The sequence below is a fragment of the Umezawaea endophytica genome, from assembly GCF_025061645.1.
Classification (GTDB): Bacteria; Actinomycetota; Actinomycetes; order Mycobacteriales; family Pseudonocardiaceae; genus Umezawaea; species Umezawaea endophytica.
The window spans coordinates 436494-492357 of sequence record NZ_JANYMP010000002.1 but is presented as its reverse complement, the minus strand read 5'-3'; the positions used below and the strand labels follow the sequence as shown (position 1 = coordinate 492357).

General features: G+C 70.8%; 63 protein-coding genes (1 of these 63 running past the window's edge). 26 read left to right on the top strand and 37 right to left on the bottom strand.

What is annotated here, in order from left to right; genetic code table 11:
* Window positions 1-120, bottom strand: partial view of an FAD-dependent monooxygenase gene (locus tag NZH93_RS05800; protein WP_259621860.1) — the beginning only. 1095 nt of this gene lie to the left of the window's left edge; 120 of the gene's 1215 nt are visible here — the first part of the coding sequence; the start codon lies at window positions 118-120; the stop codon falls past the left edge of the window.
* Window positions 121-182: 62 nt separating this feature from the next.
* Between NZH93_RS05800 and NZH93_RS05795 the strand changes: the two genes are divergently transcribed.
* Window positions 183-770, top strand: coding sequence for a TetR/AcrR family transcriptional regulator (locus tag NZH93_RS05795; RefSeq protein WP_259621859.1), 588 nt, complete (start codon window positions 183-185; stop codon window positions 768-770).
* Window positions 771-786: 16 nt separating this feature from the next.
* On the opposite strand, the gene NZH93_RS05790 is transcribed toward NZH93_RS05795, so the two are convergent.
* On the bottom strand, window positions 787-1170 hold the full coding sequence (locus tag NZH93_RS05790; RefSeq protein ID WP_259621858.1) for an antibiotic biosynthesis monooxygenase family protein: 384 nt from the start codon (window positions 1168-1170) through the stop codon (window positions 787-789).
* A 17-nt stretch (window positions 1171-1187) separates the two neighbouring features.
* On the opposite strand from NZH93_RS05790, the gene NZH93_RS05785 reads away from it, so the two are divergent.
* The 3 genes from NZH93_RS05785 to NZH93_RS05775 all read left to right on the top strand — a co-directional run bounded on the left by NZH93_RS05785 (window position 1188) and on the right by NZH93_RS05775 (window position 2378).
* Entirely contained in the window at window positions 1188-1460 is a 273-nt protein-coding gene (locus NZH93_RS05785) for a hypothetical protein (RefSeq protein ID WP_259621857.1), read from the top strand.
* An 85-nt stretch (window positions 1461-1545) separates the two neighbouring features.
* Window positions 1546-1959 carry an ArsR/SmtB family transcription factor gene (locus NZH93_RS05780; protein WP_259622167.1) on the top strand — a complete coding sequence of 138 codons (414 nt, stop codon included), beginning with the start codon at window positions 1546-1548 and terminating at the stop codon, window positions 1957-1959.
* The gene (locus tag NZH93_RS05775) at window positions 1956-2378 is read left to right on the top strand and encodes a Fur family transcriptional regulator (protein ID WP_259621856.1); all 423 of its coding nucleotides are present in this window, start codon (window positions 1956-1958) and stop codon (window positions 2376-2378) included. The genes NZH93_RS05780 and NZH93_RS05775 overlap by 4 nt, the downstream gene beginning before the upstream one ends.
* A gap of 1 nt (window position 2379) precedes the next feature.
* Here the strand turns inward: NZH93_RS05775 and NZH93_RS05770 are convergent, their stop codons facing one another.
* Both NZH93_RS05770 and NZH93_RS05765 read right to left on the bottom strand, forming a co-directional pair.
* Window positions 2380-3093 (bottom strand): TIGR03943 family putative permease subunit, encoded by a 714-nt coding sequence (locus NZH93_RS05770; RefSeq protein ID WP_259621855.1) that lies wholly within the window; start codon window positions 3091-3093, stop codon window positions 2380-2382.
* A complete protein-coding gene (locus tag NZH93_RS05765) occupies window positions 3090-4103 on the bottom strand; it encodes a permease (protein WP_259621854.1) in 1014 nt (337 codons plus the stop codon). Before NZH93_RS05765 ends, NZH93_RS05770 begins: the two co-directional genes overlap by 4 nt.
* A 171-nt stretch (window positions 4104-4274) precedes the next feature.
* Between NZH93_RS05765 and NZH93_RS05760 the strand changes: the two genes are divergently transcribed.
* Window positions 4275-7037 (top strand): alpha-L-rhamnosidase-related protein, encoded by a 2763-nt coding sequence (locus NZH93_RS05760; RefSeq protein ID WP_259621853.1) that lies wholly within the window; start codon window positions 4275-4277, stop codon window positions 7035-7037.
* Window positions 7038-7238: 201 nt separating this feature from the next.
* On the opposite strand, the gene NZH93_RS05755 is transcribed toward NZH93_RS05760, so the two are convergent.
* The 9 genes from NZH93_RS05755 to NZH93_RS05715 all read right to left on the bottom strand — a co-directional run bounded on the left by NZH93_RS05755 (window position 7239) and on the right by NZH93_RS05715 (window position 14101).
* Entirely contained in the window at window positions 7239-7706 is a 468-nt protein-coding gene (locus tag NZH93_RS05755) for a hypothetical protein (RefSeq protein WP_259621852.1), read from the bottom strand.
* Complete coding sequence (locus NZH93_RS05750; protein WP_259621851.1) at window positions 7706-8134, bottom strand: hypothetical protein; 429 nt, start codon at window positions 8132-8134, stop codon at window positions 7706-7708. The genes NZH93_RS05755 and NZH93_RS05750 overlap by 1 nt, the downstream gene beginning before the upstream one ends.
* On the bottom strand, window positions 8131-8952 hold the full coding sequence (locus NZH93_RS05745; protein ID WP_259621850.1) for an isoprenyl transferase: 822 nt from the start codon (window positions 8950-8952) through the stop codon (window positions 8131-8133). The genes NZH93_RS05750 and NZH93_RS05745 overlap by 4 nt, the downstream gene beginning before the upstream one ends.
* Window positions 8953-8993: 41 nt before the next feature.
* Entirely contained in the window at window positions 8994-9746 is a 753-nt protein-coding gene (gene recO / locus NZH93_RS05740; RefSeq protein WP_259621849.1) for a DNA repair protein RecO, read from the bottom strand.
* Window positions 9747-10643 carry a GTPase Era gene (gene era / locus NZH93_RS05735; RefSeq protein ID WP_259621848.1) on the bottom strand — a complete coding sequence of 299 codons (897 nt, stop codon included), beginning with the start codon at window positions 10641-10643 and terminating at the stop codon, window positions 9747-9749. It abuts the gene before it with no gap.
* A gap of 43 nt (window positions 10644-10686) precedes the next feature.
* The gene (locus NZH93_RS05730) at window positions 10687-11019 is read right to left on the bottom strand and encodes a cytidine deaminase-like protein (RefSeq protein ID WP_259621847.1); all 333 of its coding nucleotides are present in this window, start codon (window positions 11017-11019) and stop codon (window positions 10687-10689) included.
* A 109-nt stretch (window positions 11020-11128) separates the two neighbouring features.
* A complete protein-coding gene (locus NZH93_RS05725) occupies window positions 11129-12442 on the bottom strand; it encodes a hemolysin family protein (protein WP_259621846.1) in 1314 nt (437 codons plus the stop codon).
* Between the two features lie 11 nt (window positions 12443-12453).
* Window positions 12454-13017, bottom strand: coding sequence for an rRNA maturation RNase YbeY (gene ybeY / locus NZH93_RS05720; protein WP_259621845.1), 564 nt, complete (start codon window positions 13015-13017; stop codon window positions 12454-12456).
* Between the two features lie 4 nt (window positions 13018-13021).
* A complete protein-coding gene (locus NZH93_RS05715) occupies window positions 13022-14101 on the bottom strand; it encodes a PhoH family protein (protein WP_372506590.1) in 1080 nt (359 codons plus the stop codon).
* Window positions 14102-14343: 242 nt separating this feature from the next.
* Here NZH93_RS05715 and NZH93_RS05710 point away from each other — a divergent pair, with 242 nt between their 5' ends.
* Complete coding sequence (locus tag NZH93_RS05710) at window positions 14344-15162, top strand: GNAT family N-acetyltransferase (protein ID WP_259621843.1); 819 nt, start codon at window positions 14344-14346, stop codon at window positions 15160-15162.
* Between the two features lie 9 nt (window positions 15163-15171).
* Here NZH93_RS05710 and NZH93_RS05705 read toward each other — a convergent pair whose 3' ends face one another.
* The 6 genes from NZH93_RS05705 to hemW form a co-directional block, all read right to left on the bottom strand.
* On the bottom strand, window positions 15172-15516 hold the full coding sequence (locus tag NZH93_RS05705) for a histidine triad nucleotide-binding protein (protein WP_259621842.1): 345 nt from the start codon (window positions 15514-15516) through the stop codon (window positions 15172-15174).
* 9 nt (window positions 15517-15525) lie between these two features.
* Complete coding sequence (locus tag NZH93_RS05700; RefSeq protein ID WP_259621841.1) at window positions 15526-16191, bottom strand: alpha/beta hydrolase family protein; 666 nt, start codon at window positions 16189-16191, stop codon at window positions 15526-15528.
* Between the two features lie 212 nt (window positions 16192-16403).
* A complete protein-coding gene (locus tag NZH93_RS05695) occupies window positions 16404-17141 on the bottom strand; it encodes a 16S rRNA (uracil(1498)-N(3))-methyltransferase (RefSeq protein ID WP_259621840.1) in 738 nt (245 codons plus the stop codon).
* Window positions 17138-18301 (bottom strand): molecular chaperone DnaJ, encoded by a 1164-nt coding sequence (dnaJ, locus tag NZH93_RS05690; RefSeq protein WP_259621839.1) that lies wholly within the window; start codon window positions 18299-18301, stop codon window positions 17138-17140. Before dnaJ ends, NZH93_RS05695 begins: the two co-directional genes overlap by 4 nt.
* A 106-nt stretch (window positions 18302-18407) precedes the next feature.
* Complete coding sequence (gene hrcA / locus NZH93_RS05685) at window positions 18408-19430, bottom strand: heat-inducible transcriptional repressor HrcA (RefSeq protein WP_259621838.1); 1023 nt, start codon at window positions 19428-19430, stop codon at window positions 18408-18410.
* Between the two features lie 79 nt (window positions 19431-19509).
* Window positions 19510-20724: a radical SAM family heme chaperone HemW gene (gene hemW / locus NZH93_RS05680; protein WP_259621837.1), complete on the bottom strand. Its 1215-nt coding sequence runs from the start codon at window positions 20722-20724 to the stop codon at window positions 19510-19512.
* A gap of 298 nt (window positions 20725-21022) precedes the next feature.
* Here hemW and NZH93_RS05675 point away from each other — a divergent pair, with 298 nt between their 5' ends.
* The 11 genes from NZH93_RS05675 (at window position 21023) to NZH93_RS05625 (ending at window position 30837) form a co-directional block, all read left to right on the top strand.
* A complete protein-coding gene (locus tag NZH93_RS05675; protein ID WP_259621836.1) occupies window positions 21023-22708 on the top strand; it encodes a nitrite/sulfite reductase in 1686 nt (561 codons plus the stop codon).
* Window positions 22705-22869: an Insertion element protein gene (locus NZH93_RS05670; protein ID WP_106192632.1), complete on the top strand. Its 165-nt coding sequence runs from the start codon at window positions 22705-22707 to the stop codon at window positions 22867-22869. The genes NZH93_RS05675 and NZH93_RS05670 overlap by 4 nt, the downstream gene beginning before the upstream one ends.
* Entirely contained in the window at window positions 22866-23567 is a 702-nt protein-coding gene (locus NZH93_RS05665; protein WP_259621835.1) for a phosphoadenylyl-sulfate reductase, read from the top strand. The genes NZH93_RS05670 and NZH93_RS05665 overlap by 4 nt, the downstream gene beginning before the upstream one ends.
* Window positions 23568-23602: 35 nt before the next feature.
* On the top strand, window positions 23603-24502 hold the full coding sequence (cysD, locus tag NZH93_RS05660; protein WP_259621834.1) for a sulfate adenylyltransferase subunit CysD: 900 nt from the start codon (window positions 23603-23605) through the stop codon (window positions 24500-24502).
* Complete coding sequence (locus NZH93_RS05655; RefSeq protein ID WP_259621833.1) at window positions 24503-25849, top strand: sulfate adenylyltransferase subunit 1; 1347 nt, start codon at window positions 24503-24505, stop codon at window positions 25847-25849.
* A 26-nt stretch (window positions 25850-25875) separates the two neighbouring features.
* A complete protein-coding gene (locus NZH93_RS05650; protein WP_259621832.1) occupies window positions 25876-26964 on the top strand; it encodes an ABC transporter substrate-binding protein in 1089 nt (362 codons plus the stop codon).
* Between the two features lie 29 nt (window positions 26965-26993).
* Window positions 26994-27791 carry an ABC transporter ATP-binding protein gene (locus NZH93_RS05645; protein ID WP_259621831.1) on the top strand — a complete coding sequence of 266 codons (798 nt, stop codon included), beginning with the start codon at window positions 26994-26996 and terminating at the stop codon, window positions 27789-27791.
* Window positions 27769-28668 carry an ABC transporter permease gene (locus NZH93_RS05640; protein WP_259621830.1) on the top strand — a complete coding sequence of 300 codons (900 nt, stop codon included), beginning with the start codon at window positions 27769-27771 and terminating at the stop codon, window positions 28666-28668. Before NZH93_RS05645 ends, NZH93_RS05640 begins: the two co-directional genes overlap by 23 nt.
* A complete protein-coding gene (locus tag NZH93_RS05635; RefSeq protein WP_259621829.1) occupies window positions 28665-29414 on the top strand; it encodes a sirohydrochlorin chelatase in 750 nt (249 codons plus the stop codon). Before NZH93_RS05640 ends, NZH93_RS05635 begins: the two co-directional genes overlap by 4 nt.
* A 108-nt stretch (window positions 29415-29522) precedes the next feature.
* A complete protein-coding gene (locus tag NZH93_RS05630) occupies window positions 29523-30128 on the top strand; it encodes a cyclase (protein ID WP_259621828.1) in 606 nt (201 codons plus the stop codon).
* A 127-nt stretch (window positions 30129-30255) separates the two neighbouring features.
* Window positions 30256-30837, top strand: a complete 582-nt coding sequence (locus tag NZH93_RS05625; protein WP_259621827.1) for a hypothetical protein — start codon at window positions 30256-30258, stop codon at window positions 30835-30837.
* A 69-nt stretch (window positions 30838-30906) separates the two neighbouring features.
* On the opposite strand, the gene NZH93_RS05620 is transcribed toward NZH93_RS05625, so the two are convergent.
* Together NZH93_RS05620 and NZH93_RS05615 are read right to left on the bottom strand one after the other, a co-directional pair.
* Window positions 30907-31359: a MarR family winged helix-turn-helix transcriptional regulator gene (locus NZH93_RS05620; RefSeq protein WP_259621826.1), complete on the bottom strand. Its 453-nt coding sequence runs from the start codon at window positions 31357-31359 to the stop codon at window positions 30907-30909.
* Complete coding sequence (locus NZH93_RS05615) at window positions 31356-31976, bottom strand: DJ-1/PfpI family protein (RefSeq protein WP_259621825.1); 621 nt, start codon at window positions 31974-31976, stop codon at window positions 31356-31358. The genes NZH93_RS05620 and NZH93_RS05615 overlap by 4 nt, the downstream gene beginning before the upstream one ends.
* A gap of 62 nt (window positions 31977-32038) precedes the next feature.
* On the opposite strand from NZH93_RS05615, the gene NZH93_RS05610 reads away from it, so the two are divergent.
* Window positions 32039-32821: an enoyl-CoA hydratase family protein gene (locus NZH93_RS05610; protein ID WP_259621824.1), complete on the top strand. Its 783-nt coding sequence runs from the start codon at window positions 32039-32041 to the stop codon at window positions 32819-32821.
* Window positions 32822-32830: 9 nt separating this feature from the next.
* On the opposite strand, the gene NZH93_RS05605 is transcribed toward NZH93_RS05610, so the two are convergent.
* Complete coding sequence (locus NZH93_RS05605; RefSeq protein ID WP_259621823.1) at window positions 32831-33466, bottom strand: class I SAM-dependent methyltransferase; 636 nt, start codon at window positions 33464-33466, stop codon at window positions 32831-32833.
* A 146-nt stretch (window positions 33467-33612) separates the two neighbouring features.
* Between NZH93_RS05605 and NZH93_RS05600 the strand changes: the two genes are divergently transcribed.
* The gene (locus tag NZH93_RS05600) at window positions 33613-34476 is read left to right on the top strand and encodes an AraC family transcriptional regulator (RefSeq protein WP_259621822.1); all 864 of its coding nucleotides are present in this window, start codon (window positions 33613-33615) and stop codon (window positions 34474-34476) included.
* Here NZH93_RS05600 and NZH93_RS05595 read toward each other — a convergent pair.
* From NZH93_RS05595 to NZH93_RS05585, 3 genes are read right to left on the bottom strand one after another with little or no spacing between them, the layout of a single operon-like run.
* On the bottom strand, window positions 34473-34814 hold the full coding sequence (locus tag NZH93_RS05595; protein WP_372506569.1) for a barstar family protein: 342 nt from the start codon (window positions 34812-34814) through the stop codon (window positions 34473-34475). The genes NZH93_RS05600 and NZH93_RS05595 overlap by 4 nt on opposite strands.
* Window positions 34811-35284 (bottom strand): guanyl-specific ribonuclease, encoded by a 474-nt coding sequence (locus NZH93_RS05590; RefSeq protein WP_259621821.1) that lies wholly within the window; start codon window positions 35282-35284, stop codon window positions 34811-34813. Before NZH93_RS05590 ends, NZH93_RS05595 begins: the two co-directional genes overlap by 4 nt.
* Before the next feature lie 9 nt (window positions 35285-35293).
* Complete coding sequence (locus NZH93_RS05585) at window positions 35294-35545, bottom strand: hypothetical protein (RefSeq protein ID WP_259621820.1); 252 nt, start codon at window positions 35543-35545, stop codon at window positions 35294-35296.
* A 68-nt stretch (window positions 35546-35613) separates the two neighbouring features.
* Between NZH93_RS05585 and NZH93_RS05580 the strand changes: the two genes are divergently transcribed.
* Window positions 35614-36579 (top strand): zinc-binding dehydrogenase, encoded by a 966-nt coding sequence (locus NZH93_RS05580; protein WP_259621819.1) that lies wholly within the window; start codon window positions 35614-35616, stop codon window positions 36577-36579.
* Between the two features lie 33 nt (window positions 36580-36612).
* Here NZH93_RS05580 and NZH93_RS05575 read toward each other — a convergent pair whose 3' ends face one another.
* On the bottom strand, window positions 36613-37215 hold the full coding sequence (locus NZH93_RS05575; protein WP_259621818.1) for a DsbA family oxidoreductase: 603 nt from the start codon (window positions 37213-37215) through the stop codon (window positions 36613-36615).
* Window positions 37216-37316: 101 nt separating this feature from the next.
* On the opposite strand from NZH93_RS05575, the gene NZH93_RS05570 reads away from it, so the two are divergent.
* Window positions 37317-38762 carry an amino acid permease gene (locus tag NZH93_RS05570; protein ID WP_259621817.1) on the top strand — a complete coding sequence of 482 codons (1446 nt, stop codon included), beginning with the start codon at window positions 37317-37319 and terminating at the stop codon, window positions 38760-38762.
* Here the strand turns inward: NZH93_RS05570 and NZH93_RS05565 are convergent.
* From NZH93_RS05565 to NZH93_RS05550, 4 genes are read right to left on the bottom strand one after another with little or no spacing between them, the layout of a single operon-like run.
* Window positions 38754-40361 (bottom strand): DUF885 domain-containing protein, encoded by a 1608-nt coding sequence (locus NZH93_RS05565; RefSeq protein WP_308214169.1) that lies wholly within the window; start codon window positions 40359-40361, stop codon window positions 38754-38756. The genes NZH93_RS05570 and NZH93_RS05565 overlap by 9 nt on opposite strands.
* Window positions 40358-41953 (bottom strand): DUF885 domain-containing protein, encoded by a 1596-nt coding sequence (locus tag NZH93_RS05560; RefSeq protein WP_308214168.1) that lies wholly within the window; start codon window positions 41951-41953, stop codon window positions 40358-40360. Before NZH93_RS05560 ends, NZH93_RS05565 begins: the two co-directional genes overlap by 4 nt.
* Window positions 41954-41956: 3 nt before the next feature.
* Complete coding sequence (locus NZH93_RS05555; RefSeq protein WP_259621816.1) at window positions 41957-43003, bottom strand: NAD(P)H-dependent flavin oxidoreductase; 1047 nt, start codon at window positions 43001-43003, stop codon at window positions 41957-41959.
* Between the two features lie 17 nt (window positions 43004-43020).
* Window positions 43021-44487, bottom strand: coding sequence for a chitinase (locus tag NZH93_RS05550; protein WP_259621815.1), 1467 nt, complete (start codon window positions 44485-44487; stop codon window positions 43021-43023).
* Window positions 44488-44727: 240 nt separating this feature from the next.
* Between NZH93_RS05550 and NZH93_RS05545 the strand changes: the two genes are divergently transcribed.
* Entirely contained in the window at window positions 44728-45165 is a 438-nt protein-coding gene (locus NZH93_RS05545; protein ID WP_259621814.1) for an HD domain-containing protein, read from the top strand.
* A gap of 126 nt (window positions 45166-45291) precedes the next feature.
* Complete coding sequence (locus tag NZH93_RS05540) at window positions 45292-45522, top strand: hypothetical protein (RefSeq protein ID WP_259621813.1); 231 nt, start codon at window positions 45292-45294, stop codon at window positions 45520-45522.
* Window positions 45523-45705: 183 nt separating this feature from the next.
* Here the strand turns inward: NZH93_RS05540 and lepA are convergent, their stop codons facing one another.
* A complete protein-coding gene (gene lepA / locus NZH93_RS05535; RefSeq protein WP_259621812.1) occupies window positions 45706-47541 on the bottom strand; it encodes a translation elongation factor 4 in 1836 nt (611 codons plus the stop codon).
* 101 nt (window positions 47542-47642) lie between these two features.
* Between lepA and NZH93_RS05530 the strand changes: the two genes are divergently transcribed.
* Entirely contained in the window at window positions 47643-48080 is a 438-nt protein-coding gene (locus NZH93_RS05530) for a type II toxin-antitoxin system PemK/MazF family toxin (protein WP_259621811.1), read from the top strand.
* A gap of 85 nt (window positions 48081-48165) precedes the next feature.
* Here NZH93_RS05530 and NZH93_RS05525 read toward each other — a convergent pair whose 3' ends face one another.
* The 6 genes from NZH93_RS05525 to NZH93_RS05500 all read right to left on the bottom strand — a co-directional run bounded on the left by NZH93_RS05525 (window position 48166) and on the right by NZH93_RS05500 (window position 54601).
* Window positions 48166-48927 (bottom strand): DUF4142 domain-containing protein, encoded by a 762-nt coding sequence (locus NZH93_RS05525; RefSeq protein WP_259621810.1) that lies wholly within the window; start codon window positions 48925-48927, stop codon window positions 48166-48168.
* Window positions 48928-48959: 32 nt separating this feature from the next.
* On the bottom strand, window positions 48960-49802 hold the full coding sequence (locus tag NZH93_RS05520; protein WP_259621809.1) for a transglutaminase family protein: 843 nt from the start codon (window positions 49800-49802) through the stop codon (window positions 48960-48962).
* Entirely contained in the window at window positions 49799-50749 is a 951-nt protein-coding gene (locus NZH93_RS05515; protein WP_259621808.1) for an alpha-E domain-containing protein, read from the bottom strand. The genes NZH93_RS05520 and NZH93_RS05515 overlap by 4 nt, the downstream gene beginning before the upstream one ends.
* Complete coding sequence (locus NZH93_RS05510) at window positions 50749-52407, bottom strand: circularly permuted type 2 ATP-grasp protein (RefSeq protein WP_259621807.1); 1659 nt, start codon at window positions 52405-52407, stop codon at window positions 50749-50751. The genes NZH93_RS05515 and NZH93_RS05510 overlap by 1 nt, the downstream gene beginning before the upstream one ends.
* 318 nt (window positions 52408-52725) lie before the next feature.
* Complete coding sequence (locus NZH93_RS05505; RefSeq protein ID WP_259621806.1) at window positions 52726-54090, bottom strand: polysaccharide lyase 6 family protein; 1365 nt, start codon at window positions 54088-54090, stop codon at window positions 52726-52728.
* Between the two features lie 49 nt (window positions 54091-54139).
* A complete protein-coding gene (locus tag NZH93_RS05500) occupies window positions 54140-54601 on the bottom strand; it encodes a GNAT family N-acetyltransferase (protein ID WP_259621805.1) in 462 nt (153 codons plus the stop codon).
* Between the two features lie 97 nt (window positions 54602-54698).
* On the opposite strand from NZH93_RS05500, the gene NZH93_RS05495 reads away from it, so the two are divergent.
* The gene (locus tag NZH93_RS05495) at window positions 54699-55622 is read left to right on the top strand and encodes an SPFH domain-containing protein (RefSeq protein ID WP_259621804.1); all 924 of its coding nucleotides are present in this window, start codon (window positions 54699-54701) and stop codon (window positions 55620-55622) included.
* Window positions 55623-55629: 7 nt separating this feature from the next.
* Window positions 55630-55833 carry a type II toxin-antitoxin system antitoxin gene (locus NZH93_RS05490; RefSeq protein ID WP_259621803.1) on the top strand — a complete coding sequence of 68 codons (204 nt, stop codon included), beginning with the start codon at window positions 55630-55632 and terminating at the stop codon, window positions 55831-55833.
* The last annotated feature ends 31 nt before the right edge of the window (window positions 55834-55864 follow it).

Sequence of the window (55864 nt, the reverse complement as noted above, 5' to 3'; positions counted from 1 at the left end):
ACCCCGCACCGCCGGGGCGATCTCGACGACCGTGACGCGGAAGCCGTACCGGTGCAGCCAGTAGGCCAGCGCGGGCCCGGCGATGCTCGCCCCCGAGATCAACACGCTGCGAGTGGTCATGGGAACCCCTTAAGTTAGGTACATGAGTGTTCCCTATCAAAAGTACACGATAAGGTACGCGAGTGAGCCTTGAGCCGTCGAAGCGTCGCCGCGGGACCGAACTGGAGCACGCGATCCTCGACGCGGCCTGGGAGGTGCTGGTGGACGGCGGCTACGGGGCGTTCACCGTCGAAGCGGTCGCCGAACGGGCGCAGACCAGCAGGCACGTGCTCTACCGCCGCTGGGCGACCCGCGGCGACCTGGTCCTGGCCGCCATCCGCCGCCAGTCCGACCGCACCGCGCCCGCGCTACCGGACACCGGATCGCTGCGGGGCGACCTGCTGGCGTTGATGACCAACTCGAACGGCGACCGGATGCGCATGGCGGCGGTCCTGAGCGTGCACTTCGGCACGTACTACCGCGAGACCGGCACGACCCCGGCGGACCTGCGGAACTCCCTCGTCGGCGACTACGAGGGCTACCTGGACACCATCTTCGGCCGCGCGGCCGAGCGCGGCGAGATCCCCGCGGGGGGCGTGAGCGCGCGGGTGATGAACCTGGCGGGCGACCTGCTCCGCCACGAGGTGCTGATGACCTTCGCGCCGGTCCCGGACTCGACGATCGTGGAGATCGTCGACGACGTGGTCCTGCCGCTGGTCCGGAAGACCTAGCCGACCTCGCGCACGGTCACCGGGGCGTCGCCGAGGGCCCGGACGCCTCACCGAGCCGGACCGTCCCGGCGTCCCGCGCCAGCAGGCTGACCTGGCGGCCGACCGCGCCACCGGACGCCACCAGCACCGGCTCGTACGCGGCGGGCTCGTCCACCAGTGCCTCGGACAGCAGCGGGACCACGTGCTCGCGCACCTCGAACGGCGACAGCGCGCGCCGGTACGCGACGACGGACTCGAACTCCACCGTCAGCACCCACCGGTCGGGCTCGTCCATGGACTGGCTGAGCAGCCCGCGCAGGCAGCCGGGCCGCGCGATCAGCAGTTCCAGGGCCCGTTCGGCGCGCGCGGTGAAATCGGCGACATCGGGTTCGAGCACGGTGAACCGGCACACGAGCAGCACGGTGCAAGGATGCCACGGTGGCGAACGACTCCAAGCGCACCCTGATCCCCGGCGACGGACCACTGGCCAAGGTCACTGGCACGGTCGCGTTCCTGCTGGTCATCGCACTCTTCGCCGCCGGTGTCCTGATCCGCGGGGCACTCGGCGCGGCCCTGCTCGGCGTCCTGCTGGCAGGCGTGCTGGCGCTGCTGGCGGCGACGTGGAAGCTGCTCCCGCCCGCCGGACGCGTGCTGCGGCTCGTCGTCGTCCTGGTGCTCGTCGCTGTCATCATCTCGGTTCTGCCCGGATAGCGCCTAGGATTGGTCTTGATAATCCATTCCAGGTAGAGCGGGAAGAAGGTGCGTGCGCTTGACCCAGGACGCGACGACGGTCCCGGTGCGCGGCGAGCACACCCACTCCCACGAGCGCGACGCCCCCCGCCCCGCCCCGCCGAGGTCCGCCCGAACGCTGGCGGCCGCGGGCGAACTGCTGCGCGCGCTGGCCGCGCCGGTGCGGATCGCGATCGTCCTGCAACTCCAGGAAGCCGAGCGGTGCGTGCACGAGCTGGTCGAGGCGCTCGGCGTCGCACAGCCGTTGATCAGCCAACACCTGCGGGTGCTCAAGGCCGCGGGTGTCGTGCACGGGGAACGCCACGGGCGCGAGGTCGTCTACCGGTTGGTGGACGAGCACCTGGCGCACATCGTCGTGGACGCGGTCATCCACGTCGAGGAGGGTGGGGGGACTTCAACCCGCCCGGTGGTCGCTGGTATCAACGAGACCGACCGGACCGACCGGACGGAGGATCTGTGACCACTAGCGAGCGCCCCACTACCGCGGTGCCAGGACTGCGCTCGACCAAGCAGCGCACAGCGGTGTCCAAGCTGCTCGACCAGCTCGCCGAGTTCCGCTCGGCGCAGGAGCTGCACGAGGAACTGCGCAAGCGCGGTGAGGGCATCGGCCTGACCACCGTGTACCGCACCCTCCAGTCGCTGGCCGACGCGGGCGAGGTCGACGTGCTGCGCACCGACTCCGGCGAAGCCATCTACCGGCGCTGCTCCGCGCACCACCATCACCACCTGGTGTGCCGCACGTGCGGCCGCACCGTCGAGGTCGAAGGCCCCGCGGTGGAGAAGTGGGCCGACCGCATCGCGGCCGAGAACGGCTTCTCCGAGGTCAGCCACACCGTCGAGATCTTCGGGACGTGCGCGGGGTGCACCCGCAAGAGCTGAGTCAGCTCTCGTAGGTGTCGACGGGGGTCGCGACGGGCGCGATCTCCGCGACGGTGAACGTCGGCACGTAGGCGGTCTCCTTCGTCGCCGAGCCGGGCACGACCTTGCCCGTGACCTCGACCCACTGGTCGGTCGGCATCGAGTCGAACCCGGTGCCGGTCATCCGCACCTTGATCGGCGACGCGTCGGCCGCGCAGCACGAGATCGCCAGCCGGGCGACGTAGGTCGCGTCGTTCTTGCGCACCACGAACCCGGTCAGCTTCACCACCCGGTCGTCCAGCGACCCCGAGTCGTCCCACGCGGTGCGCGTGACGAACTCGCCGAGGCTCAGCGGGATGACCGCGCCCTCCGGCAGCGCCGCGAAACCGTTGGCGCTCTTGGACTCCTGGGCCGCGTTGCGGTCCGACCGGTTGACCGTGTCCGCGCCGAGCGCGGGCGGGGCGATCAGGAACACCGCCAGCACGGGCAGCAGCAGCATCCACGGGCTGCGCGACGACTTGTGCTCGTGGTCGCCGTGCGCCTCCTCCGCCTCCTTCGGAGCGCGCAGGTCGCGGACGATCGCCAGGCCCGCCAACAGGATCATGACCGCGCCCGCGGCGATCAGCAGCGGCTGGAGGCCCGCCTTCACGTACCGCAGGTACATGTCGGTGAAGCTCAGCTTCAGCAGCGCGCCACCGAGCAGGATGAGCAGGATGTTCTGCGTTTCGCGCCTCACAGGAACACGGCTCCGGCGGCTAGGGCGCTCGCGATGGCCACCACGAACGTGGCGGGCGCGAAGCGCAGGGCGAAGGACTTGCCGAACGTACCCGCCTGGAGGGCGAACAGCTTCACGTCGACGGCGGGACCGACGACCAGGAACACCAGGCGCGGCAACAGGGGCAGCGCGGTCATCGACACGGCGACGAACGCGTCCGCCTCGCTGCACAGCGCCAGGATCACGGCCAGGAACGCCATGACGATCACCCCGAGCACGATCTGCGCGCCGAGCGTCTCCATCCACGCGGTCGGCACCAGCACGTTGAACGCGGCGGCGAACACACCGCCGAGCACCAGGAACCCGCCCGCTTCGACGAGGTCGTGCCGCGCGGTCTCGGTGAACACCGCCCAGCGCGAGGTGCCCTCCTTCTCCTCGAACTTCCGCAGCGCGCGCTCGGCGATCCACTCGGCCTTGCCGAACCTCGTCCACAGCCAGCCCATGACCATCGCCGTGAGCAGCGAACCGACGAACCGGGCGGGCACCATCATCGGCGCGTCCCGGAACGCGACGGCGGTCGCGACCAGCACGATCGGGTTCACCGCGGGCGCGGCCAGCAGGAACGACAACGCCACCGCGGGCGGGACGCCCTGCTGCATCAGCCTCCTGGCCACCGGCACCGAGGCGCACTCACAACCCGGCAGCGCGACCCCGGCGAGGCCCGCGACCGGCACGGCGAGCGCCGTCTTCTTCGGCAGCAGCCTGCGAAGGGCGCTCGCGGGCACGAAGGCCGCGATGGCGCCGCTGATGAGGACGCCGAACACCAGGAACGGCATCGCCTGAACGCAGACGGCCACGAACACGGTCGACGCCGTCCGCAACTGCGGGGCGTCGAGCACGCCGATGAGCCAGTCCTGGAGGACCAGCGCGAGGACCAGCAGCAGGCAGAGCACCTCCAGCGAGGTGACCTTCCCGCGCAGGGGCCCACGACCGCGGGGCCGCGGATCCCTGATCTCGGAAGTGATTGTCACTTCCGAGATGATGCCAGGCACACGCCCCGCGGTCCCACCCCCCTGATGTCGGGTTTCCGCCAAGGTCGGCCGGACGCGCCGTGGGCGGGCGATTTCATTGACAGAGACGTGCGTCACAGGCCACAGTGCACTCCGGTTGTAACGTTTCAATTCACCGCGAGGAGACCTGACGTGAGCCGAAGACGCGATGGCGGCGGTGCCGTCGGACCACTCCTCCACGCCGTGGCGGCCGCGGTCGTGGCGGCGCTGTGCACCGTTCCGACCACCGCGGCCGCGGACCCCCTCGACCGCGGGCGCACCAGCGACAACTTCGCCCCCGCGAGCCGCACGGTCACCCCGGTCAAGGTCACCCGGTCGTCCGGCACCGTCGCGGACCCCGGCAACGTCCTGCGCGGCCGCACGACCACCCTCACCGGCACCGGCTCCTCGGTGACGCTGGACTTCGGCAAGGAGGTCGGCGGAACCGTCAGCGTGCGCTTCCCCGCCTCGGCCGCGCCCGGCGGACGTCTGGGGCTCGCGTTCACCGAGTCCTCGCAGTACATCGGCCTCACCAGCGACGCGAGCAACGGCGGCTCCGGCCCCGACGGCGCGCTGACCGCCGACGTGGTGCCGGGATCGACCTGGACGACGCCGAAGGCCAAGCAGCGCGGCGGCTTCCGCTACCTCACGCTGTTCGTCGACTCGGCGGGCTCGATCGCGATCGACCGGGTGTCGGTCGACATCACCTTCGCGCCGACGATGACCGACCTGCGCGACTACGAGAACCACTTCAGGTCGAGCGACCCGCTGCTCAACAAGATCTGGTACGCCGGTGCGTACACCGTGCAGACCAACATCATCCCGCCCGACACCGGCCGCGTCTGGGGACCGCCCGGCACGGGCTGGGACAACGGCGCCGTGGTCGGCGCGGGCGACACCGTGCTGGTCGACGGCGCCAAGCGGGACCGCACCGTGTGGCCGGGAGACCTCGGCGTCTCGGTGCCGACGGAGTACGCGTCACTGGGCGACCTCACCCCCACGCGCAACGCCCTGACCACGCTCTACCAGCACCAGACCGCGTCAGGCGAACTGCCGTTCGCCGGACCGCAGGTCAACTTCTACGGCTCCGACACCTACCACCTGTGGACGCTCGTCGGCACGGCCACCTACGTCCAGTACACCCACGACGAGGCGTGGCTGCGCGACATGTGGTCCGACTACCGCAGGGGCCTCGACTACTCGCTCGCGAAGATCGGCCCGACCGGCCTGCTGCGCGTGACGGGCACCAACGACTGGGCGCGCGGCGGCCAGGGCGGCGAGAACATCGCGGCCAACGCCCTGATGCACCAGGCGCTCCTGACCGGCGCCGAACTGGCGGAGGAACTGGACGACCCGTCGTCGGCGACCGCGTGGCGCGCGAAGGCGGCCACGCTGAAGGCGGCCGTGAACGCCACGCTGTGGGACGAGCGGGCGGGCCTGTTCCGCGACAACCCGACCAGCGCCCTGCACCCCCAGGACGGCAACTCGCTCGCGGTGTCGTTCGGCCTCACCGACCCGGCCCGCGCCCGGCGGATCAGCGCCTCGCTGACGTTGAACTGGAACGCCTACGGCGCGACGACCCCCGAGAAGAACTCGGAGATCGGCACCTTCCCCGGTTCCCTCGAGGTGCAGGCCCACCTGAACGCGGGCAACGCGACCCGCGCGCTGGAACTGATCCGCCGCGAGTGGGGCTACATGCTGAACTCGCCGCTCGGCACGGGCAGCACGTTCTGGGAGGGCTACCTCGCCAACGGCCAGTTCGGCTACGGCGGCGCGTACATGAGCGCGGCCCACGGCTGGGCCACCGGCCCCACGTCGGCGCTGACGTTCTCCGTGCTCGGCATCCAACCGCGCACGGTGGGCGGCGGCTACCTGGTCAAACCCCAGCCGGGCGACTTGACCAGCGCCGAGGGCAACCTCAAGACCCCGCTGGGCAACATCGAACTGGCCTGGTCCCACGACCCGCGCCGGGGCACGTTCACCGGCGACCTGACCGCCCCCGCCGGAGCCGTGGACCGGGTCGAGGTGCCCACCTTCGGCGCCAAGACCCAACTCCGGGTCAACGGCAGACTGGTCTGGAACGGCACCCGCGGCCTGGCGCACGACGCACACCTGGAAGGCGACTACGTCGTGCTGAAGGGCCTGCCCACCCGCGCCAGGTTCGACAGCCGCTCCACCGGCACCGTCCCTTCAGGACTGGACGTGCGAGTCACCTCGTCCGACAACACCCCGGTCCGCGCGGGCGAGGACCACACCATCGCGGTCACCGTGACGGCAAGTGGCACCAAGGCACTCACGGGCAAGGTCGACGCCACCGCCCCCACCGGCTGGACCACCACCCCGGCCCCGTTCACCCTGGACCCGGCCAAGGGCATCACCAGCACCGTGGTGAAGGTAGGCGTACACGCCCCCACCGGCCCCGGCGGCCAACCACAGATCCGACTGAAAGCCACAGCAGGCAGGCTGACCGCGGAAACCACCACACCCTTGACCGTGTTCGGCCTCTGGCCAACAGGCACCACCGCCACAGCGTCGAGCGAAGCAGCACCCAACGTCTTCGAAGGCCAACCCCGCACCTACTACGCGGCCAACTCCATCGACCGCACCCCCACAACGTTCTGGAACGACGCCAGCCCAGGCCAATTCCCCGACACCCTGACCCTCACCACACCAACACCAATCACTTTGAACGGCATCGGCTTCCAGTCCATCGTGGACGGTGTGGTCACCGACTTCACCATCCAAACCTGGGACGGCACAACGTGGACAACCCAGTCCACCACCACCGGCAACACAGACCTGACCAGGTGGCTCCCCTTCACCCAGCCGGTCACCACAACCCAACTGCGCTTCACCGCAACAGCTTCACAACCCCAAAACGGCAACTACACCCGAGTAGCCGAACTAACCCCGTAACCCGGCCCCAGCCCCCATCCCACCCGCACCCACAGGGCATAGCCCAGTCCCCACCCTGCCCCCGATCCCCAGCGCCTTCATGCCGAATCCGGTTTGTCAAGGCATCTTTCCCGCCTTGACAAACCGGATTCGGCATCGAAACACTCGCGCCTCGGGGGTAGCCCCCCACCCAAAAGCCCCCACCCCCGAGGGCCCAGGCCCCTACGACCCAGACGGATCCGTAGCAGCCAACAACCGCCGGAACGTCCTCTCCATCCCAGCCCGAACTTCCTCAGGCGTAGGCGGCTCGAAGTCGTCCGCGATCTCCTCCTCCACCAGGTCCGTCTCCCCCAGCGTCAAATCCACATGGGTCCCGTTGACCTTCGGCTCGACCAGGCCGTCGTCGAACTCGTCAACCTCCTCGACCTCCTCGTCCGCCTCCCGCAGCTCGTCGATGGTCGCGAGGACCTCGTCCGCGCTCAGCACCGGCAGCATCGGCTCGACGACGGCGAGCATGCCGTCCTCGGCCAGCGCCACGGCCTCGGCCAGCGCCACCGCGTGGGCGCGCTCGTAGGGTCCGCAGACGAAGGAGTCCCACTCCTCGCCGCCGGACGGCTCGAAGGTCACCACCCAGGGGAACTCCAGCACGGCGGAGTCCTCGTCGGGCTCGTAGATGATCACGCCACCCATCAGGTGGTCCTTTCGTCGGCGAGGAGTTCGCCGCGCAGTTGGGATGCGGTGGAGACCACGAGCATCAGCAGGGTGCTGAGTGGTTCGGGCTTCATGCCCTCGGCCGGGAACGCGTACCGCAGGGTCACGTCCATGCCGCGATCGGTGTGCACGACGCCGAGCGTGCCGAAGAGGCCCTGCCCCGCCCGTTCCGCCGCGGACACCGCGAGGTCGCGGTCCTCCGGCAGGTCCCACGCGACGACGCACGTGAGGCTCAGGACGGTCAGGCCCTCGGCGAGCTGCATCGCCTGGATGGCGCACGGGACTTCCCCGTGCAGGAAGCTCAACGCGCCGTCGTCGTCGACGTGGACGTCGTGGAACAGCTCCAGCGCCTCGCGGGCTGAGGTCAGCAGTGCCGCGGTGATGGCGGCGGCGTCTTCGTCGGTCACGCGGTGCTCTCCTCGTCGGGCTTGTCAATGGCGCCGCCGAACCGGCGGTCACGGCGGGCGAAGACCTCGCACGCCGCCCACAGGTCGCGGCGGTCGAAGTCGGGCCACAGGATGTCCTGGAACACCAGTTCCGCGTACGCCGACTGCCACAGCATGAAGTTGGACGTCCGCTGCTCGCCGGACGGGCGGATGAACAGGTCCACGTCCGGCATGTCCGGCTGGTACATGTGCTTCGCCAGCGTGCGCTCGTCGACCTTGTCCGGGTTGATCTTCCCGGCGGCGGCGAGGCGGGCGATCTCGCGGGCGGCGTCGCCGATCTCGGCCCGGCCGCCGTAGTTGATGCACATCGCCAGGTTCAATTCTTTGTTGTCCTTGGTGCGCTCCTGCGCGTCCTCCAGCTCGGAGATGACGCTGCGCCACAGCTTCGGCTTGCGACCCGCCCAGCGGACGCGGACGCCGAGGTCGTCCAGCTCGTCGGTGCGGTTGTGGATCACCTCACGGGTGAAGCCCATGAGGAACCGGACCTCCTCGGGGCTGCGACGCCAGTTCTCCGTCGAGAACGCGTACAGCGACACCCACTTGACGCCAAGCTCGATCGCACCCCGTGCGACCTCGACCACGACGCCCTCGCCCCGCTTGTGCCCCTCGACCCTGGACAGGCCGCGCTGGTTGGCCCAGCGGCCGTTGCCGTCCATGACGATCGCGACGTGCTTGGGCACGAACTCCGCCGGGATGGCGGGCGGCTTGGCGCCGGAGGGGTGCGGGTCCGGGGGTCGGGGGACGCGCGTCTCGCGTTCGGCCCGCCGTCGGCGCAGCATGGTGTTGGGATTCCTCTCGAAGACTGTGCGGTGGCCGAACTTTAGCCCTCGGTCGGACGTGCCGTGCGCTCGACCAGAGGTAGCGAGCGGAGCTGCCGCTCCATGTGCCACTGGAGGTGGGCCGCGACGAGCCCGCTCGCGTCCCGACGCGCGCCGACGGGCAGCGCGTCGACCACGTCCCACTCGCCGTGCAGCAGCGCGACGAGCAGCCGCAACGTCTCCACCGACGGCGTCGCCGAGCCCGCCGGACGGCAGTTCGCGCACACCACCCCGCCCGCCTGCACGTTGAACGCGCGGTGCGGGCCTGGTTCGCCGCAGCGCGCGCACTCGTCCACGGCGGGCGCCCAGCCCGCGATGGACATGGCGCGCATCAGGAACGCGTCCAGCACCAGCGACCCGTCCCGCTCCCCCGCCGCCAACGCCCGCAGCGCGCCCGTGACCAGCAGGTACAGCCGCAGCGCAGGCTCGCCCTCCTCGGCCGCGAGCCGGTCGGCCGTCTCCAGCACCGCGCACGCCGCCGTGTAGCGGGAGTAGTCGCCGACCAGGCTGACGTGGAACGCGTCGAGCGTCTCGACCTGCGTCACGACGTCGAGCGAGCGGCCGGGGTAGAACTGCACGTCCACGTGCCCGAACGGCTCCAGGCGGGCACCGAACCGCGACGACGTGCGGCGCACGCCCTTGGCCACCGCCCGCACCTTGCCGTGCTTCTGGGTCAGCAGCGTGATGATCCGGTCCGCCTCGCCGAGCTTCTGCACGCGCAGGACGATCCCCGTGTCGCGGTACAGGTTCGCCATCTAGAACCCCAGGCGGCGGAGCTGCTTCGGGTCGCGCTGCCAGTCCTTGGCGATCTTGATGTGCAGGTCCAGGAACACCTTGCTGCCCAGCAGCGCCTCGATCTGCTTGCGCGAGGTGATGCCCACCTGCTTCAGCCGCTCGCCCCGGTGCCCGAGGATGATCGCCTTCTGGCTGGTGCGCTCCACGTACAGGTTCGCGTGCACGTCGATGAGGTCGTCGCGGCCCTCGCGCGGCGCCATCTCCTCGACGAGCACCGCGATCGAGTGCGGCAGCTCGTCGTGCACGCCCTCCAGCGCGGCCTCGCGGATCAGCTCCGCGATCAGCGTCATCTCCGGCTCGTCGGTCAGGTCGCCGTCCGGGTACAGCGGCGGGCCCTCCGGGAGCCGGTCGAGCAGCAGCTTCTCCAGCGTGTCGACCTGGTAGCCGTCCACGGCGGACACCGGGACGATCTCGGCGAACTCCATGATGTTCTGCAACGCCAGCAACTGCTCGGCCACCTGCTGCTGCGGCACGAGGTCGGTCTTGGTGATGATGCCGATCACCGGCGTCTTCTTCGCGATCTTCTGCAACTCGGCGGCGATGAACTTGTCACCGGGCCCGACCTTCTGGTCCGCGGGCACGCAGAACCCGACCACGTCCACCTCCGACCAGGTCTCGCGGACCAGGTCGTTCAGCCGCTGGCCGAGCAGCGTCCGCGGTCGGTGCAGACCGGGGGTGTCGATGAGGATCAACTGCCCGTCCTCGCGGTGCACGATGCCGCGGATGGTGTGGCGGGTCGTCTGCGGCTTGCTCGACGTGATCGCGACCTTGGTGCCGACCAGCGCGTTGGTCAGCGTCGACTTCCCCGCGTTCGGACGGCCGACGAAGCACGCGAACCCTGAGCGGTAACCATCCATCCGTCCATTGTCCCTGGTGCTCGATGCGCTGACCGGGTGGGGCCTAGACCGTCTCCACGACGGTGCCGGACGCGTCGGCGCGCAAGATCGGGCCGGTCGCGGTCAGGTCGCGGACGGCCGCCGCGGAGTCCGCGTCGACCTCGGCCGCGCCCGTCACGACGGCGGCGGCTTCGAGGGCTTCCGCGCCGCTGGACACGGCCGCGGCGACGGCCGCCTGGAGGGCCGTCAGCTTGAGCGAGGGCAGCGCCACGGTGGCGGCGGCGTACGTGCGGCCGTCGGTGTCGCGGACGGCCGCGCCCTCGGCGGCGCCGGTGCGGGCGCGCACCGAACGGGCGAGGGTGACGATCTTCTGGTCTTCGGGGTCCAGCTCGGGCACGGTCGTCCTCGTCTTCGGTTCGGCGGCAGCGGGGTTCAGCGGCAGCAGGGCTCGGCGGCAGCAGGGCTCGGTGGCAGCGGGTTCGGCGGCAGCGGTCCACCCGTGCCGGTCAGGCGCGGTTGTCCTCGCGCTCCTTGTCCTCGGCCTGGTCGGGCAGCGCCACGGGGCGCACCAGCACGGTGGTGATGCGCATGCGGCCGCGTTCGTCCTTGCCGCCCTCGGCGCGCATGCGGAGGCCCGAGATCTCGGCCTCGGTGCCGGGCAGCGGGACCCGGCCGAGGCGCTGGGCGAGCAGGCCGCCGACGGTCTCGACCTCGTGCTCGTCCAGCTCGGTGCCGAACAGCGCGTCGAGGTCGTCGACGGGGAGGCGGGCGCTGACCCGCACGGCGCCGTCCACCAGGTGCTCGACCGGCGGCCGGTCGTCGGTGTCGGACTCGTCGGTGATCTCGCCGACGATCTCCTCGATGATGTCCTCGATGGTCAACAGGCCCGCCGTGCCGCCGTACTCGTCGATGACGATGACAAGGTGGGTGCGGGAGAGCTGCATCTCGCGCAGCAGGTCGGCCAGCGGCTTCGAGTCCGGGATGAACGTGGCGGCCTTCATCAGCTCGCCGACGGTGGTGCCGTTCGCCTCGTCGGCGAACGTGACCCGCACCAGGTCCTTCAGGTTCACCACGCCGACGACGTCGTCCACGCTCTCGCCGATCACCGGCACGCGGGTGTAGCCGGTGCGCAGCGACAGCGCGAGCGCCTGCCGCAGCGACTTCGCCTGCTCGATCCACACGATCTCGGTGCGCGGCACCATGACCTCGCGGGCGATGGTGTCGCCCAGCTCGAAGACCGAGTGGATCATCTCGCGCTCGCCCTCGTCCACGACGCCGCGCTCCTGGGCCATGTCGACCAGTTCGCGCAGCTCGACCTCGGACGAGAACGGGCCCTCGCGGAAGCCCTTGCCGGGGGTGATCGCGTTGCCGACCAGGATCAGCAGCCTGCTCAACGGACCGAGCACGCGGCCGAGCACCCGGATCGGCGCGGCGGAGACCAGGCCGACGGCGTACGGGTGCTGACGGCCGATGGTGCGCGGCCCGACGCCGACGAGGACGTACGACACGACCAGCATCGACAGGCCCGCCGTCACGACGGCCAGCCACGGCGGCGACACGAGCCGCAGGCACACGACCGTGACCAGCACCGTCGCCGACAGCTCGCACGCCAGCCGGAGCAGGAGCAGCAGGTTCACGTGGCGGGGCCGGTCGGCCAGCACCTGGAGGAGCTGGCTGGCCCCGGTGCGGCCCTGGCGCTGGAGGCCTTCGACCCGTGCGCGGGACACCGTGCCCAGCGCCGCGTCGGCCGCGGCGAACAGGCCCGCCGCCAGCACCAGCACCACGGCCAGGAAGATCAAGCTCGCGGAACTCGTGGTCACCGGTTCGACCTCTAGGCGTTGGGGTCGGAGGGTTCGGGATGGTCCGAGTGCTCGAGGCCGACGGCGCCGAGCACCTTGGAGTCCGACGCCCGCTGCACGGCCAGCCGCTCCGCCTCGGCGGTCGCGGACCGGAAGTCCGCCAGGATCCGGTTCTGGAGCGTGAACATCTCGCGCTCCTCGGCGGGCTCGGCGTGGTCGTACCCGAGCAGGTGCAGCACACCGTGCACGGTCAGCAGGTGCAGCTCGTCCAGCAGGCCGTGGCCCGCCTTCTTCGCCTGGTCCTTGGCGAACGCGGGGCACAGGACGATGTCACCCAGCAACGCCGGACCCAGCCCGGCCGCGTCGGGGCGGCGGGCCGAGTCCAGTTCGTCCATGGGGAACGCCATCACGTCCGTCGGACCGGGCAGGTCCATCCAGCGTTCGTGCAGGTCCGCCATCACGTCCAGCTCGACCAGCAGGACGGACAGCTCGGCCAGCGGGCTCACGCCCATCCGGTCGAGGGCGAACCGGGCGGCCGACACGATCGACGGCTCGTCGACCGCGACCCCGGACTCGTTGGCAATCTCGATGCTCACGCGCTCATCGTCCCCGGCGCTGCTCACCACGCCGCGCACCGGGTCCGCTCTGGCGCCCGTGCTGGTCGGTGTTGTCCTGCACGACCTGCCACTTCTCGTACGCGTCGACGATGTCGCCGACCAACCGGTGCCGAACCACGTCACCGCTGCTCAGGACCGAGAAGTTGACGTCGTCGACGCCTTCCAGGATCTCCCGGACGACCCGCAGACCACTGCGCTGGCCACCGGGCAGGTCGACCTGGGTGATGTCACCCGTGACGACGATCTTGGACCCGAAGCCGAGCCTGGTGAGGAACATCTTCATCTGCTCGGGCGTCGTGTTCTGCGCCTCGTCCAGGATGATGAACGCGTCATTCAACGTTCTTCCACGCATGTAAGCCAGCGGGGCGACCTCGATCGTGCCCGCCTGCATCAGCCGGGGGATCGACTCGGGGTCGACCATGTCGTGCAGCGCGTCGTACAGCGGCCGCAGGTACGGGTCGATCTTGTCGTTCAGCGTGCCCGGCAGGAAACCGAGCCGTTCGCCCGCCTCGACCGCCGGTCGGGTCAGGATGATGCGGCTGACCTGCTTCGCCTGCAACGCCTGCACGGCCTTCGCCATCGCCAGGTACGTCTTGCCGGTGCCCGCGGGGCCGATGCCGAACACGATCGTGTTGGCGTCGATCGCGTCGACGTAGTGCTTCTGGTTCAGCGTCTTCGGCCGGATCGTCCGCCCCTTGCGGGACACGATGTCGAGGCTGAACACCTCGGCGGGCGACTCCGTCGTGTTCGCCGACAGCATCGCGACCGTGCGGCGGACCGTGTCCGGGCCGACCTGCTGGCCGCGGCTCGCCAACTGGATCAGCTCGGAGAACACGCGCTCCGCGAAGCCCACCTCGGCGGGCTCGCCGGACAACGTGATCTCGTTGCCCCGCACGTGCACGTCGGCGTCCAGCAGGTCCTCGGCGAGGAGCAGGTTCTCGTCGCGCGACCCGAGCAGCGCGAGGACGGCCTCGTCCGGCACGGCGATCTTGGATTGGGCGTACGTCGAGGCCTGGCCGGCCGACGACGACTTCCTGGTCCCGTTGGCGGGGCTCGCGGCAATGGTCACCGGGCGCTCCTCCGGGAATCGGGCGGCTCCACCCGCTGCGGTACCCACCACGTGGTCTCGGGCCTGCTTCCTGCGCTTTCGCGCCAATCCTGGTAGGTCATCGTTGACAGGGCCGATATTAGTCGTCGACACCGACAAAACGCATCGAATTGACCTCCACCTCGCCTGAAGGCGGTAATCCCGCCCCGTGGAGGCAGCGGCGAACCGGGTGGACGGACGGTGTGTACTGGACCACCGTGGACACCGATCTCACCTTGCGCGAACTCGCCTACGACGACCTGGCCGCCTGCCTCAAGCTGGCCTCCGACCGCGGCTGGCCCGCGGAAGACCGCAAGTGGGGCCTCCTGCTCGACCAGGGCACCGGGTACGGACTCTTCGACGGTTCGGGCGCGCTGGTGGGCACCACCCTCGTCACCCGGTTCAGCGGCGAGCACGCCGCCCTCAGCATGGTGCTCGTCGCCTCCACCCACGGCGGGCAGGGTCTCGGCACCCGGCTCGTGGAGCACGCGCTGGAGCACGCCGGGTGCCCGGTGGTCTCGCTGCACGCCACGGCGCTGGGCCGCCCGCTCTACGAGAAGCTCGGCTTCCGGAGCGTGGCCAGGCTGACCACGTACTCCGGCTCGTTCGCCCCCGGCGAGCTGTCCGGCACGACCCGCGCCGCGCTGCGGGCCGACCTGCCCGCGGTCGTCGAGGCGGACGCCGCGGTGTTCGGCGCGAACCGCGGCGAGCTGTGGAAGGACTACTTCCGCCTCGCCGACCAGGTGCGCCTCGACGGCGCGGGAGGCTTCGCGGCCACCTGGCGGAGCGTCGACGGCCTCGCGGTCGGCCCGGTGGTGGCGGGCTCCGTCGAGGAGGCGAGGACGCTGATCTCCGACCTGGCCGTCGGAGCGGACGGCGACCTGAAGGTCGACGCCTACCGGGACGAGCTCGGCTCGTGGCTGGTGCGGAAGGGCCTGGTGGAACGGGGTTCGGTCGACCTGATGGTGTTCGGCGCGACCGACGTCCCCGGTGACCGGGCCCGCCTGCACGTACCGCTGATGCAGGCGCTGGGCTGAGCGTCGGCGTCAGGCGAGCGGGCCAAGGGGTTTGCCCCCGAGCAGGTGCAGGTGCGCGTGGAACACGGTCTGGCCCGCGTCCGCGCCGGTGTTGAACAGCAGCCGGAAGCCGCTGTCGGCGATCCCCTCGGCCACGGCGACCTCGCCCGCGGCCACGAACAGGTCCGTCAGCTCGCCGGGCGCGCGCTCGGCGAGCGCCACCGCGTGCGGCTCGTGCAGCTTCGGCACGAGCACCACGTGGACGGGCGCCTGGGGCGCGATGTCGCGGAACGCGAGGGTGGTCTTGGTCTCGTGCACGACGGTCGCGGGGATCTCCCCGGCGACGATCCGGCAGAACAGGCAGTCGTCCGACATGCGGCGAGGTTACCGACCCGCCAGCCGCAGCGCGGCTTCGCGGCACACCTTCCACGCCCCGGTGCGCACGTCCACCAGGTCCATGTGCCCGACGTCCGCGAGCCGGACGAGTTCGCAGCCGGACGCGGCGCTGAACGCCTCGGACTGGCCGACCGGCACGTCCACGTCGGCCTCGCCGTGCACGCAGACCACCGGGACGCCGATCGGCAGCAGTTCGATCGGTGACGCGTCGGCGTAGTCGGGGTCCGGGCCGAGCAGGTACGCCGACCGGGGGTGCGCGGCGAGGTCCAGCACGCCCGCCTGGGAGACGGCCCCGGTGACCCGGTCGTGACGGGCCGCCGCCCACACGGCCAGGTGACCGCCCGCGGAGTGGCCCAGCGTGACGACCCGGCCGAGGTCGAGCCGGGGGTCGTCCAGCGCGTCGATGGCGGCCAGGACGTCGGCACCGGTCGCGGGCCAGCCGCCGCCGTCCCCGATCCTGCGGTACTCGACGTTGTAGGCCGCGACGCCGTGCGCGACCAGGTCCTCGGCGAGCGGGCGTCCCAGGTCCAAGCCGTACCGCTGCATCCAGAAACCGCCGTGGACCACCACGACGACCGGAACGGGATCGGCGTCCGCGGGAACGGTGAGTTCGGCGAACTGGCTCGGGTGGTCCCCGTAGGCGATGCGGTCCATGGGCTGGATCAAACCAGGGTCCGGACATAAAGGTGCCGCGGCGCAGGGGGACCTGGGGGTCGTCCCGCTGCGCCGCGGCGACGCCGGACCGAGGGGGGAGGTGTCCGGCGAGTTATGGTCCGAAGAGGCCAAACGTGTTCGCCCCCTCAGGTGATTAGAGTAACTCCTTTGCGCACTAGTTCGCTAGGAGTAAGCAAAAAGGCCCGCAATGTTCACTCCCAGCGACTGGTGAGTACACCCAGCGCACCCAACGCGACGGCCGCGGCCGTCGACGCCCGCAGCACGGTGGGGCCCAGTCGCACAGCGTGAGCACCAGCTTCGGTGAGCGTGACCAGTTCCTGGTCCGTGATGCCGCCTTCGGGGCCGACCACCAGGAGCACGTCCCCGTCCTCCGGCAGCTCGACCGACCCCAGCGCCGCGGTGGCCGACTCGTGCAGGACCAGCGCCAGTGCCGACGTCGTCACCAGCCGCGCCAGCCCCGCCGTGCCCACCGGCTCGGCCACGGAGGGCACGCGGGCTCGGCGGGCCTGCTTGGCGGCCTCACGGGCGGTGCTGCGCCAGCGGGCGAGTGCCTTCGCGCCGCGCGGGCCCTCTTCCCACTTGGTCACGCACCGGGCCGCGCGCCACGGCACGACGCCGTCGACGCCCGCCTCGGTGGCGAGTTCCACGGCCAGTTCGCCGCGGTCGCCCTTCACCAGCGCCTGCGCCAGCACGACGCGCGGCGCCGGGTCCGGGACGGTCCAGCGCTCGACCACGGTCAGGCGCAGGGCGTCCTTGTCCAGCACCTCGTCGATCACGCAGCGCACCTGGTCGCCGGAGCCGTCGGAGAGCACCAGCTCCTCCCCCGCGCGCAGCCGCCGCACGGTGGCCGCGTGCCTGCCCTCCGGGCCGTCGAGCAGTCCGCGGTCCCCCGCGGGCAGCTCGTCGACCAGGAAGACCGGCAGCGTCACCTGTTGCCGCGGCCGGAGCGCAGGCGGGAGAACAACCCGCCGCCGCTCTTGCCGTTGTGCGCCAACGTGGGCTCTTCCTCGCCCCGCTCGGTGGCCAGTTCGCGCAGCAGTTCGGTCTGCCGGGCGTCGAGCTTGGTCGGGACGACGACCTCCAGGTGCACGTGCAGGTCACCCCGCCCGTCCACCCGGCCGTTGGACCGCAGCCGGGGCATGCCCCGGCCGGTCAGCAGCAGCTCCGTGTTCGGCTGGGTGCCGGGCTCGATGTCCAGCTCCTCCTCGCCGTCCAGGGTGGGCAGCGGGACGACAGCGCCGAGCGCGGCGGCCGTCATCGGGATGCGCACCACGCAGTGCAGTTCGGCGCCGTCGCGCTCGAACACGTCGTGCTGCTGCTCCTCGATCTCCACGTACAGGTCACCGGCGGGGCCACCGCCGGAGCCGACCTCGCCCTGGCCCGCGAGGCGGACGCGCATGCCCTCGGCGACACCGGGCGGGATCTGGACGTTGATGGTCCGACGCGAGCGCACCCGGCCGTCGCCGCCGCACTGGCCGCACGGGTCCGGGATGACCTCGCCGAAGCCGCGGCACACCGGGCACGGGCGGGCCGTCACGACCTGGCCGAGGAACGACCGCTGCACGGACTGGACCTCGCCGCGGCCACCGCAGGTGTCGCAGGTGATCGGCGAGGTGCCGTCGGCGCAGCCGCCGCCGTGGCAGCGGTCGCACAGGACGGCCGTGTCGACGGTCAGCTCGCGGCTCGTACCCGCCGCGCACTCCTCCAGCGTCATGTCGAGCCGGATCAGCGCGTCCGAGCCGGGTTGCACGCGGCTGCGCGGACCGCGCCCGCCGCCGGCGCCGCTGTTCGCGCCGAAGAACGCGTCCATGATGTCGCCGAGGCCGAACCCGGAGAACGGGTCGCCGCCCATGCCCCCGCCACCGCCGCGGCCACCCGACTCCAGCGGGTCGCCGCCCAGGTCGACGACCTGGCGCTTCTTCGGGTCCGACAGGACCTCGTAGGCGGCGGTCACCTCCTTGAACTGCGCTTCCGCGTCCGGGTTCACGTCCGGGTGCAGTTGCCTCGCGAGCTTGCGGTAGGCGCGCTTGATCTCCTCCGGGGTCGCGTTCTTCCCGACCCCGAGCGTGCCGTAGTAATCCCTCGCCACCGTGTTGTCCTCCTGCGGGTGCGATCCCGCGCCCGCTTGCGTCTGTTCCCGTGCTCGCGTACCGAAACGTCGAACGTGACTGCGTTCTCCGCGTATTCCGCGCCCCTCAGCGCGCGGTCAGGATCTCCCCGACGTAGTTGGCGACCGCTCGAACGGCCGCCATGGTCCCCGGGTAGTCCATGCGGGTCGGGCCCACGACCCCCATGCCGCCCAGCAGGTTGTCATGGCTGCCGTAGCCGATGGACACCACCGAGGTGCTGCGCATCTCGGCGGCTTCGTTCTCCTCGCCGATGCGCACCAGGATCGTTCCCGGATCACGCGCGGCGGCGAGCAGCTTGAGCACCACGACCTGCTCCTCCAACGCTTCCAGCACCTGCCGGAGCGAGCCGGGGAAGTCTGCCACGTTGCGGGTGAGGTTCGCGGTGCCGCCCAGCACCAGGCGTTCCTCCGGGTGTTCCACCAGCGACTCGATGAGCACGGTGCTGATGCGGATCATCACGGCGCGCAGGTCGCCCGGTGACTGGTCGGGCAGTTCGGCGACCTTGGCGGACGCCTCGGCCAGCCGTCGGCCGACCATGGCGGAGTTCAGCATCGCCCGGAGCCTGGCCACGTTGTCCTCGGTGATCACGTCGCCGAGGTCGACGGACCGCTGGTCGACGCGGCCGGTGTCGGTGATCAGCACGAGCATCAGCCGCGCGGGCGTGATGCGGAGGACTTCGAGGTGCCGCACGTTCGACCCGCTGAGCACCGGGTACTGGATGACGGCGACCTGGCGGGTGAGCTGGGCCAGCAGCCGGACGCTGCGGCGCAACACGTCGTCCAGGTCGAGCGCCTCCTCCAGGAAGGTGTGGATCGCCTTGCGCTCGGCGGTCGACAGCGGCTTGATCTCGGCGAGCCGGTCGACGAAGAGGCGGTAGCCCTTGTCCGTGGGCACGCGGCCCGCGCTGGTGTGCGGCTGGGCGATGTAGCCGTCCTCCTCCAGCGAGGCCATGTCGTTGCGCACGGTGGCGCTGGAGACCCCGAGGTTGTGCCGTTCCACCAGGGCCTTCGAGCCCACGGGCTCCTGGTTCGAGACGTAGTCGGCGACGATCGCGCGCAGCACCTCGAATCGGCGTTCATCCGCGTTCACGAAAGGTCACCTCCAGTAGTTGAGCGCTCCTGGGTCAAGTTTACGGAGCCGGGACGTCCACCGGTGCACCGATCCGGCCTCATGTGAGCCGGTGCACGACGGCGTCGGCGAGCAGCCGCCCCCGATCGGTCAGCACGCAGCGACCCGCGGCGAGCGCGTCGGGCTCCAGGAGGCCGTCGTCCGCGGCGAGCTTCGCCTCCGCCTGGCCGTCGGTGTCCAGCACGTCCAGCGGCAGGCCGTCGCGCAGGCGCAGCTCCAGCAGGACGCGTTCGACACGGCGGTCGTCCGAGGTCAGCAGCTCGCGCCCGGCCGCGGGCGACTGGCCCGCGGCGAGCACCTCGGCGTAGCGGGCGGGGTGCTTCACGTTCCACCAGCGCAGGCCGCCGACGTGGCTGTGCGCGCCGGGTCCGGCGCCCCACCAGTCGTGGCCGCGCCAGTACAGGAGGTTGTGCGCGCACTGGGCGGCGGCGTCGGTCGCCCAGTTGGACACCTCGTACCAGGGCAGGCCCTGTGCGGTCATGGCCGCGTCGATCTGCTCGTACTTGTCGGCGAGCACGTCGTCGTCGGGCATCGGCAGCACGCCTCGGCTGATCTTGCGGGACAGCGCGGTGCCCTCCTCGACGATCAGCGCGTACGCGGACACGTGGTCGACGCCCGCCGAGTACACGGCGTCGAGCGAGCCCTTGAGGTCGTCGGCGGTCTCACCGGGTGTGCCGTAGATGAGGTCGAGGTTCACGTGCTCGAACCCGGCGGCGCGGGCCTCGCGGGCGGCGTCGACCGGCCTGCCGGGCGTGTGCTTGCGGTCGAGGACCTGGAGCACGTGGCGGGCGGCGGACTGCATGCCCAGCGACACCCTGGTGTAACCCGCGTCACGGATGCCCGCGAAGAACTCGGCCGACGTCGACTCGGGGTTGGACTCCGTGGTCACCTCCGCGCCGGGCGCGAGGCCGAACGAGGACCGCACCGCGGCCAGCACGTCGGACAGCCCGTCGGCGCCCAGCAGTGACGGTGTGCCACCGCCGACGAACACGGTGTCAGCGCGGGGTGGGGTGCCGAGCACCGACGCGGCCAGGTCCAGCTCCCGTCGCAGGCCCTCCAGCCACGACTGCGGGGAGGCGGAAGTGCCCAGTTCACCGGCGGTGTAGGTGTTGAAGTCGCAGTAGCCGCAGCGGGTCGCGCAGAACGGGACGTGGACGTAGACGCCGAACGGACGGCTGCCGAGCCCGGCCAACGCCGACGGCGGCAGCGAGCCGTCGGCGGGTGCGGGATCACCAGCGGGAAGAGCGGAGGGCATGGGGTCCAGTCTCCCACTTAACACAGGTTCGAACGCCGTCCCATCATTCGGTTGGCTGTGGACCACGGGGTGGACAGGTGGCACTCTCAAGCCATGACCTCGACCGGAGTCCGCCTGGTGGTACGCCGCCACGTCGACTTCCGTCGTGTCTCCAGCGCGTTGTGCCGTCCTTCGGCATAGCCCGCGCCTGCTATTGACTTGTTCCCGTCGGCGCCGGGTGCGCTGACGAGACCCCCACCACGGCTCCACCGGGACTCGGCTGCGCGCGCCCAGCGCCCCGAAACCCCGGAGGACGACGATGGTCCCCCCGACTACGACGTCTCAACGCGGCACCAAGCAACGCCGTGGTGAGGGGCAGTGGGCGCTCGGCTACCGCGAACCGCTCAACCCCAACGAGCGCAGCAAGAAGGACGACAACCCGCTCAACGTCCGCGCGCGGATCGAGAACATCTACGCGCACGGCGGTTTCGCCTCCATCGACCCGGCCGACCTCCGGGGCCGTTTCCGCTGGTACGGCCTCTACACGCAGCGCAAGCCCGGTATCGACGGCGGCCGGACGGCCACGTTGGAACCGGAGGAGCTGGACGACGAGTTCTTCATGCTCCGGGTGCGCTCCGACGGCGGTCGGCTGACCACCGAGCAGCTCCGGGTGCTCGGCGAGGTCTCGCAGACCTACGCGCGCGACACGGCCGACATCACCGACCGGCAGAACATCCAGTACCACTGGATCCGCATCGAGGACGTCCCCGCGATCTGGCAGAAGCTGGAAGGCGTGGGTCTGACCACGATGGAGGCCTGCGGGGACAGCCCCCGCGTGGTCCTCGGTTCCCCGGTCGCGGGCATCGCCGTGGACGAGGTCGTCGACGGCAGCCCGGCGATCGACGTGATCCTGGAGCGCTACATCGGCGACCCGGCGTACTCGAACCTGCCGCGCAAGTTCAAGACCGCCATCTCCGGGCTCCCGGACGTGGCGCACGAGATCCACGACATCGCGTTCGTCGGCGTGGAGCACCCCGAGCACGGCCCCGGCTTCGACCTGTGGGTCGGCGGCGGCCTGTCCACCAACCCGATGATCGGCAAGCGGCTCGGCGCGTGGGTGCCCCGCGACGAGGTGCCGGACGTGTGGGCCGGGGTGATCAGCGTGTTCCGCGACTACGGCTACCGGCGTCTGCGGCACCGCGCGCGGATCAAGTTCCTGGTGGCGGACTGGGGGCCGGAGAAGTTCCGGGAAGTCCTCGAAACCGAGTACCTCAAGCGGACGCTGATCGACGGCCCCGCGCCGGAGGTGCCCGCGCAGCCGCGCGACCACATCGGCGTGCACCGGCAGCGGGACGGCCTGTTCTACGTCGGCGCGGCGCCGATCGCGGGCCGGGTGTCCGGGTCGACGCTCGTCGAGGTCTCCAAAGCCGTCGAGCGCGCGGGTTCCGGTCGGGTTCGCCTGACGCCGCAGCAGAAGCTCGTCGTGCTGGACGTGGCCGAGGCGGACGTGCCCGCGCTGCAAGGCGACCTGGCGAAGCTGGGGCTCCAGACCGAGCCGTCGCCGTGGCGGCGCGGCGTGATGGCCTGCACCGGCATCGAGTTCTGCAAGCTCGCGATCGTGGAGACCAAGGCCCGCGCGGTCGACCTGGTCAGCACGCTGGAGAAGAAGCTGGCGGACGTCGTCGGCGACATCGACGCGCCGGTCAGCATCCACATCAACGGCTGCCCCAACTCGTGCGCCCGCATCCAGACCGCCGACATCGGGCTCAAGGGCCAGATCGTGACGGACGCCGACGGCTACCAGGTCGAGGGCTTCCAGGTGCACCTCGGCGGCGGCCTCGGGCTGGACGCGGGCTTCGGCCGCAAGGTGCGCGGGCACAAGGTGACCGCCGCCGAGCTGTCCGACTACGTCGAGCGGGTCGTGCGGCACTACGTGGCGCAGCGCACCGAGGGCGAGCGGTTCGCCCAGTGGGTCCTGCGCGCCGAAGAGGGTGACCTGAAGTGAGTGCCACGGAAAGGGCCACGCCCTTCTACTGCCCCTACTGCGGTGACGAGGACCTGCGTCCCGAGGAGGAGCCCCACGCGGCCTGGCTGTGCACCGGCTGCCGTCGTGTTTTCACGGTGAAGTTCGTTGGACTGCATCTTCCTCAGGAGGTGAAGCGATGACCACGACCACTCGGACCGAGGAGTTGAGGGTGATCGCGGAGGCCGCGTCGGTCGAACTGGCCGACGCCACCGCCGCGGAGGCGCTGGAGTGGACCGCGCGGACGTTCGGCGAGAGCTGGATCGTCGCCTCCAACATGCAGGACGCCGTCCTGGTCGACCTCGCCGTGAAGGCGAAGCCGGACATCGACGTGCTCTTCCTGGAGACCGGCTACCACTTCGCCGAGACCATCGGCACCCGTGACGCGGTGGACCTGGTCTACCCGGACGTGCACATCGTCAACGCCGCCGCCGAGCAGTCGGTGGCCGACCAGGAGGCCGAGTTCGGCCTGCTGAACAAAACCGACCCCGGCCGGTGCTGCGCGCTGCGCAAGGTCGTGCCGCTCCAGCGGACGCTGTCCCAGTACGACGCGTGGGTCACCGGCGTTCGCCGGGTGGACGCGCCGACGCGGGCGACCACGCCGATCGTGCAGTGGGACGAGCGCAACGGGCTGGTGAAGGTCAACCCGATCGCGCCGTGGACCGACGACGAGTTCAACGCCTACATCGCCGAGCACGGGATCCTGGAGAACCCCTTGGTGCAGGCCGGTTATCCCTCCATCGGCTGCGCGCCGTGCACCGCGAAGCCGCTGCCGGGCCAGGACGCCCGCAGCGGTCGGTGGGCCGGGCAGTCCAAGACGGAATGCGGGCTCCACGGATGAACGAAGATCTGCTTGCAGGATCGAGCGTAGACACGGTGCCGACTCCTCAGACGACCCTGGACCGCCTTGAATCCGAGGCGATCCACATCTTCCGCGAGGTGGCGGGCGAGTTCGACCGACCGGTGATCCTGTTCTCCGGCGGCAAGGACTCCACGCTGCTCGTACACCTGGCGATCAAGGCGTTCTGGCCCGCGCCGGTGCCGTTCCCGCTGCTGCACGTCGACACCGGGCACAACTTCGACGAGGTCATCGAGTTCCGGGACCAGGTCGTGGCCCAGCACGGGTTGCGGCTCGAAGTGGCGAAGGTCCAGGACTGGATCGACGACGGGCGTCTCGAAGAGCGCCCGGACGGCACGCGCAACCCGTTGCAGACGGTGCCGCTGCTGGACTCGATCACCTCGCACAAGTACGACGCGGTCTTCGGCGGCGGTCGGCGCGACGAGGAGCGGGCACGGGCGAAGGAGCGCATCTTCAGCCTGCGCAACAGCTTCGGTCAGTGGGAGCCGCGCCGCCAGCGCCCCGAGCTGTGGAACCTCTACAACGGTCGGCACCGCGCGGGCGAGCACGTGCGGGTCTTCCCGCTGTCCAACTGGACCGAGCTCGACGTGTGGAACTACATCGAGCGCGAGGGCATCGAGCTGCCGTCGATCTACTACTCGCACCAGCGCGACGTGTACCTGCGCGACGGCATGTGGCTGACCGAAGGCCCGTGGGGCGGTCCCCGGCCCGAGGAGACCGTGCTGCACAAGACGATCCGCTACCGCACGGTCGGCGACGGCTCGTGCACCGGCGCGGTGGAGTCCGAGGCGTCCGACATCCGCGAGGTCATCGCCGAGGTGGCCGCGTCGCGGCTGACCGAGCGCGGCGCCACGCGGGCCGACGACCGCTTGTCCGAAGCAGCCATGGAAGACCGCAAGCGGGAGGGCTACTTCTAAATGAGCGACCTGTTGAGGCTGGCGACGGCGGGCAGCGTGGACGACGGGAAGTCCACGCTGGTCGGGCGTCTGCTCTACGACACCAAGTCGGTGCTGGCCGACACGCTCGACGCCGTGCACCGCGCGAGCGCCGACCGCGGCCTGACCACCCCGGACCTCTCGCTGCTCGTGGACGGCCTGCGCTCGGAGCGCGAGCAGGGCATCACGATCGACGTGGCGTACCGGTACTTCGCCACCGACAAGCGCTCGTTCGTGCTCGCTGACACCCCCGGCCACGTGCAGTACACCCGCAACACGGTGACCGGCGCGTCCACCGCGCAACTGGCGATCCTGCTGGTCGACGCGCGCAAGGGCGTCATCGAGCAGACCCGTCGGCACGCGGCCGTGCTGGCGCTGCTGGGCGTGCCGCAGCTCGTGCTGGCCGTCAACAAGATCGACCTGGTCGACTTCGACGAGACCACGTTCGCCCGCATCTCCAAGGAGTTCACCGCGCACGCGACAGCGCTGGGCTACAGCCCGGACGCGGTGGTGCACATCCCGGTGTCGGCCCTCGCGGGCGACAACGTCGTCGAGCACTCGGCGAACACCCCCTGGTACTCCGGTCCGACGTTGTTGGAGCACCTGGAGAGCGTCCCCGTCGAGGCCGACCCGCACGACGCGGTCTTCCGCTTCCCGGTCCAGTACGTGATCCGGCCGCGCACGCCGGAACACCTGGACTACCGGGGTTACGCGGGCCTGGTGGCGTCGGGCACGGTCAAGGTGGGCGACGAGGTCGTCGTCCTGCCCGCCGGGCTCCGCAGCACCGTCGAGAAGATCGACACCTACGACGGGCCGCTCGACGAAGCGGCGGCGGGCCAGTCCGTGACGCTGCTGCTGGCCGACGACCTGGACATCTCCCGCGGCGACCTGATCGCCGCGGCGGGCACTCCCCCGCAGGTCACCGACGAGTTCGACGCCACCCTGTGCTGGCTGTCGGAGAAGCCGCTCACGCCGGGCGCCCGCGTGCTGGTCAAGCACGGCGCCCGCACCGTGCAGGCGATCGTCACGGAACTGCGCGCGCGCTTCGACGAGCAGCGACTGGCCAGTGTGGACAGTCCTTCCTCGTTGGGGCTCAACGAGATCGGCCGGGTCGCGATCCGCACGGCGGAGCCGCTCCCGGTGGACGGGTACTACAGCAGCAGGCGCACCGGCGCGTTCCTGGTGATCGACGCGGCCGACGGCGGAACGCTCGCCGCGGGCCTCGTGGGCGCGGGCCTCCCGGTGCTGGACGGCGTGGATAGCTGTACCGAGGGCGGGAGCACCGCCCCCCTCACCGACGACCACGCCCTCGTCTCCCCCGGCCCCTGAACATTCCCCGAAAGGTCCCCGCAGCCGTGAGCAGCAACCGCAGAATCCTCGCCACGTCCCTCGCCGTCCTCACGACCTTCGCCACGCTCGCCGGGTGCTCACGGGCGGGCGGCGACGACACCTCAGCGGCCCCGGCCGCGTCCGACGACAAGGGTCCCGCCGCCGAGGTGCGGTTGGGCTACTTCCCGAACGTCACGCACGCCGCCGCCCTGATCGGCGTCGACAAGGGCCTGTTCGCCAAGGAACTGGGCTCCACCAAGCTGACGACGCAGACGTTCAACGCGGGCCCCGACGAGGTCAACGCGCTGCTGGGCGGGTCGCTCGACGTGGCGTTCATCGGTTCCGGCCCGGCGATCAACGCCTACGCGAAGTCCAAGGGCGAGGCCGTGCGGCTGGTCGCGGGCGCGACCTCTGGCGGCGCGCAGCTCGTGGTGAAGTCGGACATCAACTCCGCGGCGGACCTCAAGGGCAAGACCATCAGCACGCCGCAGTTGGCCAACACGCAGGACGTGTCGTTCAAGAAGTGGCTGGTGGACCAGAAGTTCGCCGTCGGCAGCGCGCCGGACCAGGTCAACGTGACCAACACGGAGAACGCGGCGAGCCTGGACCTGTTCAAGCAGGGCGGCATCCAGGGCGCGTGGGCGCCGGAGCCGTGGTCGTCCCGGCTGGTGATCGACGCGGGCGCCAAGGTGCTGGTGGACGAGAAGACGCTGTGGGACCAGGGCAAATTCCCCACCACCGTGATCATCGTGCGCACCCAGTTCCTCAAGGAGCACCCGCAGACTGTGGAGGCGCTGCTCAAGGGTGAGGTCGCCGCGATCGACTGGGCCGTGAACAACAAGGCCGAGGCGAAGACCGCGGTCAACGAGTCGCTGAAGAAGCTGACCAGCAAGGCGCTCGGCGAGCCGGTGCTGGACCGCGCGTTCGAGAACATCGAGCTGACGGTCGACCCGCAGGCCAAGCACTTCCCGCAGTTGGCGAAGGACGCCGTGACGGCCGGTGTGGCGAAGGAAGCGGCGGACGTGACCGGCTTCGCCGACTTCACCCTGCTGAACAAGGTGCTCTCCGCGGCGGGCAAGCCCACCGTCGACACCGCGGGCCTGGACAAGAAGTAGCCGAACAGCCGAGGGAAGGCAGGCACACCATGACCGCCACACTTGAGGCCCCGACCCCGTCCGACGTCAACGCCGCGGTGGCGCTGTCGGGCGTGCGCAAGGTGTTCGGCCACGGCGCGGGCGCCGTCGTCGCGCTGGACGGCGTCGACCTGCGGGTCGCTCCGGGGGAGTTCGTGTGCCTGCTGGGCGCGTCGGGCTGCGGCAAGAGCACGCTGCTGAACCTCGTCGCCGGACTGGACGCGCCCACCTCGGGCGAGATCGCGCTGACCACCTCGCGGCCCGCCGTGATGTTCCAGGAGGCGGCGCTGATGCCGTGGCTGACGGCCGCGCGCAACGTCGAGCTGCCGCTGCGCCTCGCCGGGCTCAAGAGGGGTGCCCGGCGCGCCAAGGCGAGCGAACTGCTGTCGCTGGTGCGCCTCGGTGAGGCTGGTGGCAAGCGGCCGCACGAGCTGTCCGGCGGCATGCGGCAGCGCGTGGCGCTCGCCCGCGCGCTCGCGTCGACGCTGGGCAGCGCGGAAGCGGGCACGCCCGGTCTGATGCTGATGGACGAGCCGTTCGCCGCGCTCGACGCGATCACCCGCGACGTGCTCCAGGCCGAACTGGTGCGGGTGTGGCGCGAGACGGGGACGGCGATCGTGTTCGTCACGCACGACGTCCGCGAAGCCGTCCGGCTCGGCCAGCGCGTCGTGCTGCTCTCGTCCCGACCCGGCCGGGTCGTGCGGGAGTGGAACGTCGACGGCCTGACCGGCGCGGACGAGTCGAACTCGATCGAGGAGATCACCGCACACCTGCGAGAGGTGATCAGTGGCCACGCCGCAGCCTCCTGAGACCCTCGAAGCCGACCGCGGCCTGGCCGCGGTCGGCGCGGGCCTGGACGCGCTCGACGCTCCCGCGCAGAACCGGCGGAAGTCGCCGTGGCAGCGGTTCCTGCACACGGCCGTGCCGCCGATCGTGGCGTTCGGCCTGCTGCTCGGCACCTGGCAGGCGCTGTGGGCCTCGGCGATCTGGCCGGAGTTCCAGCTACCCGCGCCCGCGGCCGTGTGGGACACGATCTGGGCGACGGTGCAGTCCGGCGACGCGGCGGAGATCCTGTGGACGTCGGTCTCGCGCGCGGTGCTGGGCTTCCTCGTCGCGGTGATCATCGCGACCCCGCTGGGGTTGCTGATCGCCAAGGTGCGGGTGGTCCGCGCGGCCATCGGCTCGCTGCTCACGGGGTTGCAGAGCCTGCCGTCGGTGGCGTGGGTGCCCGCCGCGATCCTGTGGTTCGGCCTCACGCCGTCCGCGATCTACTTCGTGGTGCTGATGGGGTCCGTGCCGTCGATCGCCAACGGCCTGGTGTCGGGCATCGACCAGATCCCGCCGCTGCTGCCCCGCGTCGGCCAGGCGCTGGGCGCGGGCAAGCTGTCGTCGGCGCGGCACATCCTGCTGCCCGCCGCGCTGCCCGGTTACCTCGCGGGCCTCAAGCAGGGCTGGGCGTTCTCCTGGCGCTCGCTGATGGCGGCGGAGATCATCGCGACCTCCCCGCAGCTCGGTCTCGGCCTCGGGCAGTTCCTGCACAACGGCCAGTCCCTCAACGACATCTCGATGGTCATCGCCGCGATCTTCCTGATCCTCCTCGTCGGCATCGGCATCGAACTCCTCCTCTTCCGCCCGCTGGAACGCGCCGTCCTGCGGGCCCGCGGTCTCACCGGAGCACTCGGATGACCCCGCTCATCGCCGTCGCGCACGGCAGCCGCGACCCCCGTTCGGCAGCGACCGTCACGGCGCTGCTGGACGTGGTCCGCGCCCTCAACCCGGCCGTCGACGTCCGCGCGGCCTTCCTCGACCTGTCCGCGCCCCGGCTCGGCGACGTGCTCAGGACCGTGCACGGCGAGGGTCACCGCCACGCCGTCGTCGTGCCGCTGCTGCTGGGCAAGGCTTTTCACGCACGCGTGGACGTGCCCGGCGCGGTGGCCGACGTCCAGCGCCAGTTCCCGCGGCTGTCGGTCACGATCGGCGACGTCCTCGGGCCGGACCCGTGGCTCGAGTCGGCCGCGCTGCGCAGGCTCGCCGAGGCGGGCGTCCGGCCCTTCGACCGGACCACCGGCATCGTGCTGGCGGGCGCGGGCTCGTCGCACGCCCCGGCGAACGCCGCCGTGGCCGCGATAGCCGCCCGTTGGGCCGCCCGCTCCGGCTGGGCGGGCGTGGAACCCGCGTTCGCGTCGGCGGGCGACCCCGACGTGCCCACGGCCATCGCTCGCCTGCGGGCCCGCGGCGCCACCCGCGTCGCCGTCGCGTCGTGGTTCCTCGCACCCGGTCTGCTCCCCGACCGGATCACCGCCAGGACGTTGGAGCTGGCGCCGGACGCCCGGATCGCCGCCCCGCTCGGCGCCGACCCGGAGGTGGCCGAACTGGTGCTGCACCGCTATTCCACGGCCTTGACGGGAAGCGAAGTTCGTCAATACGCGTGATTCGTCCGATCAGGCGACAGGGCCTTGACGTGAAACTTACTCACAAGTAGTCAGTTAGACACGCCGCTTCCGCTGGACGCCCTCCCACCTCAACGGGGAGAGGGAAACATGAAGACAGCCGTATTCGCAGCGCTGGCCCTGCTGCTCGCGACGAGCACACCAGCGTCCGCCGAACCGCACGCGATCACGTACAAGTTGAAGGCGACCGCACTCGGCCAGAGTGCGGAGTTCACCCTCGACCAACCGCTGGACGCGACCGCGCCGGGAGCGGTCGCGCCCGGCGGTGTCGTCACCGCGGTCATCGACCCGGCACCGAACAAGGTGCCCGCCGAAGCCGCCGGTTACACCGTGCGCGAGATCAGGACCATCAGCCTGTCGCTGCCCGTGCCCGCCAACTCCACGTTCCAGTCCGCCACCGCCACCGGCGGCTCAGGACTAGGCGGCACACCGACGATCGCCCTGTCGGGCACCGACGTGGTGCTCAAGGTCGCGGGCCCGATCAAGGGCGGCGCCGACTTCGAACTGCCCACCATCACCCTGAACCTGGTGGCGGGCGCCTCCGGCACCATCAGCACCCAACTGGGCGGCACCAGCTACACCGCGCCGGGCCTCACCTTCACCGCGGGCATCTCAGTCTTCGGCTTCCCACTCGACGCCCCGGCCACCGGCTACCCGGACCCCAACCCGATCCTGACGACCACCACCATCGGCTGACACCAGATCGCCGCGTGGAGTTCTCCGGAACTCCACGCGGCACCCGACCGTGGACCGGTGGTCCAGCAACCACTTCCGCGAACCGACCGATTGCCTTCCGAGCAAGTCCGGATGGGATCCTGTCCGGATGCACATGTTCGTCGACGAGTCCGAACGCGGCAGCTACCTGCTCGCCGCGACCCTGCTACCACCGCACTCCCTGCACCTCACGAGAACGGCCATGCGCGAGATGCTGCCCGCGGGCTGTCGACGACTCCACTTCAAGACCGAGCGGGATTCGAGTCGGAGACTGATCGCCTCCAAGTTGGTCCGCAGTGGACACCCGGCCTACGTCTACCAAGGCCGAGGGCCCAGTGAACTGGTCAGGGCGATCCTGCTGGAACGATTGGTGACCGACGCCATCGACAACGGCGTGACCCGGCTCGTGCTGGACTCGCGCGACGCGACGGCCAATTCCCGAGACCGGCAGACCATCGGTGTCCACACGAAGGCCCATGCGGCCGGGCTGATCTACGAACACATCGAGTCGTGGACCGAACCCGCCCTCTGGATCAGCGACGCCGTGGCCTGGTGCCACGGGGCCGGGGGCGACTGGAAACGACGAATCAGCCCGATGGTGGCCGCCGTGACCGACATCGGCACCGCGAAAAGCGCGAAGCCCAGGCAGCGACCGTCCGGACGCGCACCTGGGCTCACTTCCTCTCCCTAGCGGGAAAGGCTGGCAAAAGCGTATCAGGGCATCGCGGACGTGAAAACCACCCTCACCCCATCCGGTGACTCACCCCCGGTCCGCGTCCAAGTTCGCCACCAGCCGGTTCATCACGTCCAGCGCGCCCCGCAACTCCTCCGCCCCAACGGAAGCCGTGATCCGGTTCGCCCACGCGTACTGCGCCTCGCGCAGGCTCTCCACGGCGGTGTGCCCCGCCCCCGTCGGCTGGAACAGCTTCGCGCGCCGGTGGGCCGGGTTGGGCAGGTACTCGGCCAACCCCTTGTCCACCAACAGGTCCGCGATGCGCTGCACGCTCTGCCGGGTCAGTCCCATCTCGCGCGCGATGCCGGACACGGACAGGGGTTCCTTCAGCACCGCCCCGAGCACCTGCCACCACGCCGCCGTCAGCCCGACCGGCTTCGTCATCACCTCGGCGGCCTCCAGGAAGCCGCCGTACAGCCGGAACGTCCGCATGACCACGTCGGTCAGCACGTCTCCGGCCTCGGACCGCGGCTCGATCACGACGTGGCCGCCACCAGCTTGCCGAACCACGACGGGTCGCCGGTGCTGAACAGCCCGTACCAGGCCTCCAGGACCTCGGGCGAGTACAGGTCCAGCGCGGCGAAGATCTCGCGGGCGAACTCGACCGGGCTGGCCGCCCCGGCGGTGACCAGGCCACGATCGGTGACCGCCCGCTCGGCCCGGAAGCGCGCGGCGCCGCCGTAGCCCGGTGCCTGGGACAGCTCCTCGACGGCGTTGCCGGTGTGGTCGTAGGAGTCGAGCAGGCCGGAGGCCGCCAGGCCGACCGTGGCGCCGCAGATGGCCGCCACCGGCACGTCCGAGTCGAGGAACCGGCGGGCAGTGGTGGCGAACGGCGCCAGGTCGCCGGTGGCCCACAGGCCCGCGCCGGGGAGGATCAGCATGGCGCTGTCGGCGGGGTCGAGGTCGGCCAGCACGGTGTCCGGCGTGATGCGCAGGCCGCCCGCGGACGTGACCGTGTCGAACGTCAGCCCCACCGTGCGGATCTCGTAGCGGCCCGGCACCCGCTGCCACTCCGGGGTGTTGATGCCCGCCGTGGCGAACCCGAACTCCCAGTCGGCGAGCGTGTCGTAAACCGCGAGGTGCACCGTCGTTGTCACGACAGCAGCCTGTCATAACGACAGCATCCTGTCAATCAAGCCGGGATCGTAGAGTGCGGGTCATGGCAGACGAGCTGGTCCACTACGAGGTGCGGCGCGGCATCGCGACGATCACGCTGGACTCCCCCCACAACCGCAACGCGCTCTCGGCCCGCCTCAGGGCCGAGCTGTCCGCGCACCTGAAGACCGCCACGGCCGACGACGCCGTGCGGGTGGTCGTGCTGAGCCACACGGGAACCGTGTTCTGCTCCGGCATGGACCTCAAGGAAGCGGGCGGGGCGAACGCGACCCAGCAGGGGGTGAACGAGTTCCCGGCGATCCTGGAGCAGATCTGGACGAGCCCGAAACCGGTCGTCGCCCGGCTGGCCGGACCGGCGCGGGCGGGTGGCGTGGGGATCGTGGCGGCCTGCGACATCGCCGTGGCGGCCGAGCACGCGACGTTCGCGTTCAGCGAGGTGCGCATCGGGGTGGTGCCCGCGGTGATCTCCGTGACGGTGCTGCCCCGGCTGCTCCCCCGCGCCGCGCACGAGCTGTTCCTCACCGGCGAGGCGTTCGACGCGGCAAGGGCGAAGGACATCGGGCTGGTCAACTCGTCCGTGCCCGCCGACCAGGTGGACGCCGAGGTGCGGCGGTACACGGACATGCTGGCGCTGGGCGCTCCCGGCGCGCTGGCCGCGACCAAGCGGATGCTCCAGGAGCCGCGCCCGTCGACGCTCGGCGAGGCGTTCGCGGACCTGCTGGAGCTGTCGGCCCGGCACTTCGGCGGACCGGAGGGCCAGGAGGGGATCGCGGCGTTCGTCGAGAAGCGCAAGCCCTCCTGGGTTCCCACCGGGGATGACGCCTAGGGCCTGCCGTCAGCGGGACGCCCGGTAGTGCGCGAACCCGCCCAGGAACGACGTCCCGCGGCTCACCTCGACGGCGTCGCGCAGGCCGGCCTCGGTCATCAGGGCCTGCGCGACCCCGCCGGGCGAGTGGCCGTGCCCGTGGCCGCGCTTCGGCCTGAGCAGCCTGTGCACCGGCGCTGGCTCCTGGTGGTCGAAGTCGAGCAGGTGCAGGCTCCCTCCCGGCGCGAGCACCCGGTGGACCTCACGGAGCGCGTCGAGCTTCTGCTCCCCCGGCAGGTGGTGGAACATGAACGACGACAGCACCCGGTCGACGCTCCCGTCGTCGTACGGGAGCCGGTCGGCGTACCCGCGGTCGAACCGGACGGCCAGCCCCGCGCGGGCCGTCTTGCGCCCGGCGACGGCGAGCGCGTCGGCGTCGGGGTCGAGGCCGATCAGCGTCGCGCCCGGTGCCACGCGCCCGGCGAGCACCAGGACGTTGCCGGTGCCGCAGCCGATCTCCAGCACGGTCCCGCCGGGCGGCAGCGAGGCCTGGGCCACGAGCTGCCACTGGGCGTCCTTGGCGCCGAACAGCGTGCTGAACACGTCGTAGAACGGCAGCAGCGAACTCTTGCCCATCGCGGGCAGGTAAGCGCGGTCGGTGGTCACGGTGTTCTCCAAGGAACGAAGTTCGGCTGACAACTGCTAGCCTGTCAAGGCTCTGAACAGCCAACAAGTGACGAAGTGCGGCTCTGATGGCACATTCTTCCGATCGTGGAAACGCACAGCGCCCGACTCGCCTCACCGCGCAGGGCGTGCCGCTGGTCGACTACGTCCGCACCGCCGGGCTGCCGTCGGTGTCGGTCGAGCACTGGACCGGTGGCGACGCGCGGGAGCACACGTCCTCGATGGGCACGCACGCCCACGACTTCCTCGTGCTGTTCTACGTCGAGACCGGCGACGGCGTGCTGCGCGTGGACGGCGAGGACTGGGCGCTCTCGGCGGGCGACGCGTTCGTCATCGCCCCCGGCGCGGTGATCACGCCTCGCCACAGCGGGCAGGGCGAGGCGTGGGCGGTGTTCTTCCCGGCTGACGCGGTCGACCCGACGGCCCCGGCGTCCCTGGTCTCCTGGCGCACCCACCCGCTGCTGTCCCCGTTCATCGGCGGCCTCCGCGGCGGCGGGCAGCGGTTCCGCGTGCCACCGGACGACCGGCCCACCTGGTCACGGCACCTCACCGACCTGGACGCCGAGCTGACCAGCAGGCGGGACGGCTACGCCGACGCGACCCGCGCGCACCTGACGCTGCTGCTGGTGCGGCTCGGCCGCCTCCAGGTCGACCTGCCCGGCGATCCGGGCGTGGAACCGCTGCTGGCTGCCGTCTTCGACGTCGTGGAGAACCGGTACCACGAGCCGATCTCGCTGCGGGACGTCGCGGAGGCCGTCGGGCTGACGACCGGGCACCTCACCACCGTCGTCGGCAGGCGGACCGGGCGCACGGTGCAGCAGTGGATCACCGAGCGGCGGATGCGGGAGGCGCGGCGGGTGCTGGCCGACACGGACCTCACCGTCGACGAGATCGCGCACCGGGTCGGCTACCGCGAGGCGGGCTACTTCGTCCGCCGGTTCCGCGCCGCGCACGGCGTGACGCCCGCGGCCTGGCGGAGGGCCGGGCGCTAGTCCGCGCGGACGACCGTCAGGACGCGGCCACCGAGTTCGGTGGTGCGGCGCACGGCGTCGTCCAGCACGGCGTTCACGCTCTCGCCGCCGCGCGGGTCGCGGCGGGCCAGTTCGGCCGACCGCGGCCAGATGAGCACGTGCTCGCCCTCCGGTAGCCAGGACAGGTCGGTCAGCGAGTCGTACAGGGCGTCCAGGTTGTGCCCGAACCACTCCGGGAACGACAGCGCGGCGGCGATGGCCTCGATGGCCTCGTGCCGCGAGGTGATGGTGTCGCCGCGCAGGACGTGCGGGTGCGCTCCGCGCTCGCGGGCCGCCTTGACGGCTTCCTGGACGGTCACTTCTTCACGTCCACGACGACGAAGGAGTCGTAGTGGTCGGAGGTGTAGTAGACCTCCGACTGGTTGCCCGTGATCAGCCGCCGCGCGCCCCGGTCCTGGCTGCCGGGGGTGGGCACGGTGTACTCCTTGTAGTACTCGCCGGTCTTGGCGGGCAGGCGCTTCTCGCGGTTCTGGAACTGGACGCCGTCGTTGCGCGGGTACGGGAACGGCCCGTTCTTCTCGATCAGCTTCCACGTGTCGGCCGCCTGCGACGGCAGGCTCGACAGCGCCTTGACCTCGAACCCCGACTCCGTGCCCGCCACCGCGCCGCCGGGGGCCGCGGACGGCTTGGCGCTCACCGACCCGCTCACGGACCCGCTGGGTGGCGGGGTCGCGCCGCCGGAGGACGACAGGTCCTTGAAGACCCACCCGAAGACGACCAGGGCGATCAGGCCAACGAGAGCGACGGAGAGGCGCCTACCAGGAGTCACCGGGTCAGCCTACGAACCGCCGCCGATGTGCAGCGTGTGGGGCTCTCGGACGTCGGTCGGCAGCGTCCCGACCGGGGGTTCGGCGTCCTTGTGGGGTGTCACGCGGGCCGACGCGCGGTCGACCACGCGGTCGATGAGCCGGGCCGCGAACAGGCACAGGGGCAGCATCAGCCCCATCATGAGCGGGAACTGGAGCACGAAGGGGAGCTGGGTGAGCCACAGCTCGACCCCGTCCCACCACTGCGCGATCCCCTCAGGCACAGGACCGAGCCTAGTCCGGTGACGTGTCTCACCGCAGGTCGCCCTGGTCAGGTCGGTATGTTCGGCCCATGTTCGCCGTCTACGCAGCCGAGCCGAGCCCGCAGGACCCCCTTGCCGCGTTGCGGGTGGGTGAGCGTCCGGAACCCGAGGTACCGGACGGCTGGGTCCGGGTGGGGGTGCGGGCGGCCAGCCTGAACATGCACGACCTGTGGACGCTGCGGGGCGTCGGCATCAAGGCCGACCGGTTCCCGATGATCCTGGGGTGCGACGGCGCGGGAGTGCTCGACGACGGCACCGAGGTGGTGCTGCACTCCGTGATCGGCGACCCGGAGTGGTCGGGCGACGAGACGCTCGACCCCGGCCGCACCCTGCTGACCGAGAAGCACCAGGGCACGTTCGCGGACTACGCGGTGGTGCCGAAGCGGAACGCGCTGGCCAAGCCCGCCGGGCTGTCGTTCGCCGAAGCGGCGTGCATGGGCACGGCGTGGCTGACCGCGTACCGGATGCTGTTCGTGAAGTCCGGGCTGCGCCCCGGCCAGACGATGCTCGTGCAGGGCGCGTCCGGCGGGGTGTCGACGGCGCTGGTCCAGTTGGGCCGGGCGGCCGGGTTCCGGGTCTGGGTGACCGGGCGCACCGAGGAGAAGCGGGCGCTGGCGGAGTCGCTGGGCGCGCACGCCTCGTTCGAGTCCGGCGCGCGGCTGCCCGAGCGGGTGGACGCGGTGTTCGAGACCGTCGGCAAGGCGACCTGGTCGCACTCGATGAAGGCGCTCAAGCCCGGTGGGATCGTGGTGATCTCCGGCGCCACCAGCGGGGACGCGTCGGCGGCCGAGTTGCAGCGGCTGTTCTTCCTCCAGTTGCGCGTGGTCGGCTCGACCATGGGCACGCGGGAGGAACTCGGCGACCTGCTGGCGTTCTGCGCTCTCAACGACCTCAGGCCGCAGATCGGTCTGGAGTTGCCGATGGAGCGCGCCGAGGAGGGCCTGCGGTCGATGCTCGACGGCGAGACCTCCGGCAAGATCGTCTTCACGAGGTAGGTCGAGGGGGGGCGCCCGCCGGGCGCCCCCTGATCAGCCGCGCAGCAGTTCGAGGATGACGGACGGGTCCTGCGCGCCGGACACACCCCGGTTGCCGACCACGAACGTCGGCACCGAGCGCACGCCGATCCCGACGCCCTCGGCCAGTTCCTGGCGGACCCGCGCGGTCAGCGCCTCGTCGTGCAGCGCCTCCTCGGCCCCGGTCAGCCCGGCGTCGGCGGCCAGCTTGACCAGCACGTCCGGGTCGCCGACGTGCTGCCCCTCGGTGAAGTTCGCCCGGAAGATCCGCTCCTGCAACGCCCCCTGGACGCCCTGCTCGTAGGCGAGGCCGATCAGCTTGTGCGCGTCGAGCGTGTTCGCCTGCCGGGTCGCGCCGAGGTGGTACTCCAGGCCGACGCTCGCGGCGACCTGCTCCACGCGCTCGTGCGCGGCCTTCACCGCGGCCGCCCCGCCGAACTTCACGGCCAGCGCCTCGGTCATCGGCGCACCGTCGTTCGGCGACGCCGGGTCGAGCTGGAACGGGCGCCAGCGCACCTCGACCGGCTCGCCGTCCCACGCCTCCAGGGCGCTCTCCATCTTCCGCTTGCCGATGTAGCACCACGGGCAAACGACGTCCGACCAGACTTGAAGTTCCACGACAGACCTCAACACCCGCCAAGAGCACCTTGTTCCCGTATCGCCGCGCGCCCTCGTCGGGAATACGTTCGACTGGATCACAGTGGCGAGGGGAGACGACCATGACGTCAGCGGGTGGCGGGTTCGGACGCGGCACCGGGGTGTTCCGCCGCAAACCGATCGAGCAGATCGGCGACGACACCTCCGACACGAGCCTGACCAGGACGTTGGGGCTCTGGCAGCTCACCGCGATCGGCATCGGCGGCATCATCGGGGCGGGCATCTTCTCGCTGGCGGGCGCCGTGGCGAACAAGACGGCGGGTCCGGCGGTGCTCGTCTCGTTCCTCATCGCGGGCATCGCGAGCGCGGCGGCGGCGTTCTCCTACGCCGAGTTCGCCGGGATGATCCCCAAGGCGGGGTCGGCCTACACCTACGGCTACGCCGTGCTCGGCGAGATCGTCGGCTGGTTCATCGGCTGGGACCTGCTGCTGGAGTACACCGCGATCGTCGCGGTGGTGGCGATCGGCATCAGCGGCTACTTCACCGAACTGCTGTCGCTGCTGGACATCCACCTGCCGACGTGGATGCTCGGCGCTCCCGGCACCGAGACCGGCGACGTCGCGGCGGGCAGCTACAAGGTGAACCTGTTCGCCGTGCTGCTGTGCCTGCTGATCGCGTTCGTGCTCAACCAGGGCATGCGCAACGCGGCCAGGTTCGAGACCACCCTGGTGTACCTGAAGGTCGCCGTGGTGCTGCTCGTGGTCGTGGTCGGCGTGTTCCACATCGACACCGCCAACTACAACCCGTTCTTCCCGTTCGGCGTCTCGGGCGCGCTGACCGGTGCGGCGACGGTGTTCTTCGCGGTGTTCGGCTACGACGCGATGAGCACGGCCGCCGAGGAGTCGAAGGACTCCCAGAAGCACATGCCGAAGGCGATCCTGTACTCGCTGGCGATCTCGATGGTGCTGTACGTGCTGGCCTGCCTCGTGCTGACCGGCATGGTCAACTACAAAGACGTCGACGCCGAGAGCGCCTTCGCGACCGCCTTCGCCGACGTCGGCCTGAACGCGCTGGGCGTGGTCATCTCGATCGGCGCGATCCTCGGCATCACGACGGTGCTGTTCACGTTCCTCATGGGCGCGAGCCGGGTCGGCTACTCGATGAGCCGCGACGGGCTGCTGCCGCCGTGGTTCGCGAAGACCCACCCGGTGAAGCACGTGCCGAGCCGGATCACCTGGGTGCTGGGCATCGCGTCCGCGGTGATCGCCGGGTTCCTGCCGATCGCCGAGGCCGCCGAGCTGACCAACATCGGCATCCTGCTGGCGTTCGTGGTCGTGTGCGTCGCGGTGATCGTGCTGCGCTACCGGCAGCCCGACCTGCCGCGCGGGTTCCGCACGCCGGGCATGCCCGTGGTGCCGGCCATCGGCGTGGTGTTCTCGCTGTGGCTGATCACGTTCCTCAACCCGGAGACGTGGCTGCGGTTCGCCGTGTGGTTCCTGATCGGCCTGGTCGTCTACTTCGCCTACAGCCGCAAGCACTCGGTGATGGAGAAGGAGGAGTCACCCTGACGACCACCGCTCGACCACGTCGGCGAGCACGGCCATCGGCAGCGGTCCGCCGCCGAGCACCAGGTCGTGGAACGCCCTCAGGTCGAACGCGGCACCCATCCTGAGTTCGGCTTCCCCGCGCAGGCGCTGGATCTCCAACCGGCCCACCATGTACGCCAGCGCCTGCGCGGGCGTCTCGACGAACCGGTCCACCTGGGCCTGGACGTCCGCGTCCGGCAGGCCGGTGTTGGCCCGCAGGTAGTCGACGGCCTGGTCGCGGGTCCAGCCGAACGCGTGCAGCCCCGTGTCCACCACGAGCCGGGCGGCACGGGCCGAGTCGGACGCGAGCATCCCGAGCCGGGCGGTGTCGTCGCTGTAGAGCCCCATCTCGTCCGCGAGGCGTTCGGCGTACAGCCCCCAGCCCTCGATGTAGGAGTCGACCAGCGCGGTGCGGCGCAGCAGCGGCAGGTCGTCCAGCTCCTGCGCCAGCGAGATCTGGAAGTGGTGGCCCGGCACGCCCTCGTGGAACGCCAGCGCCTCGCCGATGGTGCGGTCCTGCTCGTGCGGCCGCCGCGTGTTGACGTAGTAGGTGCCCGGCCGGGACCCGTCCAGCGCCGGGTCCACGTAGTACGCGGGCGAGCTGGTCTCCTGCTCCGCCTCTGGCACCCGTTCGACCACGCACCGGCCCTGCGGCACCCGCCCGAACCACCGCGGGGCGACGAGTTCGGCGCGGGCGACCGTCGCCTCGGCCGCCGTGACCATCTCGTCGGCGTCGCGCCAGCGCAGCGCCGGATCGGTGCGGATCCGCTCGCGGACCTCCTCCACGCTGCCCAGCCCGAACACGCGGGCCCCGACCTCCAGGTACTCCCGTTCCAGTGCGGCGATCAGCTCCAGCCCGGTCCGGTGCAACTCGGCCGGGGTCGACGCGGTCGTGGTGTACCGGCGGACCAGCAGCGCGTACTTCGCCTCGCCGCCGGGCAGGTGGCAGAGGCCCGGCCGGTCGTCGGGACGGCCGTGCGGCAGGACCTCGGCGGCGAGGAACTCCCGGTACCCGGCGAACGCGGGCCGGACCTCCTCGGCCAGCAGCCGGTCGCGGTCGGCGGCGAGGTCGGCGGTCAGCTCCGGGGTGCGCAGCGGGTCGCCGTCCGGGTCGGCGAGGTACCGGTCCAGGAAGTCGATCCCCTTGCGCGCCAACCGGGCGAGCGGCACGGCTCCCGCGCGCACGGCGGCCCGCTGCCGCCGCCGGACCCCGGCGAGGAACGGGGGCACGGCGGCGAGCCTGGCGACGTAGTCCCGCCTGCCCTCGTCGTCCGAGGGCCGGATCAGCGGCAGGATCGTCAGCAGCCCGGACGCGGGCGAGTGCCACGCGTGGGCGAACGTGAGGTCGACCAGGCCCGCGTCGAGCTTCTCGATGAGCGACCGGGCCTCGTTGGCCACCACCGCCGACGTCACGTCGTCACCGACCGCGCGCCGCAGCACGGACTCGGCCCGTGCGCGCAGTTCCACGTCCGCGGCCGGGTCCCGCAGGAGGTGGTCGCGGCCGGGCAGGCCGAGCAGCGTGGCGGAGAGCGGTTCGTCGTCGAGGAGCAGGTCCATCATCTCGTCGGCGAGGTCCGTCACGGGAACCGCCGTTCGACCAGGCGGGCGAGCGAGTCCATCGGCAGCGGGCCGTTGGCGAGCACGAGGTCGTGGAACGCCCGGAGGTCGAACCCCTCCCCCGCGCGCTGGGCGGCCTCGGCGCGCAGGCGCTCGAACTCCAGGCGCCCCACCATGTACGCCAGCGCCTGCCCCGGCATCTCGATGTACCGGTCGGTCTCGGACTGGATGTCCACTTCGGACATCACGGTGAACTCCCGCAGGTACGCCACGACCCGGTCGCGGGTCCAGCCGAGCGCGTGCAGGCCCGTGTCCACCACGAGCCGGGCGGCCCGCATCGAGTCGGCGGCGAGCATCCCCAGCCGGGCCACGTCGTCGGTGTAGAGCCCCATCTCGTCGGCCAGCCGTTCGGCGTAGAGCGCCCAGCCCTCGATGTGCGCCTCGATCGCCGCCATCCGGCGCACCAGCGGCAGGCCCTCGACCTCCTGGAGCAGCGCGAGCTGGAAGTGGTGCCCCGGAACGGCTTCGTGGAACGCGATGGACTCGGCGGCCGTGCGGTCCTGCTCCAACACCCGGTGGGCGTTGACGAAGTACGTTCCGGGGCGCGACCCGTCCATCGCGGGGTCCAGGTAGTAGGCCTTCGGCGCGGTGAGCTCGTCGGCCTCGGGCACCTGCTCCACCACGCACTTCGCGGCGGGCACCCGGCCGAACCACGACGGCGCGGCCCGTTCGGCGCGCTCGATCGTGGCGCGGGCGACGGCCAGCATCTCCTCGGCGTCGCGCCACTTCAGCGCGCTCATCCGCGCACGCGCCGCGGCCAGCGTCGGGTAGCCCAGCGCCGCGTACTCCTCGGCGAGCCCGGCGATCAGGTCCAGCCCGATCCGGTGCAGCTCCTCGGGGGTGCGGTCGGTGGTGGTGAACATCCGGACCAGGTTCGCGTACGCCACGTCACCGCCGGGCAGCGCGCACAGGCCGGGCCGGTCGTCGGGGCGGCCGTGCGGCTCGACCTCGGCCACCAGGAAGTCCCGGTAGGCCGCGAACGCGGGTCGGACCTCGTCGGCCAGCAGGCGGTCGCGTTCGACGTCGAGCCCGTCGTCCAGCGGAACGACCTTCAGCGGGTCGTGGTCCGGGTCGTCGAGGTAGCGCTCGATCCTGGCCACGGCGTTGCGGACCAGGTGCGCGAGCGGCAGCCGTCCGGCCGCGATGCCCGCCCGGTTGCGGTCGGCCACCTCGACCAGGAAGCCGGGTATCGCCGCGAGCCTCGTCAGCGAGCCGCGCCGCGCCGCGTCGGTGGTCGGCCGCACGAGCGGCAGCAAGCCGAGCAGCCCCGTGACGGGAGCGAGGAACGACTCCGAGCAGGTGTGCTCCACCAGCTTCGCGTCGATCCGGTCCACCAGGCCGTCGGCCTGGTGCAGGACGACGGCGACGGTCAGGTCGTCCTGGTCGGCGGCACGGGCGCGCTCGCGGATCGCCACGGCCCGTGCCCGCAGCTCCGCCTCCCCGGCCTCGGTGACGTCGCGGAGCCGGTCGTCGCGGCCCCCGACCCCCAGCAGCGTGGCGAACAGCGGATCGGCGTCCAGGACCAGTTCGACCATGTCATCCGCCAGATCGCCCACCGGCTACTCCCCTCCGAACCTCGCGGTGGCGTTCCGGATCGCCGTCCGCGCTTCGTCGTTCAGCCTCCGCACCAGTTCCGCGGCCGGTGCCGCCTCGATCAAAGAGTAGGTCTGCCCGGCCCACAAGGACATCAGTTCCGGATCACCCGTGGCGCGGATCGGCTTGGTCATCAGGTGCAGGTTCGGGTACGCCGCCGGGGCGTGCGCGGTGTTCTCGCTGAGGAACCGGTTCACCAGCCCGCGGGCGGGCCTCCCGCTGAACGCCCGCGTGAGCGCGGTCCGGCGGTTCTTCTCCCGCAGCGCCATCCGGTAGCCGGGAGCGGTCCCGGCCTCCGGGCACAGCAGGAACGCCGTGCCGAGCTGCGCGGCCACCGCTCCGGCCGTCACGACCGCGGCGACGTCCCCGCCCGTCGCCAGTCCGCCCGCGGCGATCAGCGGCAGGTCGACGGCGGCGGCCACGAGCCGCAGCGCCGCCAGCGTGCCGAACAGCTCGCCACCACCGGGTGAGACGCCGTCGTCGGTGAGGGTGCCGCGGTGCCCGCCCGCGTCCGACCCCTGCACGCACAACGCGTCCGCGCCGATCTGGGCCGCCTGCTTCGCCTCGGCGGGGGTCGTCACGGTCACGACGACGTACGAGCCCGCGGCGCGCAGCCGCCGCACCTCGTCGACGTCCGGCAGCCCGAAGGTGAACGACACCACCGGGACCCGCATGGCCAGCACGAGTTCGAGCTTCGCGGCGTAGGAGTCGTCGTCCCACACCGGGTCGCCGGGTTCGACGCCCGCGAGCGCGGCCTGGGCCGCCACCCGCTCGCGGTAGACCGAGAGGTCCACTGTGGACTTCGACCCCGGCACGAAGAGGTTGACGCCGAAGGGCCGGTCGGTCAGCTCGGCGAGCGCGGTGAGCTGACCGGCCAGCGCTTCGACGGTGAGCAGGCCGGCGGCCAGGAAACCCAGGCCACCGGCCGACGCCACTTCCGCGACCAGCTTCGGGGTGGACAGACCACCCGCCATCGGCGCGGCGATCACGGGTACCGCCAGTCGTTCCAGCATGCACCCGACGATAACGCCTACGGCAGCGAGTCCAGGTGCGGAGCCACGGCGTTCGCGAAGGCCCAGCCGTTGCTGGCGTCCCAGTTGATCGACCAGGTCATCGCACCGCGGATCGCCGGGTACGTGGTCGACGGCTTGAAGCCGCCGCAGTTGGTGCCCCTGGCCAGGCAGCTCAGGGCGTTGTTCACGGTCTGCGGCGACACGTACCCGCTGCCTGCGCCCGACGGGGAGGCGGGCAGGCCGAGGCCCACCTGGTCCGCGCGGAGGCCGTTCTGGAGCTGGATGCAGGCCAGCGAGGTGATGAAGTCGACGCCGCCCTGGCTGTAGACCTTCTGGTCGCAGCCGAGCATCGAGCCGGAGTTGTAGTACTGCATGTTGACGATCGTCAGGATGTCCTTGATCGCCAGCGCGAGCTGGAAGTAGCCGCCCGCGGTGGACTGCATGTCGATGGTCTGCGGCGCCATCGTGATGATCTTGCCGCCGCCCGCGTGGATCTTCCGGAGGGCGGACGCCATGTGGGTGGCGTTGATCCCGTTCTCCAGGTCGATGTCCACGCCGTCGAAGCCGTAGTTCGCGATCAGCGAGTTCACGCTGTTGGCGAAGTTGTTCGACGCGGTCGCGTCACCGACGCTGATCGTGCCCCGCTCGCCGCCGACGGACAGGATGACCTTCTGACCTCGCGCCTTCACGGTCCGGATGTCGGCCTTGAACTGCGCGTCGGTGTAGCCGCCCAGCGCGCTGGACAAACCGGGGTCGAGGTTGAAGGTGACCGCGCCGGGCGTGCCCGCGACGGCGTCGGCGAACGAGACCGCGATGATGTCGTACGTGGTCGGCACGTCGGCGATCTTCAGCACCCGCGCGCCGTTGTTGAAGTTCTGCCAGTAGCCCGTGAGCACGTGCTTGGGCAGCGACGTCACCGGCGGCTGACCGGTGGTCGTCGTGGTGGTCGTGGTCGTGGTCGTCGTGGTGCTGGTCGTGGTGGGCGGGGTGCCCGGACCGTCCACGGCGACGTCGTCCGCGAAGTACGGCGGCTGGCCGTACCAGCCGTGCAGGTAGATGGTCACCGTGGTCGCCGAGGCGCTGGTGAAGTCCAGCGACAACTGCGTCCACGAGCCCGAACCGGGCGTCCAGGTGCTCTTCTCACCCGTGCTCGTGCCGGTGACACCGAGGTAGGTGTAGCTGCCCTGCACCCACGCGGACAGCTTGTACGCGGTGTTGGGCACCACGGTCACGGTCTGCGAGCAGCGCGAGTTGTCCTGCCCCGCGGGGGCGCCGGACAGCGCGAACGACCCCGACCGCTTCGGGCTGGTCACCGCGGAGGCGCCGCCCGAACAGGTCCACGAACTGGTGTTCCCGGCCTCGAAGCCGAAATTTCCCACCAGGTTCGCCGCGGACGCGTTGCCCACGACGATCAAGCCGAGGCCCGCGAAGGCCACCAACGCGCTCAGGACTGCGACCAGCGCTCGTCTCGTCTTCGTACCCACGTGCACCTCACCAGATCCACTTCGGCGGCCGCGGCCCGGACACGTGATGTGGGCCACCCGAAAAATGGACTAGACCACTACGAGCTGTCAAGGTTTCCCGGCGCGTTGGGCCGAAGGCTCCGCCGCGACTGGGCCAAACGGCCTGAACCGGGGCGCGACGCGTTTATCCCGTGGTGAACTGGGAATGCAGGGCTCGAACAGGCAACACGGTCGTCCGACCGTGGAGGTCGGAGGAAGATCATGACGTTCACGCTGCCGGATGCCGTCAACCTCGCCCGCCGGGCGCACGAGGGCCAGGTCGACAAGTCGGGCAACCCGTACATCGACCACCCGCTGCGGGTGATGACCCGAGTGGACGGTGTGGCCGAGCAGATGGCGGCCGTGCTGCACGACGTCGTGGAGGACACGACCGTCACGCTCGACGAACTGCTCGACCTGGAGTGCCCGACGATCGTCGTGCGCGCGGTGGAGGCGCTGACCCACTTCCCCGAGGAGCCCCAGTCGGCCTACCTCGCCAGGGTCGCGGCCGACCCGATCGCGCTGGTGGTGAAGCGCGCGGACATCTCCGACAACCTGTCGCCGGACCGGACGGCGCTGCTCGAACCGGGCGAACGCGAGCGCCTGCGGGAGAAGTACGAGACCGCCCTGCGACTGCTGGATTATTACGAGAACGGGTGAACGTGCCGTATACCACATGTAACGGCATCCTGCGAGACAGATCACCCTCGGAATCGATGCAGAAGTGCGGAAAAAGGTGAAGGATGGGTGGTGCAAGAGATCGAGAACCACTAGTCGAAGGACGAGATGACACACCCCACGACCGCCATCCGGACACTGCGCGACAGCCTGTCGAGCCGCCGCGCGGCCCGCATGAGCCGCCAGAGCCTCGAGCGGCAGTTGGCCAGCTACACCACGCCGAGCGACCGGCTCGACCTGGACGCGATGCTGGACCGGCACGACTCGGAGGACGCCGCGGAGATCAAGGCGATCCTGCACAGCCAGTCGATGGAGCGGATCATCCGCACCGGGAGCTGACAGCGCCACCGTTCACCGTCGAACGCGTCTGCGCGCCCGGAAGGGCCGCGATCTGACAACCGGCTCGACGCAACCCCAGAGGCCACCCCGGCAACGCTGCCGAGGGTGGCCTTCGTCGTCGCGGGACACGCGAAAGCGCCGCACGCGAGTGGCGTACGGCGCTTCCGGTGCGAACGGTCGCTACTACTTCTTCTTCTTGTCGTCGTCCGTCGACAGCGCGGCCACGAAGGCCTCCTGCGGGACCTCCACCCGGCCGACCATCTTCATCCGCTTCTTGCCGACCTTCTGCTTCTCCAGCAGCTTCCGCTTGCGGGTGATGTCACCGCCGTAGCACTTGGCGAGGACGTCCTTGCGGATCGCGCGGATGTTCTCGCGCGCGATCACCCGTGAGCCGATGGCGGCCTGGATCGGGATCTCGAACTGCTGGCGCGGGATCAGCTTGCGCAGCTTCGACGCCATCTGCGTGCCGTAGCCGTACGCGGAGTCCTTGTGGCAGATGGCGCTGAACGCGTCGACGGCCTCGCCCTGGAGCAGGATGTCGACCTTGACCAGCTCCGAGCTCTGCTCGCCCGACTCCTCGTAGTCCAGCGACGCGTAGCCGCGGGTGCGGGACTTCAGGTTGTCGAAGAAGTCGAAGATGATCTCGCCGAGCGGCATCGTGTAGCGCAGCTCGACGCGGTCCTCCGACAGGTAGTCCATGCCGCCGAGCTGGCCGCGCTTGCTCTGGCACAGCTCCATGATCGCGCCGATGTAGTCGCTGGGCGCGATGATCGTGCACTTGGTGACCGGCTCGTAGATGTCGGCCATCTTGCCGTCGGGCCAGTCGGACGGGTTGGTCACGGTGTGCACCGCGCCGTCCTCCATGACCACGCGGTAGACCACGTTCGGCGCGGTGGAGATCAGGTCGAGCCCGAACTCCCGCTCCAGCCGGTCGCGGGTGATCTCCAGGTGCAGCAGGCCGAGGAAGCCGCAGCGGAAGCCGAAGCCCAGCGCCGCCGACGTCTCCGGCTCGTAGGTCAGCGCGGCGTCGTTGAGCTGGAGCTTGTCCAGCGCCTCGCGCAGCTCCGGGTAGTCCGAGCCGTCCACCGGGTAGAGGCCGGAGTACACCATCGGCCGCGGCTCGCGGTAGCCCGCGAGGGGCTCGGTCGCGCCCTTGCGCTCGGACGTGACGGTGTCGCCGACCTTCGACTGGCGGACGTCCTTCACACCCGTGATCAGGTAGCCCACCTCGCCGACGCCGAGACCGACGCTGGCCTTGGGCTCCGGCGAGATGATCCCGACTTCCAGGATCTCGTGCACGGCGCCGGTGGACATCATCTTGATCCGCTCGCGCGGGGTGATCTTGCCGTCCACGACCCGGATGTAGGTCACGACGCCGCGGTAGGTGTCGTAGACCGAGTCGAAGATCATCGCGCGGGCCGGGGCCTCGGCGTCGCCGACGGGCGGCGGCACCTTCAGCACGACCTCGTCGAGCAGCTCCTGGACGCCGAACCCGGTCTTCGCCGAGACCCGCAGCACCTCGTCGGGGTCGCACCCGATGATGTGCGCGATCTCCTTGGCGTACTTGTCCGGGTCGGCCGCCGGGAGGTCGATCTTGTTCAGCACCGGGATGACCGCGAGGTCGTTCTCCAGCGCCAGGTACAGGTTCGCCAGCGTCTGGGCCTCGATGCCCTGCGCGGCGTCCACCAGCAGCACGGCGCCCTCGCAGGCCTCCAGCGCTCGGGACACCTCGTAGGTGAAGTCCACGTGGCCGGGCGTGTCGATCATGTGGAGCACGTGCGGCTTCTCGGCCACCTGCCACGGCAGGCGCACGTTCTGCGCCTTGATCGTGATGCCGCGCTCGCGCTCGATGTCCATGCGGTCCAGGTACTGGGCGCGCATCAACCTCGGGTCGACGACGCCGGTGATCTGCAACATCCGATCGGCCAGGGTGGACTTGCCGTGGTCGATGTGGGCGATGATGCAGAAGTTCCGGATGAGCTCCGGAGGCGTGAACGTCTTGTCGGCGAACGTGCTCACTCAAGTTCCTCGCGCAATAGGACGGGGGACACCACATCATCTCATGGCGCGGGCTACCGCTTTTACCTGCTCAGGTGAGACCCAGGCCATAAGCTCTGCCGGTGTTCGCAAATGGAGAGGACGCCCGCCCGCTGAAGGGCGCGGTCCGCGAGGTGCACTCGGCCGCTGTCGCCGCCACCCTGGAGTACTCCCCCGACCTGGACGGACTCGCCGATCCGGGCGAGATCGTGTGGGCGTGGGTGCCGTACGAGGAGGACCCGCGGCGCGGCAAGGACCGCCCGCTGCTGGTCGTGGGCAGGCACCGCCGCTCGCTGCTCGGCCTGATGCTGTCCAGCAAGGAACCCGACGACCACGAGCTGGACGACTGGCTCGACCTCGGCTCCGGCCAGTGGGACCGCGACGGGCGGCACTCCTACCTGCGGCTGGACCGGGTGTTCGAGCTGGACGAGCACGACATCCGCCGCGAGGGCTCGGTGCTGGAGCCCGAGCGGTTCGGCAAGGTGGTCGACGTGCTGCGCTCGCGCCACGGCTGGCGCTGACCCGCGCGAGTCGCGTCCCCCCGTGCCGGGCGAGGCACGGGGGGACGCGACCAGCGGGACGTCGAACCGCTGGCTTGAGGGGGCGCTAGCCGCGGAAGCGCTGCTTGGCGCGACCGCCGAGGAGCATCCTGAGCCCGACGAGCGTCACCACGATCAGGACGCCGCCGATCACCACGATGAGCGGCATGCTCATCTCCGGGCCGACCGCGGTCTTGACCTGCGGGGTGGCCGCCGCCCCCGCCGCGGGGGCGATCGTCGCGATCGGGATGTTCTTGGTGTCGGTGAAGTCGACCTTGCCGGTCTTCTCCAGCACCGTGATGTGGTCGAGCACCGTGCGCATGCAGACGTCGGCGTAGTCGCGGATCAGGGTGTTGCGGGTACCCGCCCGGACCTGCGACAGGAAGATGTAGACCTTGCCGTGCGCGGCGCGGAGCCGGTTGGCGTAGACCTTGTCGAACTCCTCGCTGCCCGCGGGGGCGGCGGTCATCTCGCGGAGCCAGCCCTGCTGGTCGGCGTTGGGCGCCGTGGGCAGCGGGACGTTCAGCATCTTGCCCAGCTCGATCACGCGCGCGTCGAGGTCGGTGTGCCCCTCGATCAGGTGCCGTCCCGCCTCCTGCACGAGGGGGTTGGCCGACTTCTCCACCCCCATCTGGCCCGCCGGGCCTTCCCAGAGGCCCGCGAGGCGGACCTTCACCAACATGTCGCGGGCCGCTGCGTCAAGCGGCCCCCACTGGGTCTGCTCGACCTCGGTGTTCACCGGCTGGCCGATCGCGGTCCCGGCCAGAGGCAGGAGGAGCGCGGCGAAGACAACGACCAGCGACGCGGCAGCAGATCGAAGGAGGCGCATGCCCCTGACTACGGATGAGACGCGGTAGGGGTTCAAGCCAACCGGGTAACTTCCACCGTCACGTCCAACGCCGACGCCGACCCGCCGGAGTAGGTGCCCTTGAGGGGCGCCACGTCGGCGTAGTCCCTGCCCAGGGCCACCCAGATGTGCCTCGGCCCGACCGGGATGGCGTTGGTCGGGTCGTACCCCCACCAGCCTCCCGTCCAGGCCTCGATCCACGCGTGGCTCTCGCCCCGGACGGTCTCGCGCACGGCGCCGTCCGGCTTGGTGTGCAGGTAGCCGGAGACGTACCGGGCCGGGATGCCCATCGCCCGCAGCAGCACCAGCGTGAGGTGCGCGAAGTCCTGGCAGACGCCTTCACGGGCGCGCCACGCGTCGACCGCGGAGCTGTGCACGCCGGTCGTGCCGGGCTGGTACTTGAGCTGCTCGTGCACCCAGTGGCACGCGGCGAGCACCGCGTCCGCCGGGGTCGCGCCCTTGCGCAGCTCCCGCGCGACGGCCGCGAGCTCCTTGTCCTTCGGCACGTACGACGTCCAGTCCAGGAACTCCGTGTACCGGTCGACCAGCGCGTCGGCCTTCAGGTCCGGCCAGCTCCCGGAGCGGATCGGCTCGTTCTCCTCGCCGGTCTCCACGACCGACGACGCGACGACCTTCAGCTCCACGTGCGGCGCGTGCAGGTCGAACGACGTGACCTCGGTGCCCCAGTAGTCGGTGTACCGGTAGGCCCTGGTCGCGGGCGTGGTCTCGACCCGGCTGACCACGACGTTCTGCCGCCGGTCGCCGCGGGGGGTCAGCCGCGCCTCGTTGTAGGACTGGGTGACCGGCAGGTCGTACCGGTACCCGGTGGTGTGCACCACCCGCACGCGCCAGCTCATGACGTCACCTTCGCGTTGGTCCACGCCACCCACGGCACGGAGTGGAAGTACTGGAGGGAGACGGCCTCGCCGACGTCGCGGACGGTCGTCTGCAACGCCTTGAGCCGCCGAGGCAGGTCTTCGAGCAGGTCGTGCGGGCGCAGGAACTCCAGGTCGCTGCGCGCCTGACCGAGCAGCCTCAGCGCTTCGGCGCGCGCGCCGACCCGCACGCTGGGCTGGTGGTCGAGGTGCTCCAGGCACGACTCCGCCTGCCGCAGCGCGTGGAACACCGAGCGCGGGAACAGCCGGTCGAGCAGCAGGAACTGCACGACCCTGCCCGCGTCCAACGCGCCCCGGTAGGTGCGCAGGTACGTGTCGTGCGCTCCCGCCGAGCGCAGCACCGTGACCCAGCCCGGCGAGGACGCCTTGTCGCCGACGCGGGACAGCAGCAGCCGGACGATCATGTCGACGCGCTCCACGGAGCGGCCGAGCACGAGGAACCGCCAGCCGTCGTCGCGGCTCATCGTCGAGTCGGCCAGCCCGGCGAACATCGCCGCGCGCTCCTCCACGAACGAGAAGAACGCGTGCGGGCCGACCGTGCGGGCGTAGCGCTGCCGTTCGGGCACCGCGTTGTACATCGTGTTGAGGCACTCCCACATCTCGCTCGACACGACCTCGCGGGCGCCCTTGGTGTTCTCCCGCGCGCTGTTGACCGACGCCACGATCGACCCGGCGTTCTCGCCCGAGTACGCGACCAGCTCGGTCAGCGACCACACGTCGAGGACCTTGCCGTCGTCCGGCGGTTCGATGCCCAGCACGGCCAGCAACTGGCGGCTGGTCGCGTCGGGGTCGACGGTCGCGTCCTCCAGCAACTGGTGCACCGAGACGTCGAGGATCCGGGCCGTGTCGTCCGCGCGTTCGACGTACCGGCCGATCCAGTACAGCGACTCCGCGTTACGAGCGAGCATCAGGCCTCCTCGGTCCGGTGCGAAAGCTGCTGCTGTTGTTGTTGCTGTTGCTGGGAGTTCGACAGCTCCGGTCCCTGTTCGGCGGCGATGGCGGCCACCTTCTGCGGGCCCGCGAGCCCCGGCTCGGCCAGTTCGCGCTCCACAGTGGACGACCGAGGCGCGAGCACCCACGTGTCCTTGGAACCGCCGCCCTGCGAGGAGTTCACGACCAGGCTGCCCTTCGGCAGCGCGACCCGTGTCAGCCCGCCGGGCAGCACGAAGATGAAGTTGCCGTCGTTGACCGCGAACGGCCGCAGGTCGACGTGCCGCGGCATCAGCCGGTCGCCGATCTTGGTCGGCACCGTCGAGAGCTGCACCACCGGCTGCGCGATCCACCCCCGCGGGTTCATCTTGATCCGCTTCCGCAGGGAGTTCAGCTCCTTGTTCGTCGCGTACGGGCCGAACACGATCCCGTAGCCGCCGGACCCCTCGACGGGTTTCACGACCAGCTCGTCCAGGTGGTCCAGCACGTGCGCGCACTCCTCGGGGAGCCAGCAGCGGAACGTGTCCACGTTCGGCAGCAGCGGCTTCTCGCCGAGGTAGTACTGCACGATCTCCGGCATGTAGGTGTAGACGAGCTTGTCGTCCGCGACCCCGTTGCCCATCGCGTTGGCGATGACGACGTTGCCCGCCCGCGCCGCGTTCAGCAGCCCGGCCACCCCGAGGACGGAGTCCGGCCGCAGGTGCACCGGGTCCAGGAAGTCGTCGTCGATGCGGCGGTAGATCACGTCCACCTGCCGCTCACCCTCGGTGGTCCGCAGGTAGACGAGGTTGTCGCGGCAGAACAGGTCCCGCCCCTCGACCAGTTCCACGCCCATCTGCCTGGCCAGCAGCGAGTGCTCGAAGTACGCCGAGTTCGCCACACCGGGCGTCAGCACGACCACGTTCGGGTCGGCCGCGTTCGGCGCCGCCGCGTTGCGCAGCGCCCGCAGCAGGTGCACGGCGTAGTCGCCGACGGCCCGCACCCGGTGCCGCGCGAACAGGTCCGGGAACACGCGCGCCATCGTGCGGCGGTTCTCCATCACGTACGACACCCCGGACGGGCACCGCAGGTTGTCCTCCAGCACCCGGAACACGCCGTCCTCATCGCGCACCAGGTCCACCCCGGACACGTGGATCCGCACCCCGTTCGGCGGGTTGATCCCCGCCGCTTCCCGGTGGAAGTGCTCGCAGGACGTGATCAACCGCCGCGGCAGCACCCCGTCGCGCACGATCTGCGCGTCCCCGTAGATGTCGGCGAGGAACATCTCCATCGCCCGCACCCGCTGCACGATGCCCCGTTCGAGCTTCGTCCACTCCGACGCCGTCAGGATCCGCGGGATCAGGTCCAGCGGGAACGGCCGCTCCTGCCCCGACAGCGAGAACGTGATGCCCTGGTCGACGAACGCCCGCCCCAACGCCTCCGACCGAGCGGTCAGGTCCTCGACCTCCGACGGCGCGATCGACTCGTACAGCGCCCGGTACGCCGACCGGACCCCTTCGTCGGAGGTGAACATCTCGTCGTACGCGTCCGCGTGCGGACGATCCGGATCCAGGTAGCCGTCGAACAGCTTGCTCAACCGCGAGGCCGTCACGGCACGGCTGCGCCGCAGTGCTGAAGTGCGCGTTCGACGTTCCATGGTCGACATACTGACCCGCCGAGAGCCGTTTGCGCACTACCCGCGGCAGGGGAAGTCCAGGACGGAAACGTGGCGGAAACATCCTGAGTTCGACATATCGGTCACGCGGGGTGACCGCCGGGACCAGAACGGTCACGTGGAGCCCGCACCGAGCACGTCGCCCGTGCTGCGAATCGAAACGCGCGGTCAGGTGAACCCTGAGTACGTGCCCTTCGCCCGGGTCGGCGCGTGCTCACGCCGGGTCGCGGCGACCACCCTGCGCGCCCTCCTGGACGACTGCGACGCGCAGGCGGTCGCCGCGATGGCCGAACGCCTGCTCTAGGCCGCGCCCGGACCCACGTCCGCCTTCGTCAACGGCTTCCGCGCCACCGATCCGCCGAACTCGTCGGCGCCCACGTCCAGTGCCCCGGTCCGCGCGTGCGGGTCGAAGTCCGTCGTCACGGTCGGGTAGCTCCCGACCGCCGTGTCGATCGCCGGGCTGCCCGCCGACAGCCGTGAGAGCCCAGCCGCGTCGACGACCAACCGGGGGTCGACGTTCCGGTAGCCGCTGGGGATGCCCGCCGTCGCGCCGAACACGATGTTGCCCTCGTACTTCACCGTCGACCCGCCCGCGATGTCGATCAGCCGCGTCTGGGCGGTCCCGCGGACGATGTTGTTGGCCAGCACGCAGTCCTTGGGCAGGAACGCGCCGCCGTCGTTGTCGACGACCTGCCCGGTCCCGATGAGCGTGTTGAACGCGACCGTGACGCGGTCCGGCCGGTCGTGGCCGGTGCTGGTCGGGCCGCTGTCGGCCTCGCTGCCGGTGCCGAACACGATCGCGCGGTCACCGGGGTTGGAGACGTAGTTGTTGACCACGAGGTGGTCGTTGCCGTGGAAGCGGATGCCCGAACCGAGGAGCACGTTGCCGTCGACCAGGTTGCGGTTGCCGTGGCGCAGCACGATGTACCCCGTGCTGTCGCGGATCGTGTTGTGCCGGATGACGTTGTCGGACGACTTCACCGAGATCGCCTCGGGGTCGCCGTTGGCCTTCTCGAACAGGTTCAGCTCGATCACCGCCCGCGCGGACTTCGACTGCTTGTGGCTGTAGCCGAGCCGGATGGACTCACCGCCGTTGGAGCCCGCGAAGGTGTGGTTGGCGAAGTAGTTGTGGTGCACGCGGGTCCGCTGCGCGATCTCGGTGCCGGGGCCGGTGATCTGGAGGAACACGCCCTCGGTGCTGCGGTTCTGGAACGTGTTGCGGTCGACCTCCACGTCGTCACCGCTGACCGTGACCCAGTTGCCGCCGCCCGTGAGCTGCACGGAGTTCCGGGTCAGCCGCAGGTGGTGGGCGTCGCCGGGCACGGACAGGCCGCCGCCGTGGCGGAGGGTGAAACCCTGGAGCACCACGTCGTGCAGCCCGGCCGCGAACGAGAAGCCGGTGCTGCCCTTGATCTCGGCCTTGCCGACGTTCGCCGCGGTCACGGTGATCGGCGCTCCGGACGTGCCGGACCTCTTGATCGCGATGGGGGTGCTCGCGGTGTACGAACCGTCCGCGAGTTCGACGCGGTCGCCGGGGGCGGCGTTGTTCAACGCGGTTTGCAGCGCCGCCAGGCTCGTCACGCGCACCACGGCCGCCGACGCGGGAACCGCCGCGGCCGCGCAGATCACCGCGGCCGACAGGATCACAGGGAGAACTCGCCTCATTGCCAACTCCACAGGGTCCGCTGGCGGCGGCTCCCGCACGGTAGCCGATCTAGAGGTCGAGGGCCATGCGGACGTGCGACGGCTCCCCGCCCCGTTCGACCTCGCGCCAGCCGTGGCGGACGTAGAAGCCCTGGGCGCGGGTGTTGGGTTCGAACACGTCCAGGCCCGCCACCGGCACGCCCGCCGCCCGCCAGATGTCGACGCACGCGGCGTGCAGCGCGCTGCCGACGCCCCGGCGCCAGTCGGCGGGCCGTACCTGGAGCTGGAGCAGTTCCGGGCCCGCGACCAGCGCGAACCCGACGACGACGCCGGAGTCCTCCGCGCACAGCCAGGTCCGGCCGGGTCGTCCTATCCGGTCCGCGTAGCCGGTGGCGCGGACCACCTGCTCCCACTCGAGCAGCTCGGTCTCCGGGAGGTGGCCCTCGTAGTAGCTGCGGCGGGCCGGGACGTGGATGTCGACGATGGCGGGTGAGTCGGCGGCCTTGGCCGCGCGCACGACGAGGTTCCCCATGCGGAGTGGACGCCCCAGGAGGCCGGAGGTTGCACGCGGCCCTATCAAAGTGATATCACTTTAATAGCACGCAGGACGAGGACAAGGGGTGGGGACGATGAACGCGACGACCGACATAGTGGAACGGATGCCCGCACCGGCGATCAGGGAGCGCGAGGCGTTGGGGCTGGCGGGCATCCCGGCGTTCTTCATCGGGTTCGCCGTGACGCTGGTGGGCGCGGCGACGATCGTGCTCAGCGTGGTGAGCGATCCGGACGACCCCAGCGTCTTCCTGATCATCGCCGGCTCGCTGGTCGCGGTGGCCGGGGGGATCGCGCTGGGCGGGCTGTTCACGGTGGCGCCGGGCGAGGCGCGGGTGCTCCAGTTCCTCGGGCGGTACGTCGGCACGGTCCGCACGGACGGGCTGCGGTGGGCGAACCCGTTCACCACGCGCAAGAAGGTGTCGACCAGGATCCGCAACCACGAGACGTCGGCGCTGAAGGTCAACGACGCGGACGGCAACCCGATCGAGATCGCCGCGGTCGTGGTGTGGCAGGTGGACGACACCGCGCGGGCGATGTTCGAGGTGGACGACTTCGTGCGGTTCGTCGGCATCCAGACCGAGACCGCCGTGCGGCACATCGCGAACAGCTACCCGTACGACAACCACGACGAGGCCGGGCTGTCGCTGCGGGAGAACGCCGACGTGATCACCGAGACGCTGTCGATCGAGATCGCGGCACGGGTGCAGGCCGCGGGCGTGCACGTGATCGAGTCGCGGCTCACGCACCTCGCCTACGCGCCGGAGATCGCCCACGCGATGCTCCAGCGGCAGCAGGCGGGCGCCGTGGTCGCGGCCAGGTCGCGGATCGTGGAAGGCGCGGTCGGCATGGTGGAACTGGCGCTGGAGAAGCTCGCCGAGCACAACGTGGTCCAACTCGACGAGGAGCGCAAGGCGGCTATGGTGTCCAACCTGCTGGTCGTGCTGTGCGGCGACCGGTCGACCCAGCCCGTGGTCAACACGGGATCGCTGTACACCTGAGGACGACGTGGTAGAGCGCAAGAGCGTCCTGCTCAGACTCGACCCGGCGGTGCACGACGCGCTGACCAGGTGGGCGGGCGACGAGCTGCGGAGCGCCAACGCGCAGATCGAGTTCCTGCTGAGGCGCGCGCTCAAGGAAGCGGGCAGGCTGCCGGGAACGGCGGCCGAGCAGCCCAAGCGCGGCCGACCGCGCAAGGAACCCGAGGAGTGACCGGCCGCGCGACCCCCCACGGGGCGCGCGG

Coding starts and splice junctions, on each gene's coding strand:
- NZH93_RS05755 (WP_259621852.1), bottom strand. CDS start 7,706: ATGGGTGGCGTGATCATCTACGAGCCCGACGAGGACTCCGCCGTGCTG.
- NZH93_RS05745 (WP_259621850.1), bottom strand. CDS start 8,952: ATGCTGCGCCGACGGCGGGCCGAACGCGAGACGCGCGTCCCCCGACCC.
- recO (WP_259621849.1), bottom strand. CDS start 9,746: ATGGCGAACCTGTACCGCGACACGGGGATCGTCCTGCGCGTGCAGAAG.
- era (WP_259621848.1), bottom strand. CDS start 10,643: ATGGATGGTTACCGCTCAGGGTTCGCGTGCTTCGTCGGCCGTCCGAAC.
- NZH93_RS05705 (WP_259621842.1), bottom strand. CDS start 15,516: ATGTCGGACGACTGCCTGTTCTGCCGGATCGTCGCCGGGGAGATCCCC.
- NZH93_RS05700 (WP_259621841.1), bottom strand. CDS start 16,191: ATGGACCGCATCGCCTACGGGGACCACCCGAGCCAGTTCGCCGAACTC.
- hemW (WP_259621837.1), bottom strand. CDS start 20,724: ATGCCCTCCGCTCTTCCCGCTGGTGATCCCGCACCCGCCGACGGCTCG.
- NZH93_RS05675 (WP_259621836.1), top strand. CDS start 21,023: ATGGTCCCCCCGACTACGACGTCTCAACGCGGCACCAAGCAACGCCGT.
- NZH93_RS05665 (WP_259621835.1), top strand. CDS start 22,866: ATGACCACGACCACTCGGACCGAGGAGTTGAGGGTGATCGCGGAGGCC.
- NZH93_RS05655 (WP_259621833.1), top strand. CDS start 24,503: ATGAGCGACCTGTTGAGGCTGGCGACGGCGGGCAGCGTGGACGACGGG.
- NZH93_RS05645 (WP_259621831.1), top strand. CDS start 26,994: ATGACCGCCACACTTGAGGCCCCGACCCCGTCCGACGTCAACGCCGCG.
- NZH93_RS05635 (WP_259621829.1), top strand. CDS start 28,665: ATGACCCCGCTCATCGCCGTCGCGCACGGCAGCCGCGACCCCCGTTCG.
- NZH93_RS05630 (WP_259621828.1), top strand. CDS start 29,523: ATGAAGACAGCCGTATTCGCAGCGCTGGCCCTGCTGCTCGCGACGAGC.
- NZH93_RS05625 (WP_259621827.1), top strand. CDS start 30,256: ATGCACATGTTCGTCGACGAGTCCGAACGCGGCAGCTACCTGCTCGCC.
- NZH93_RS05610 (WP_259621824.1), top strand. CDS start 32,039: ATGGCAGACGAGCTGGTCCACTACGAGGTGCGGCGCGGCATCGCGACG.
- NZH93_RS05580 (WP_259621819.1), top strand. CDS start 35,614: ATGTTCGCCGTCTACGCAGCCGAGCCGAGCCCGCAGGACCCCCTTGCC.
- NZH93_RS05570 (WP_259621817.1), top strand. CDS start 37,317: ATGACGTCAGCGGGTGGCGGGTTCGGACGCGGCACCGGGGTGTTCCGC.
- NZH93_RS05555 (WP_259621816.1), bottom strand. CDS start 43,003: ATGCTGGAACGACTGGCGGTACCCGTGATCGCCGCGCCGATGGCGGGT.
- NZH93_RS05545 (WP_259621814.1), top strand. CDS start 44,728: ATGACGTTCACGCTGCCGGATGCCGTCAACCTCGCCCGCCGGGCGCAC.
- NZH93_RS05540 (WP_259621813.1), top strand. CDS start 45,292: ATGACACACCCCACGACCGCCATCCGGACACTGCGCGACAGCCTGTCG.
- NZH93_RS05525 (WP_259621810.1), bottom strand. CDS start 48,927: ATGCGCCTCCTTCGATCTGCTGCCGCGTCGCTGGTCGTTGTCTTCGCC.
- NZH93_RS05520 (WP_259621809.1), bottom strand. CDS start 49,802: ATGAGCTGGCGCGTGCGGGTGGTGCACACCACCGGGTACCGGTACGAC.
- NZH93_RS05515 (WP_259621808.1), bottom strand. CDS start 50,749: ATGCTCGCTCGTAACGCGGAGTCGCTGTACTGGATCGGCCGGTACGTC.
- NZH93_RS05510 (WP_259621807.1), bottom strand. CDS start 52,407: ATGGAACGTCGAACGCGCACTTCAGCACTGCGGCGCAGCCGTGCCGTG.
- NZH93_RS05505 (WP_259621806.1), bottom strand. CDS start 54,090: ATGAGGCGAGTTCTCCCTGTGATCCTGTCGGCCGCGGTGATCTGCGCG.
- NZH93_RS05500 (WP_259621805.1), bottom strand. CDS start 54,601: ATGGGGAACCTCGTCGTGCGCGCGGCCAAGGCCGCCGACTCACCCGCC.
- NZH93_RS05495 (WP_259621804.1), top strand. CDS start 54,699: ATGAACGCGACGACCGACATAGTGGAACGGATGCCCGCACCGGCGATC.